Origin of the sequence: Xanthomonas sp. CFBP 7698 (genome assembly GCF_003600855.1) — a bacterium.
Taxonomy (GTDB): Bacteria; Pseudomonadota; Gammaproteobacteria; order Xanthomonadales; family Xanthomonadaceae; genus Xanthomonas; species Xanthomonas cannabis.
The window spans coordinates 170,868-225,239 of sequence record NZ_PRDN01000002.1 but is presented as its reverse complement, the minus strand read 5'-3'; the positions used below and the strand labels follow the sequence as shown (position 1 = coordinate 225,239).

Here is a 54,372-nt window from a genome sequence, read left to right as displayed (position 1 = left end):
CGCCGCCGCCGTCGATCGTTCCCACCGATCGCCTGCAGGAGCCCTGGTGGGCGCAGCGGCATGCGCAGGTGCTGGAGCAGGTCAGGCAGCATCCGGAGACCAAGCTGCTGCTGGTCGGCGACTCGATCACCCAGAACTACGAAAAATCCAAGGCGCCGGACGAAGACTTCCAGCCGACCTGGCAGACCTTCTACGGCAGCCGCGGCGCGCTCAATCTGGGCTTCAGCGGTGACGGCACCGAAAACGTGCTGTGGCGGCTGGCCAATGGCGAAGTCGACGGGCTGCAGCCCAAGGTCGCGCTGGTGCTGATCGGCACCAACAACACCGGCCATCTCGGCCAGGGCGCGGAGCAGGCTCAGCTCGGCATCGATGCGGTGGTTGCCGCGATCGAACAGAAGCTGCCGCGTACCCACATCCTGTTGTTGAGTGTGCTGCCCAGCGGGGTTTCTGCGGAAAAATCGCGTCGCGACGCCCAGGTCAACCAGGGTCTGGCAGTGCGTTACGGCGACAACCCGCGTGTGACCTACCTGGATGTGAGCGCGGTGTTTCAACGTGCCGGCACGCTGCGCACCGAGCTGTTCTACGACACGCGCTTCCATCCTGCCGCCGGTGCCCTGCATCCGGACACCCAGGGCCAACGCATGCTGGCCGAGGCGATCGAACCCACGCTGGCGCGGCTGTTGGGGGAGGCGCCGGTCAAGCCGGTGGCCGAGCTCGGCCGCGACGTGGCGACCTCGCTGCTGCCGGTCGATTGGCTGGAACAGGACTCCTACGACTGGTACGCACGCCACCATGCCGCACTGGCTGCCGCGCGTACGCTCAAGCCGGAGGTGGTGATGATCGGTGATTCGATCACCCACTTCTGGGCGGGCCCGCCGCAAGCCACGCGCGTCAGCGGGCCGGCGTCGTGGCAGTGGTTGTATGGCAAGCGGCCGGTGCTCAACCTGGGCTTCGGCTGGGATCGCACCCAGAACGTGTTGTGGCGTATCCGCCAGGGCGAACTCGACGGCCTGGATCCGCGCTGGGTGGTTGTGCATATCGGCACCAACAACCTCACCGGCACCGCGCAATCGCGCGCCAGCACGCCTGCAGAGGCAGCACAAGGCGTCGAAGCGGTGGTGGGCGAAGTGCGCCGTCGTCTACCCAACAGCAAGCTCATCCTGATGGCCATCATGCCGCGTGGCCGCTCTGCCGGCGACCCGCAGCGTGCTTCGATTGCCGAAACCAACCGCTTGCTGCGCACGCGGTATGCCAGCGACCCGGCGGTGCGCCTGGTCGATATCGGCCCACAGCTGCTGCAGCCCGACGGCAGCCTGCCCGAAGCCCTGATGCCCGACGGCACCCATCCCAGCGAGGCCGGCTACCGGATCTGGGCACAGGCACTGCGCGCGGCGGGGGTGACAGCGGTTCCATGATCGAACGACCGGCAGCTTGCGCGCTGCCGGCGATGGCGCGGATGGCGCCAGCGGGCGTATCGCCGCGCACGCGTGAACGATTGCCCCGCGGTGACGTGCCGGTTGAGTGGTTGCGCTGCGCAAGGTGATTGCGATGACCATGGTCAACCGCGGTGCCGGGCCTCAGCAGAACAGCGAGCGGCGCGGCAGCGACCAGGGCCCGGCGTTTTCCGTAGCCCAGAAACCAGAAGACCCCCGATCGCTCGGAAGTCTTTTTAAACTGGTGCCCAGAAGAGGACTCGAACCTCCACGAAGTTGCCCCCGCTAGCACCTGAAGCTAGTGCGTCTACCAATTCCGCCACCTGGGCAGGTGAGCCGCGAATTTTGCAGACTCCCGGCGGGCTTGTCAACAACTTGCCTGCATCGATTGCCATGGACGGGCCGCCGTTGCCGCCCACGTCAGGACCGCAAGGGGTACCATTAGGGCAATGACAAAGAAAAACACTCCAGATTCCGATCGGCCGAGTCGCCGCAAATCCACCGGCGCAGCCGAGTCCAGCACCGCCGAACAGCAGAAGTTGCCAGGCTGGATGCCGGACTTCCTGGTTCGCGCCGCCGCCGGTGCATCGACCAAGGCCGCCAACAAGCGCGCTGCCGATAAAGCCTCCGGCGTAGCCTCGCAGCCATCGGACGCGCTGCCCATGCCGGCGGCTCCCCGCGCACCGCATCCGCGCAAGAGCGGGCCTGCCGCGCCGCTGCCGGAACGTTTCCAGAACGAGGCCGCCCAGCAGAAAGAAGTCCAGGCCGGCAATGCCGGGTTCAAGGACCCGCATGCCGATCGTGAAGCACTGCGCTACGCCGAGCCCATTGCCAGCCGCGAGGCCATCCTGCAGTTGCTCGATGCCTGCGACGGCCCGCAGACCGCTGAAGAGATCGCCGACAAGCTCAACCTGAGCGATCGCATCGACGCGCTGGGCAAGCGCCTGGCCGCAATGGTGCGCGAAGCGCAGCTGGTGCAGAACCGCCGTGGCGGCTACGCGCCGGTGCAGCAGACCAGTCTGATTGCCGGTGTGGTGATCGCCAATCCGGAAGGCTTCGGCTTCCTCAAGCCGGACGAGGGCGGCGACGATCTGTTCCTGCCGCCGTTCGAGATGCGCAAGGTCATGCACGGCGATCGCGCGCTGGCCAACGTCACCGGCATCGACCGCCGCGGCCGTCGCGAAGGCGCGATTGCGCGCGTGCTCGAGCGCGGCATGTCGCGCATGCTCGGGCGTTTTTTCTATGAACATGGCGTGGCGTACGTCGACCCGGACGACAAGCGCATCCAGCGCAACGTGCAGATTGCGCCGGATGGTATCGGCGAGGCGCGCGAAGGGCAGTTGGTGGTGTGCGAGCTGATCGCGCCGCCGGACGCGCGCCGCCCGGCGATCGGCAAGATCATCGCGGTGCTCGGCGACAAGCTCACCCCGTCGCTGGTGGTGGAAATGGCCATCCACGGCCATGAGCTGCCGCACGAATTTCCGCAGGAAGTGCTGGACGAAGCGGCCGCCGTGCCGTTGGTGGTCGAGCCACAGATGATCGGCGGGCGGGTGGATCTGCGGCAGATGCCGCTGGTCACCATCGATGGCGAGGATGCCAAGGACTTCGACGACGCGGTGTATTGCGAACCCAATGCCGACGGCTTCCGTCTGGTGGTGGCGATCGCCGACGTGTCCAACTACGTGCGTCCTGGCACGCCGCTGGACGACGAGGCGCAAAAACGCGCCACCTCGGTGTACTTCCCGGGATTCGTGGTGCCGATGCTGCCGGAGACATTGTCCAACGGCATCTGCTCGCTGATGCCCAAGGTCGACCGCATGTGCTTCGTCTGCGACATGCAGGTGGGGCGCGATGGCGAGGTGACCGGCTCGCGGTTCTACGAAGCGGTGATGAACTCGCACGCACGCCTGACCTATAACCAGGTCTGGAAGGCGGTCGGCGAAGACGACGCCGATACCAAGGCCTTCATCGGCCCGTTGCTGCCGCAGGTGCAGCGCCTGCACCAGCTGTACCACGTGCTGTCCAAGGCCCGCACGCAGCGCGGCGCGATCGAGTTCGAAACCTCCGAAGTACGCTTCGTGCTCGACAACACCGGTGAGGTGACCCAGGCCGGCATGCTGGTGCGCAACGATGCGCACAAGCTGATCGAAGAGTGCATGATCGCCGCCAACGTCGAGGCGGCGCGCTATCTGCTGAGCATGCATGTGCCCGCGCCGTACCGCGTGCATGAGCGCCCGCCGGAGAGCAAGTTCGAAGACCTGCTGGAATTCCTCAAGGAGTTCCAGCTCAGCCTGCCGGCGTGGAGCAAGGTGCGCCCCGGCGACTACACCAAGCTGCTCAAGAAGGTGCGCGCGCGCCCGGACGCGGCGTTGCTGGAGTCGGTGCTGCTGCGCAGCCAGAGCCTGGCGGTGTATTCGCCGGAGAACAACGGTCACTTTGGTCTGGCGTTGGAGGCGTACGCGCACTTCACCTCGCCGATCCGCCGTTATCCCGATCTGCTGGTGCACCGCGCGATCAAGCATGCCTTGACCGGGGCCAGCCCGGACAAGTTCATCTACACCCCGCGGCAGATGTCGGCGTTGGCGCTGCAGTGCTCCGAACGCGGACGCCGTGCCGATGAAGCCGAGCGCGAAGTGGATGAGCGTTATCGCGCCGCCTGGATGGAAAAGCACGTCGGCGGCCAGTTCGACGGCGTCATCAGTGGCGTGACCGGTTTTGGTCTGTTCGTGGAATTGACCCAGTCCAAGGTCAATGGCTTGGTGCACGTCACCCAGTTGCCGCAGGACTATTACCAGTTCGACCCGATCCGCAAGACGCTCAGTGGCGAGCGCCGAGGCCGCGAGTTCCGCCTGGGCGATCCGGTACGCGTGCTGGTGCTCAAGGCCAGCATGGAAGAGCGCAAGATCGACTTCCGTCTGGCCGAGGATGGCGCAGCACCCGAAGCGCCGCTGCCGCCACGCGAGAAACCGGCCAAACGCAGGAAAAAGGCCAGTTGAAGTCGGCGTTGCGGGCGGTCGAACGGGCCGCTCGCAAGGTGCCGACGCGGTAGTGCAGGCTGGTGGGTCGCGGCGAGCGCTGGGGCTGCCGTGACATCCGTTGCAAGCTGACAAGCGGGGCGCAGGATGAACAGCTCTTCCGAATACAGCGGTGGTTGCCAATGCGGCGCCGTGCGTTTCCATGTGCGCGGCGTGCTCGACGACGCGTCGATCTGCCATTGCCGGATGTGCCAGAAAGCCTTCGGGGCGTATTACGCGCCATTGGTGTCGGTGCGCGGCAGCGCGTTCCGCTGGACCCGCGGTGAGCCCAAGCGCTTCGCCTCATCGTCGATGGTTCAGCGCGGTTTCTGCGCCGATTGCGGCACGCCGCTGACCTATGAAGCACCCGACGGCGTGGCGATCGCAGCCGGCGCATTCGACACGCCGGAGCGGTTGCCTCCGCACATCCAGTACGGCCTGGAGCGCAAGCTGCCGTTTGTCGATGCGTTGGCGCAGTTGCCGACACGACGCACGGAAGATGATGCCGCCGCAGAAGCATTCCAGGCTTCGCTGGTCTCGCGGCAGCATCCGGACCACGACACCGAGCGGTGGCCGGTGTAAGTAACGGCCCAAGCTCCGCCTGGGTCCAGGTGTCATTGCCCTGTTGCCGGTAACGTGGCGCGGTTCGCTGCCAGTCGTTGGCACTGCGCGAGCTGCAAACCTTGCAAGGACATGCGGAGCACCGATGTGTTGGCGTGCCGCAGCCAACCCGGCACAACGGTTGCCGAGCTTTCCGTCGCTGGCCAGGGGCGCGGCTCACCAGTAACAACTGCGGCAGCGCGAGATTCCCCGTGGTTCGCGCTGCGGCAGACGTGCAGGGGCTGATGTAGTTCCCCTCCGCGTGTTGTCGCCAGCCACGCGCCACTGCAACCGGCATCAGCGGCATCGCCGCCCGGCGTTTGGCCATCGTGTGCATGCGATCCACGCCCGGCCGTGACGTGGCAGGCCGCAGGCCCTACCATTCCCCCACATTTCTTCGTATGCCCGCGCAATGAGCAAGCAGAACCAGTGGATCGTCGGCGTCAACGCTGTCGCCTCGTCCGTCGAGAACGACGCCGACAACGTGCGCGAGGTCTTGATCGAGGCCGGCAGCAAGAACCCGCGCCTAACCGAGATCGAGGAACAGGCGCGCCGCAAGGGCATCGACGTGCGCCGGGTCAATACCCAGGCGTTGGACGGCGTGGGTGGGCAGGTCCGTCACCAGGGCGTGGCGGCACGCTACGCCGCCGCGCGCCTATGGGCCGAGAACGAGCTGGAAGGGCTGGTCGAGGCGGCGCAGGGGCGTGCGCTGGTGCTGGTGCTCGATGGTGTGCAGGACCCGCATAACCTGGGCGCCTGCCTGCGCAGCGCCGCGGCTGCCGGTGTCACTGCGGTGGTCATCCCCAAGGACAAGTCGGCTACGGTGAACGCCACCGTGCGCAAGACCTCGGCCGGCGCTGCCGACCGCATTCCGGTGGTGGCGGTGACCAACCTGGCGCGCTGCCTGCGCGATCTGCAGAAGCAGGGCGTGTGGCTGTACGGATTGGCGGGCGAGGCCGATGCCTCGTTGTACAGCGTGGACCTGCGCGGCAATGTCGGGCTGGTGCTGGGTGGCGAGGCCGATGGCCTGCGCCGTCTCACCCGCGAGCACTGCGATGGCCTGGTCAAGATTCCGATGCCGGGCGATATCGAGAGCCTGAACGTGTCGGTGGCAACCGGCGTGACCCTGTTCGAGGCCGTGCGCCAGCGGCTGGGCGCCTGAAGGCAAGCGGCAAGGTGTGCCAACGGCACCCGATGGCTTCTGCCGCAATCGCTGCCGGCGGCAGCTGACACCGTCGCGTCGCTGCGTGGACCGACGCTGTAATCTGCGCAGATTGCGGCGTTCCCGTGACTGCACAGCGACAAACGGGGCGCGGCAACGCCGTCATAGCGGGCGTTTCGGTACCAAGCCGGTGGCCCGCTCAGCGCGCCAGGCACTTTTTGCCTACCATATCGTCAGTAAACGGTATGTCATGTCTGATGAATCTTGGGGTGGGCGCCCGCGGCAAGGGCGAGAACGGGGACGCCGACCTGGCGTCGGCACGGTATTGGCAGTGGCGGCACTGGCTTGGTGTCGGCCTCTGCCTGTTGTTCGCAGTGTCTTGTGCCGCAGCGATTGCCGCGCCGGCCGGCACAGCGTCCTTGCGCAACTACGCGATCGATAGCTGGAGTTCGCGCAACGGCCTGCCGCACAACTCGCTGCGCGACATCGCCCAGACCCGCGACGGTTATCTGTGGTTCGCCACCTGGGAAGGCCTGGTGCGCTACAACGGCCTGGAATTCAGCGTGATCGATCGCAGCACGCGTCCGGGGCTACCCGATAACGGAGTCGGTGCGCTGTATGTGGACCGCGATGGCGCGCTCTGGCTCAGCGATGCGCGCGGCAATCTGGTGCGTCACGGTGCCGACGGGCAGTGGCGGCAGTGGCAACGCACGGGGCAATGGCCGCAGGCGCTGATCCATGCGATGACGATGGATTCGGATGGCCGCATGTGGCTGTTGTTCGAAGGCCACGGGCTGGGATGTCTGTGGCCGGATGGACGCTTCGACTATTTCCCGCCGCGCGACGGCGTGCCGCTGCAGAGCAGTTTTCCGCGCATGCTGTTCGACGGCCAGGGCCGCCTGTTGATCGGCACGCTGGATGGCTTGATCTATCGCGAGCCGGATGGACGCATGCACCGCGCGCCGGCGGCCTTCGGTCTGCCGCCGGGCCTGGCGTGGCCTTATCGCGCGCCGGACGGCACGGTGTGGGTGGTTGCCGGCGAGCAGCTGTTCCGCCTGCACGACGAGCGGGCAGTGCTGGTGCACCGGCTGCCGGGGCAGGGCCATTTCACCGCGATGCTGCAGGACCGCAATGGCGACCTCTGGCTGGGCAGCGAAAACCAGGGCCTGCTGCGGATCGGCAGTCATGGTGTAGAGCATCTGGCAGCAGGCCGCAGCCTGCCCACCGGGCGGATCGTCAGCCTGCGCGAAGATGCCGAAGGCAGCATCTGGGTGGGTGCCAACGGTGGCCTGTTTCGGCTACGCGAGACCTTGTTCAGCAGCTACAGCCAGCGCGATGGGCTGAGCGGCGACTATGCGCGCGCGGTGCTGGAAGACCGCGATGGCAGCCTGTGGATCGCCAGTACTGCTGGTCTGGACCGCATGCTGCCGGATGGCCGAGTCGTGCCGGTGCCGGTTGCCACACCGTCGGGGCGGCGGCTGTCGGTGCTCAGCCTGGCGCTGGATCGGCACGGCGACCTGTGGGTCGGGACCTACGCCGACGGAGTCTTCGTGCTGCGCGACGGTCGCGTCTTACGCCATTACGGCGACGCCGAAGGCATTCCCAGCGGCCATATCCGGGCCATCGCGGTCGATGCGCAGGATGTGGTGTGGCTGGCGACGCAACGCGGCGTCGTGCGATTGGTGGAGGGCAAGCGCGTGCCTGTGACGGTCCAGGGCCTGCCCAATGGCGTGGTGACCGCGTTGGCCAGTATCGATGGCGCGCTGTGGATCGGATCGGTCGATGGCGCGGCAGTGTTGCGCGACGGCACGCTGCGGCAACTGGACCTGGAACGCCTGGGCGGCGCGCGCAGCGTGTTCGGCTTTCAGTCCATTGGCGATGCGGTGTGGATCTCCACCGATCGCGGCCTGTACCGCGCACGCGGCGGCAGCCTCGCACGCGTGGGTCTGGAGCAGGGCATGCCGGTGGATACGGTGTTTCAGCTCGTCGAGGACCACGTCGGCAACGCCTGGATCAGCAGCAACCGTGGCATGTTGCGGACCGGATTTGCCGCGCTCGATGCAGTTGCCGATGGGCACGGCACGCTCGCCATCGAGCGCTATGGCGAGATCGATGGCATGGGCAATGCGCAGGCCAACGGCAGTTCCGGCCCCAGCATGATCGAACGTGCGGACGGGTCGGTCTGGGTGGTCACCGCTGGTGGCGTGAGCACGGTCGATCCCGCGCGCCTGCAGCGGTTTCGCGAACGTCGCCCGCCGCCGGCGTTGATCGAAAGCGTGCAACAGGATGGCCGTCCGCTGGCATGGCGCCAGCAGGCGCAGCTGCCTGGCGGTTACCGGCTCAATGTCTCGTATGCGGGCATGAGCTTTCTGCTGTCCGAGCGCATCGAGTACCGCACCCGTCTGGACGGCCTGGACAATGTCTGGATCGCGCGCGGCCGGCAGCGCAGCGTGGAATTCATCGGCCTGCCGCCGGGCCACTACACCTTGCGTGTGGCCGCACGCCACCCGGGCGGCGCGTGGAGCCCGCAGGAGGCGCGCTGGACCTTCGACGTGCTGCCGCTGTGGTGGCAGCGCCACGATGTGCGCATTGCTGCGGCGCTGGGCGCGATTCTTGCGCTGACCCTGCTGTACCGGGTGCTGTTGCATCGCTACAAGACCCACAACGCGCGCCTGGCCGAACTGGTGCGCAAGCGCACCCAGGATTTGCAGATGCAGGCCCAGCGTCTGCTGCAGGCCAATCAGGAAAAGAGCGAATTGCTGACCCGCCTGCGCATCAAGTCCGACGTGTTCGAGCGCCAGGCGCACGAGGATGTACTGACCGGGTTGCCCAACCGCCGCCACTTCGACGAAGCACTGGCGCGCGACATCAGCCGCGCACGGCGCAGCGGGCGCCCATTGGTGCTGGCGATCCTGGATATCGATCATTTCAAGCGCATCAACGACCGGCATTCGCATGCCAGTGGCGATGCGGTGTTACACGAGGTGGGTGCATTGCTCACCGCCGCCGCACGCGCCTCGGATCTGCCCGCCCGTCTTGGCGGCGAAGAGTTTGCGCTGCTGCTGGCCGACACCGCATTGCACGATGCACAGGCGCTGTGCGAACGCATTCGCACGCGCTTCCATGCGCGCAGCGACTGGGGTGGTGTGGAAGGGCTGCAGGTGACTTTCAGTGCCGGGCTGACCGCACTGCGCGATGACGACACCGGCTCATCGTTGATGCAACGCGCCGACCAGGCGCTTTACCAGGCCAAGAGCGCGGGGCGCGACCAGATCTGGGTGGCTTAGAGGCCGGGATTGGGGATTGGGGATTCGTGAAGCGCTGCGTCGGCGCTTCTCAGTCGCGGGCGGAAGACCTGAGCCTTGCAGGGAATAGGCCTCCCATCCGACGGCGAGTGCATGCCTGTATAAGACGACGCGAGTTGCATGTCGGCCACTGTTCGTAGCGCAAGAGGGAACAATCGCGCAGCCCGGACATGGCGCGCTCCCGCCAATCCCGAATCCCGACCTAAACAGGCCCCGGCCAGGCATTGGCAATCGTGCAGAACAGCCGCGCGGTCTGCTCGGTGTCGTAGACCGCGCTGTGTGCATCGGCCGTGTTCCAGTCCAGACCCGCAGCCTGCGCGGCACGCGCCAGCACGGTCTGGCCATAGGCCACGCCGGCCAGCGTCACCGTATCGAACACGCTGAAAGGATGAAACGGATTGCGTTTATGCCCCACGCGCGCCACTGCCGCGTTGAGGAAATTCAGATCGAAATGCGCGTTGTGGCCGACCAGGATCGCACGCTGGCAGCCGTACTTCTTCACCGCGGCGCGTACCGGGGCGAAGACGTGGTCCAAGGCGTCCTTTTCCTGCTTGGCGAAGCGGAAGGGATGGTCGAGCACGATGCCGGTGATTTCCAGCGACTTGGGGTCGATCTCCAGCCCGGGCGCCGGCACCAGATGCGCGCTGGCGGTCTGCCCCGGGAAGAAGCGGCCCTCGTCGTCCATTTCGATCGGCACGCAGGCAATTTCCAGCAAGGCGTGCCGGTTCCAGTCGAAGCCGCCGGTCTCCACGTCCACCACGACGGGCAGATAGCCGCGGAAGCGCCGCGACATGGGCAGGATGGCGCGGGCAGGCTGTGGGTCGACCGGTTCGTTCATCCGCATAGCCTAGCAGGTCACACCCCGGGGCTCGACGGCGCGAGGCGCGCCTTGCGTGCGCCTTTGGTCTGGCGCGTCGGCGACTGGCCTGCCATTGCAGCTCACAAGGCGTTCCGGCAGCTGCCGCCAGCAAGCGGCCGCTGTCGCGCAGGACCGCCAGCGCTCAGATGACGCCCGTACTGCTGGTGTCGTCGCGCTTGAGGCGTGGCGGCAACGGCTGTTCGCCATGCACCAGAAACCAGACGTTTTCGGCGATGTTGGTGGCGTGGTCGCCGATGCGTTCCAGGTTCTTGGCCATGAACAGCAGATGCGTGCACGGGGTGATGTTGCGCGGGTCTTCCATCATGTAGGTCAGCAACTCGCGGAACAGCGCGGTGTACTGCGCATCCAGCCGTGCGTCTTCGTCGCGCACGCGGATCGCGGCATTGGCGTCCTTGTCGCGGTACGCCTGCACCGCCGCGCGCACCGCATCGGCCGCCATCTGCCCGAGCGCGCGCAACCCCACCGTCTGCGGCAGCGGTGGCGCCGAGTTCAGCGCGATCGAGCGCTTGGCCACGTTGGCCGCGTAATCGCCGATGCGTTCGATATCGGCCGGGATGCGCAGGCCGGCCAGGATCTCGCGCAGGTCGCGCGCCATCGGCCCGCGCAATGCCAGCCGCATCACGTCGTGGCTGATGGCATGTTCCAGCGCGTCGATCGCCTCGTCGTTGACCACGATGCGGTGTGCGGCGTGGTCGTCGCGACGTTCCACCACGTCCAGCGCCGCCTCCAGCTGCGCCACCGCCGTGTCGCCCATGCGCACGATCTCGGCGACAAGACGGTGCTGCTCCTCGTCGTAGCTTTTGACGATATGGTCGTTGAGGTGCTGGTTCATCGTGATCTCGATTACATGGCCGTGGTGGATGTCTGCCACCCCGCCGAATGCGCCGGGCACGGCAGGTGACGGAGCTGCTTCAATGCGGGCGTTACGGTGCGTCGCCTTGCATCACCCGAACCGGCCGGTGATGTAGTCCTCGGTCTGCTGCTTGGAGGGCTGCGAAAAAATGGTTTCGGTGCGGTCGTGCTCGATCAGGTCGCCCAGATACATGAAGGCGGTGTAGTCGGATACGCGAGCGGCCTGCTGCATGTTGTGGGTGACGATCACGATGGTGTAGTCGCGCTTGAGCTCTTCCACCAGTTGCTCGATACGGCTGGTGGAGATCGGGTCCAGCGCCGAGGTCGGTTCGTCCAGCAGCAGCACGTCCGGGCGCAATGCCACCGCGCGTGCGATGCACAGGCGCTGCTGCTGGCCGCCGGACAACCCCAACGCGCTCTGTCCCAGCTTGTCCTTGACCTCGTCCCACAGCGCGCCCTGGCGCAACGCCTGTTCGACGCGGTCCTGCATGTCGGCCTTTGACAGTTTTTCGTGGTGGCGGATGCCGTAGGCCACGTTCTCGAAGATGGTCATCGGGAACGGCACCGGCTTCTGGAACACCATGCCCACCTTGCTGCGCAGGCGGTTCATCGGGTACTTCGGCGACAGGATGTTTTCGTTGTCCAGCAGCACCTCGCCGCGCGCTTCCATCTTCGGGTACAGCGCGTAGATGCGGTTGAAGATGCGCAGCAGGGTCGATTTGCCGCAGCCGGAAGGGCCTATCAGCGCGGTGACGCGCTTTTCCGGGATTTCGATGTTGATGCCCTTCAACGCGTGATACTTGTCGTAATAGAAATCCAGATTGCGTGCGGCCACCTTCACCGGCGCCTGCGCCGTTGGCGCCCCCTTCGCGGCCGGAACAGCGATGCGATGCATCGGCGTGGCGTTTTGGAGATCGTTCATGTCGGGTGTCCGGAAAGATAGGTCAGTCATTGGAAATCTTGTTGCGCAGTAGCAGGGCACGTGCGCCCAGGCTCACCAACAACACGAACACGGTCAGCACCAGCGCACCGGACCAGGCCAGGGTCTGCCAGGATTCGTACGGGCTGCCGGCAAACTGGTTCATGATCACCGGCACGCTGGCCATCGGCTGGAAGATGTTGCTGTTCCAGTACTGATTGCCGAAGGCGGTGAACAGCAGCGGTGCGGTTTCGCCGCTGATGCGCGCCAGCGCCAGCAATACGCCGGTGACGATGCCGGCCGAGGCACTGCGATACAGCACCTGCACGGTCACCTTCCACTGCGGAATGCCCAGCGACAACGCCGCTTCGCGCATCTGCGCCGGCACCAGTCGCAGCATTTCGTCGGTGGTGCGTACCACCACCGGCAGCACGATGAAGGCCAGCGACAGGGCGCCGGCAAACGCTGAAAACCGCCCGCCGGTCTGCATCACGTACAAGGTGTAGACGAACAGGCCCAGCACGATCGACGGCGCCGAGAGCAGGATGTCGTTGACGAACCGCACCACGATGCCGGCCTTGCGCGCATTGCCGTACTCGGCCAGCCAGGTGCCGGCGGCCACGCCCAGCGGGGTGCCGATCGCCAGCGCCAGCCCGCACATCACCGCACTGCCGAAGAAGGCATTGAGCAAGCCACCTTCCTGCATCGGCGGCGGCGTCATCTTGGTAAACAGGTTGAGGTCGATGCCCGGCACGCCCTTGGACAACAGTGTCCACAGGATCCAGGCCAGAAAGAACAGACCGAACAACGCAGTGACGCACGACAGCAGCAACGCAATCGCGTTGGTCACCCGGCGGCGGTTGTAGAGGGATTGCGACACCGAAGACGCAGACATCAGTTGCCCTCCCGACGCGACAGCTGCATCAGCATGAAGCGTGCAATGGCCAGCACGATGAAGGTGACGATGAACAACACGAAGCCCAGCAGCAACAGGGCCGAACGATAGGTTTCGGTGGCCTCGCCGAAGTCGTTGGCGATCAACGCGGCGATGGTGGTGCCCGGTTCCAGCAGCGAGGGCGACAGGCGCACCGTGTTGCCGACCACGAAGGCCACCGCCATGGTTTCGCCCAGCGCACGGCCCAGTCCCAGGAACACGCCGCCGATCACCGCCGAACGGGTGTAGGGAAGCACGATGTCCCAGCTCACCTCCCACTTGGTGGAGCCCAGCGCGTATGCCGATTCCTTCAGGCGCGTGGGCACGGTCAGGAATACTTCGCGCATCACCGAGGAGATGAAGGGAATCACCATGATCGCCAGCACGAAACCGGCGGTCAGCAGGCCGATGCCCAGCGGCGGGCCCTGGAACAACGGGCCGATCAACGGCAGCGTGCCCAGGTGGTCGTTGAGCCATGGCGTCACGTGCTCGGTCATCACCGGCACCAGCACGAACAGGCCCCACATGCCGTAGATGATCGACGGGATGCCGGCCAGCAGTTCGATCGCGGTGCCCACCGGGCCACGCAGCCAGCGCGGCGCCACTTCGGTCAGGAAGAACGCGATGCCGAAGCTTACAGGTACCGCAATCACCATCGCGATCAACGCCGTGACCAGCGTGCCGTAGATCGGCGCCAGCGCGCCGTACTTGTTTTCAACCGGGTTCCAGTCGGCCGAATAGAAAAAGCTCAGGCCCTGCATCTGCAAGGCATGGCGTCCGCCCCACAACATCGACAGCGCCGCGCTGCCCAGTGCCAGCAGCACAAAGACGACGGTGGCGGCCAGCGCAAGCTTGAACAGGCGATCGGCGCGCGCATCGCGCAGGTCGCGGCCGCGGGGTGCGGTCATCGCTTCGGGAAGTGCGGTGGCATTCATTCGATTGAACTCGTCACCCGCGCAGTGCGGGAGCGTGAGACATCAGGAACGGCGAGGCGCCGTCAGGCACCTCGCCGCCGCGCAGCCCGCCATGCAGGCGGGATGCAGGCATTACTTGAACTCGCTGCCCCAATAGGCCTGGATCTGCTTCACCAGCTCCGGCGGCAACGGCACGTAATGCAGTTCGCTGGCCTGGGTCTGGCCGTTTTCCAGCGCCCACTTGAAGAAGTCCAGGGTCGCCTTGCTGCGCGCAGCATCCTTGGCCTGCTTGTGCATCAGCATGAAGTTGGTGGCGGTGATCGGCCACGCCTTCTCGCCGGGTGCATTGGTGATCACAAGGTTGAAGTCGCGGGCGTTGGCCCAGTCGGCGCTGGCGGCTGCGGCGGCGAAGCTGTCGGCATTGGGTTCGACCCACTGGCCGGCGGCGTTCTGCAGCGAGGTGTACGGCATCTTGTTCTGCAGCGCATAGGCCAGTTCGACATAGCCGATCGAGCCCTTGATCTGCTGCACGTACGAGGCCACGCCTTCATTGCCCTTGCCACCCACGCCACCCGGCCATTGCACGGAGGTGCCTTCGCCGACCTTGCTCTTCCACTCCGGGTTGACCTTGGACAGGTAGTTGGAGAAGTTGAAGGTGGTGCCCGAGCCATCCGAACGATGAACCAGGTTGATCTTGGCGGCCGGCAAGGTGACGCCCGGGTTGGCCGCAGCAATGGCCTTGTCGTTCCACATCGTGACCTTGCCCAGGAAGATGTCGCCCAGGAGCGCGCCGGTCAGACGCAGCTTGCCCGGGGCGATGCCTTCCAGATTGACCACCGGCACCACGCCGCCGATCGCGGACGGGAACTGGCCCAGGCCGGCCTGCTGCAGCTCGGCGCTGTCCAGCGGCTTGTCGGTCGAACCGAAATCCACCGTGCCGGCCTTGATCTGGGCAATGCCGCCGCCGGAGCCGATCGACTGGTAGTTCACCTTGTTGCCGGTGGCGGCGTTGTAGTCGGCCGACCACTTGGACACCAGCGGGTAGATGAAGGAGGCGCCGGCGCCGGAGATTTCAGCGCCCTTGCTGTCGCTGGCAGCGGCGCCTGCGGTCGGCGCGCCCTTGGCGGCATCGCCGGACTGCGCGTCCTTGCCCGGCGAGCATGCGGCCAGGGCAAGGGCGATGGTGAGGGACAGGGCGGTCAGACTGGCCGACTGCAATTTCATGGAAGCTCCGAGGCTGGATTGGCCGGGTGTCCGGCAGACCACGCTATGAAATGATGTTTTTGTTACACGTGCATGACAGTGCCTTCTGGCGAAGGCATCACAAAAAAAGACGCGGACCACGGAGGGCATCGCACCCTCCGGGATCCGCGTCCCGGTCCCGACGCCGGGGAGAGAGACGGCGCCGTTCCTGTGACAGGTTGTTGCCTTGCCCAGTGGCCCGGCGAGCGGTGGAACTCTTGCCCGCCCGCTGCCTTGGCTGCGCTTAGCGGGGCAGGGTCTTGGCCCAATAGGCCTCGATCTGGCTCACCAGGCTGTCCGGCAGCGGCACATAGTCCAGTTGCTTGGCCTGTGCGTCGCCCTTGCTGTAGACCCAGCGGAAGAACTCCAGCGTGTTCTTCAGGCCGGCCGGATTCTTCGGCTTCTTCTGCACCAGGATGAAGTTGGTCGCCGTGATCGGCCAGGCGTTGTCGCCCGCAGCATTGGTCATCACCAGGTAGAAATCCTTGGAGGTGGCCCAGTCTGCGCTGTTGGCGGCAGCGGCGAAGGTTTCATCGGACGGCTGCACGAACTTGCCGGCGGCGTTCTTCATCGCGGTGTAGGCCATCTTGTTCTGCAGCGCATACGACAGCTCGACATAGCCGATGCCGCCCTTGATCTGCTTCACGTACGCGGCCACACCCTCGTTGCCCTTGCCGCCGATGCCGGTCGGCCACTGCACCGCGGTGCCTTCGCCGACCTTGCCCTTCCAGTCGTCATTGACCTTGGACAGGTAATTGGTGAAGTTGAAGCTGGTGCCCGAACCGTCGGAGCGATGCACCACGGTGATCTTGCCGTCCGGCAGCTTCACGCCTGGATTCAGCGCGGCGATCGCCGGGTCGTTCCAGGTGCTGACCTTGCCCAGGAAGATGTCGCCCAGGGTCTTGCCGTCCAGCTTGAGCGCACCGGCAGCGATGCCCGGTACGTTGACCACCGGCACCACGCCGCCGATCACCGACGGAAACTGCGCCAGCCCGGCAGCGGCCAGTTCTTCCGGCTTGAGCGGGGCGTCGGAAGAGCCGAAATCCACGCTGGCCGCCTTGATCTGGGCAATGCCGCCGCCCGAACCGATCGACTGATAGTTGACCTGCTTCTTAGTGGCGGCGTTGTAGTCGGCCGACCACTTGGACATCACCGGGTAAATGAACGACGCACCGGCGCCGGTGACATCGGCAGCCTGGGCACACAGTGCCAGCGACGCGGCGAGCATGCCGACGGCCAGGCGGGTCTTGAAGGAGTGGATCACGGAACAGCTCCAGATAGGGTAGGGATCGGGACGTCCCGCGGTCGTGCCATTGCAGTGCAGGGGCATGACCGCGCGATGTCGGGTAAATGACAGGCAGGTGACGCGGGCGTGCGATGGCACGCGGGGTAGGGCGGGGCAACCAGGCGGCACCCTGAGGGCTCTGGCGAGCCGCCTGGCGCCCGGCGCGGTCGCAGACTTACCAATAGAACTGCGCGCGCGCCTCGATGATCGACGGGTTGTCGTCCACCAGTCCGCGCGTGGCGCTGCTGTAACGGGTGCTTTCCACCTTGGCGTAGTCGAACGCCAGCTTGAAGTTGGAGCGCCAGTACCAGTTGGCACCGATCGTCCACACATCCATCTTGCCGCCCAGCACCCCGTCCACGAACGGGGTGTTGCCGTTGGCAATCAGATGGCCATCGTTGAGGTCGAGGGTGTCGTAGCGCACCGCCAGCTGCCACATGCCCGACGCCGGTTCGTTGGGCAGTGGGGTGGTGGGCACGCCGGCCTTGTAGCCCCACGTCTCGCCGGTGATGTTCCAGACGCCGCTGACGTACCAGCCATCACTCTTGTAGTCCTGCGCGTTGCTGCCGATACGCTTGGCGGTTTCCTGGAAATATTCGCTCTGCAGCTTGAACGGCCCGGTGACCCACATGGCCTCGGCACCCGCCACGCCCACGCGGTCCACATTGGTGATGGCGCCGCTGTCGATCAGGCGGATCGTGGTCAGGTCGGCATCCGGGCGCGCGCGCAGGCGCAGCGTGTCATCGTCTGTGTCGTACCCGAGGTAGCTGAGGCCGAAGTGCAGCACGTTGCCGGTTTCGTTGATCGGCGCCCAGGTGCCGCGCGCGCCATAGCCGCTGCCGTGGGCCTGGTTGCGGGTCAGCTCACGGCCGAACGCACTGGCCGTCACGCTCCAGTTGTTGTCACCCATGCCGTAGGCCACGCCCAGGCGGCGCGAAATGCCATAGGTATTGGTCACCGACGCCTTGGAGACGAAGTCGTTGTTCTTGGTGCTGGACAGTTCTTCCAGGCTGTTGGGCTGCTTGAACTGGCCCACCTGCAGGTAGTTGTTGGCGTTGCCGCCGAACTTGTACTTGATGTTGTTGTCCAGGAACCGCCCGGTGCTGCGGATGGTGGTGCCGCGGATGGTGACGTCCTTCAGCACGCTCGGGTCGTACCCGGCCACCCATTCGAAATTGCCCGGGCCCTTGCCCTTGAGCACCAGCTCGGCGCGGCGGATGCTGAATTCGGAATTGTCGCCATTGGCACCAATTGGACCGTTGAGGTCCTGCACATCGTTGTGAAACCAGTTGCCGTCGGCCTGGACCAGGCCTTCCAGCGAGATCTCCGAGCCACCGATCACGTCGATGGCGATCTCCGCGTGGGCGGCAGGCGCCGTCAGCACCAGCAGCACCGCGGAGCCAAGCAGGGAGGGAGCGAATTTCATATGTGCCTTGCGACCTGGGAAAGTGGGCGCAGGCTATGGCGTGAAAGTTGCGTTAATGTGACAAAACAACAGAAACGTAATAAACCATTTTTGTCAGCAAAGACAATAATTTACGCGCACTTTGATTGTGTCAGCGTGTGTCAAATGGCTGGGGGTGGTCGCGATTGTGACAGTGCCCCGGAACCCTTGGTTTCACACACTTTTGCCCCTCCCGGGCCAGGCGACCTGAACCGTAGCCGTGACCGGATGAACATATATGTCAGCTTGTGCAACGCACCACTTGCGCTGCCCGGTCCTTAATTGTTAGTTTCGAGGCCATGTTTCCTCGATTCCTCCAAACGCTGTTGGTCTGCCTGCTCGCGCTCACGGCGTGGTCGGCGGCCAACGCACACACGCGCATCCACGATGCGTTGGTGGGCGATGGTTTGGCGGTGATGGTGGATGCTGGCGAAGAACGCGATGCAGCAGAAGATCCGCAGGACGATGGCGATACGCAAAGCCAAGTCGATACACAGCCTGCAGACGATATCCCCTTGCTCTCCCAAGCTTGGCCGATGCTGGCGCGGTATTCCCCCTCGTGGCACGCGCATCATGCGCCGGCAAATCAAAAACGCGACCTGATCCCGCAACTGCGTCCTCCAAACGCACTGCTTGGCTGATCCCCGTTGTCGCTGCACCCGGCGCTTCCTGCGTCGGATTTCCGATTGATTTGTTTGTCTTTGCAATTCGCGGTTTGCGCCGCGGACGGCTATCCGTTGCCCAGAGGAATCTCCCATGGAAAGTTTGCTAGAAGGTTTTCGCCATTTCCGTAAGGAAGTGTATCCGCGCCAGAGTGCGCGCTTTCAGGAACTGGCAGGCGGCCAGAGCCCGCACACGCTGTTCATTACCTGCGCCGATTCGCGCGTCATGCCGGAGCTGATCTTCTCCGCGCAACCCGGCGAACTGTTCGTCTATCGCAATATCGGTAACGTGGTGCCACCGTACTCGCAGCATGTCAGTGGCGTGGTGGCGGCGATCGAGTACGCCATCGCCGTGCTGGGCGTGCGTCACATCGTGATCTGTGGTCATACCGATTGCGGCGCGATGAAGGCGGTGCTCAAGCCGGAATCGCTGGAAGACGTCCCGTCCGTGGCGGCGTGGCTCAAGCACACCGATGCGGCGCGTCACGTCACCGCGCATCACGGGCACGATCCGCACAGCCAGGAAGCGCTGAGCTGCATGACCGAAGAAAACGTGGTCTCGCAGCTGGACCATCTGCGCACGCAGCCGGTGGTGGCCGCGCGCCTGGCTGCAGGCACCTTGCGCATCCACGGCTGGATCTACGACATCGCCCACGGCGAGATCCGCGCCTTCGATGCCGAGAAGGGTGGCTTCCGTCCGTTGCTGGCCGAAAGCACCCCCGAAGCCACACCGCGTCCGCGACTGCAGCAAGTCGTCCGCGCTGAACTCGCCTGACGGAGTCGATCATGAACACATCAGGTATCGGCGGATATTTCCGTCAGGGGCTGTTCGGGCGTGATTTGTTGTCGTCCGTGGTGGTCTTTCTTGTCGCGCTGCCGTTGTGCATGGGTATTGCGATCGCGTCCGGAATGCCGCCGGCCACAGGTCTGATCACCGGCATCATCGGTGGGTTGGTCGTTGGCTTTCTGGCGGGCTCTCCCTTGCAGGTGAGCGGTCCGGCCGCCGGCCTGGCTGTGTTGGTGTTCGAACTGGTGCGAGAGCACGGCGCCGCCGCGCTCGGCCCGGTGATCCTGGTGGCCGGTGCCATCCAGCTGGTCGCCGGTCTGTGCCGTGCGGGTGTGTGGTTCCGGATGACGTCGCCGGCCGTGGTGGCCGGCATGTTGTCGGGCATCGGCATCCTGATCGTGGCTTCGCAGGCACACGTGTTGATGGACGCCGCGCCCAAGGCGCGTGGTCTGGAAAACTTCGCTGCACTGCCGGCCGTGTTGTGGCAGGCCATCAGCGAGGGCACCGGCCGTACCGCATTGTTGGTGGGTCTGGCCACGATCGGCATCATCCTGGCCTGGGACAAGCTGCGTCCGCAGCGTCTGCGCTTCCTGCCGGGTGCGTTGATCGCGGTGGTGGCGGTGACGGCAACGGTGCAGTTGCAAGGCTTGAACGTCAACAAGGTCGACGTGCCTACCAACCTGTTCTCGGCGATCAGCATCCCCAGCCTTTCCGACATCTTTGGCGTGTTCAACCACACGTTGCTGGTGTCGGCGGTGACCTTCGCCTTCATCGCCAGCGCCGAAACGCTGCTGTCGGCGGCGGCGGTGGATCGCATGCACCAGGGTGCGCGCACGCAGTACGACCGTGAGCTGGCGGCGCAAGGAGTGGGCAATATGCTGTGCGGCTTCCTGGGCGCACTGCCGATGACCGGCGTGATCGTGCGCAGTGCGGCGAATGTGCAGGCTGGTGCTGCCACGCGTGCGTCGACCATCCTGCATGGCGGTTGGCTGCTGGTGTTCGCGATGCTGTTGCCGTGGCTGCTGCGGATGACGCCGGTGGCGTGTCTGGCCGGCATCCTGGTCTACACGGGCGTGAAGATGATCAAGATCGGGCAGGTCAAGGAGCTTGCGACCTACGGTCGTGGCACCGCGGCGATCTACCTGGCGACCACCTTTGCGATCGTGGCGACCGACCTGCTGACCGGCGTGTTGATCGGCTTCGGCCTGTCGCTGTTCCGTCTTGCGCTGCATTCCTCGCGTCTGAAGGTCGAAGTGCGCGAGCACGCTGACAAGAAGGACGAAATGCACCTCACTCTGCAGGGCTCGGCCACCTTCCTGAAGGTGCCGGCCATGGCGCGGACGCTGGAAAGCGTGCCGCCGAACACCGCGCTGCACCTGGACGTGGCCAAGCTGCATCACGTCGACCACGCCTGCATCGAGTTGCTGCGCGACTGGAGCCGGAATGCGGCTTCGCGTGGCTGCGAGCTGGTGGTGGACTGGAAGGAGCTGGACCGGCGCGTCGAAGGTCAACCGACCGTTGACAGCGTGCTGGTCGACAAGCGCGTCGAGCAAGCCAAGGCTGCATAACCTGCTGTACCTGCCCGGCGTACGCGCCGGGTGACCCTCTATCGTGATCGGATGATGCATGGCGCCGAAAGACGCATCATCCGGTCGCGATTTTTTTTGAGCCGGGATTGGGGAATCGGGAATCGGAAAACCTTGCGGCCGTGCGTTTACAGCGTGGGGATCAAGCTCTGTTTCGCGCCGCTGCTTTGCTGCAGCCTTGCTCCGATGCTGCGGCTGCATCAGCTCCTGGTTTTTGCAGGACCCTCCGGGGCTGCCTGGGTCTTGTCGCGATAGCGGCATAGATCGTGGATTACGCAGCCGGGGCAGTCGGGTTTGCGTGCCTTGCAGACGTAGCGGCCGTGCAGGATCAGCCAGTGATGCGCGTCGTGGAGAAACTCGGCAGGAATCACCTTGACCAATTTGTCTTCGACGGCGCGTACGTCCTTGCCTGGCGCAAGGCCGGTGCGGTTGGAGACGCGAAAGATATGCGTATCCACGGCCATGGCGGGCTCGCCGAACGCGGTGTTGAGCACCACGTTTGCGGTCTTGCGGCCGACGCCGGGCAGCGCTTCGAGCGCGGCGCGGTCGTGCGGCACTTCGCCGCCGTACTGCTCCAGCAGGATGCGGCAGGTGGCGATGACGTTCTTGGCCTTGGCGTTGAACAAGCCAATGGTGGCGATGTAGCGCTTCAGGCCTTCTTCGCCCAGATCCAGAATGTCGCGCGGTGTGTTGGCAACCGGATACAGCTTGCGGGTGGCCTTGTTGACGCCGACATCGGTGGCTTGTGCCGACAGCAGTACGGCGATCAATAACTCGAACGGGGTGGTGTATTCCAGCTCGGTGGTCGGGTGCGGATTAAGTTCGCGCAGGCGCTCGAACATCTCCTGTATTTCGGGCTTGCGCATGCTGCTGCCGCGCCGTGCCGGCGGAGTTGCCTGCGTCGCGTTCATGGCTGCGCTCCGCCGGCGGCTTTTGCCTTGGCGCGCGCCAGGATGGCAGCGGCCAGCGGCGGCAATGCCGGTGCTGCCGGCTGGCTGGGCGCCGGGGCGGGCGCCCTGCGTGCATCGCGTTCGGCGGCGCGGTGTTGCAGGCGCGCGGTACGTGCGCGATAGCGCTCACGTGCCGCCCAGGCATCGCGCAAGCGCCGTTGTGCGGCCAGCAACGTGGCGCACACCTGCGCGCAGTTGGCGTCCAGGGCGTCGTGCTGCGGGTCGGGCAGGTACGCCATCAAGCCGAGCGCCAGCGCACGGTCGAGATCGTCGGCCACCACACAATCGAACAACTGCAAGGGCAACGGACGCGGTGCCGGGATGGGGTCGAGCGTCATGGCGATGTCAGCGGTTGCTGAAGTGGGCAGCGCGCTTGTCGAGAAAAGCGCGGGTTCCTTCGCGCATGTCCTCGCTGGCAAACAACAGCGCAAATTGCGCGGTTTCCAGTTGCAGGCCTTCTTCCATCCCGCATTCTCCGCCGAACACCACCGCGTCCAGGATGCCGCGCAATGCCAGCGGTGCGGCGGTGGCCAGCCGCTGCGCCAGTGCCAGGGTTTCGTCCTGCAAGGCGTCCGGCTCGACCACCCGGTTGACCAGCCCGAGCTGCAGCGCACGCGCTGCATCGATCGGCTGGCCGAGCAGGCACAGCTCCAGCGCTGCAGCGCGTCCGGTCAGGCGCAGCAGGCGCTGGGTGCCGCCGAAGCCGGGGATCAGGCCGAGATTGATTTCCGGTTGCCCGAGCCGTGCGGTCGCTGCGGCAATGCGCAGGTGGCAGGCCATGGCCAGCTCCAGGCCGCCGCCGAGCGCAAACCCGTTGACCATGGCGATCACCGGCTTGGGCATGCGTTCGATGCGGCGCATCAACTGCTGCCCGACCAGCGAAAACGCACGGCCTTCCATGGCCGACAGCGCACTCATCTCGGCGATGTCCGCGCCGGCCACGAACGATTTGGGGCCGGCACCGGTGAGGATCACCACGCGCACATCGTCGGCGCTCGCAGCGTCTGCGAAGGCCTGATCCAGCGCCAGCATGGTGTCGCGGTTCAAGGCGTTCAGCTTGTCCGGGCGATTGACCGTAATGGTCCGGACACTGGCGTGGTCGGCGATCAGAATGACGTGGTTGGACATCGAAAACCCTTGAGAACGTAAAAAAAAAGTAAATGCGGAACTTCCGAAAGCCTTGCTGGTCCTAGCTTTCGTGATAAGTAGCGGTTCGGTATCGCGGCCGCTATCCTAGCGCGTCATCTCAGGCGGCAGACCCGTCCTGTGCCACCACCCTGGAGAATTGTTTGATGAAGTTGCGTTCTATCGCGGTCGCTGTGGCGGCCCTGGCCCTGACGGGCAATGCACTGGCCCAGGACACGACGTCCGAAAAGGGCAAGTTGAGCTATTACTTCGGTTACGACTACGGCAATAACCTTGCCGAGCTCACCGGTCGCGGCGAGCAGCTCGACATCAACTCGGTGGTAAAGGGTCTGCAGGACGCCTATGCCAAAAAGCAGCCGGCGATCACCGCCGACCAGCTGAAGCCGGCTGTCGAAGCGTTCCAGAAGCGTGAACAGGGCCGTGCACAGCAGGCCAAGGCCGAGTACGACAAGGCCGCTGCCGCCAACAAGACCAAGAGCGATGCGTTCCTGGCCAAGAACAAGAGCACCGCTGGCGTGCAGACGCTGCCGAGCGGCGTGCAGTACCGCGTGATCGAAGCCGGCAAGGGTGCCAAGCCGACCCAGGCCAGCACCGTGCAGCTGGAAGTGGCCGGTCCGTATCCTTTCGGCGACCGCGAGAAGGCGCGTCCGGCGCAGCAGATCCCGGCCATCAAGGTCAGCGAAGTCGAAATGAAGGCCATGCGCGAAACGCTGCTGCAGATGCCCTCCGGCTCGAAGTGGGAAGTGACGTTGCCGCCGGAGCAGGCCTATGGCGCCGATCCGCGCACGCCGTTCCCGCCGAACGTGGCAGTGCAGTTCGAGATCAAGCTGGTCAGCGTCAAGTAACTGCGTTTGCTGTTGCACTGACAACGCCGGCCATCAGGCCGGCGTTGTCGTTTTTGGCCCGGCCAAGGTGCCTGAAGAGATCGATGAACGTCCCACACCGCGTCTGCAGCAGCAAACGATGAGCGCCACCGACGCGGCCGATGGGTCTCTGCCCAGTCCATGTATCGGTGTATGTTCGTTGGACGCGCAATCGCACTGTGTCGGCTGCCTGCGCAGCCTGGATGAAATTGCCCGCTGGATGAGCATGAGTGACGTCGAACGCCAGGAGTTGCTGCACACGGTTTTGCCGGCACGTGGGCTGGTTGCCGCGTTGCCCGAGTACGCGCAGTTGCGACGCGCGCTGTACCCGCTGGATACCGCGCCCGCCGGGCCGGGCTGGAACCATGCCGAACTGATCGATCTGAGCGAGGGAGGCGCGTCTGCCGAAGCGGCGGTGCTGTGCGGCCTGGTGCCACGCGCGCAGGGCACGACAGTGCTGCTGACCCGGCGCACCGACAGCCTGCGCCATCATGCCGGGCAGGTCAGTTTCCCGGGGGGGCGGATGGAGCCGTCCGATGCCGACGCGGCCGCGGCTGCATTACGCGAAAGTTGCGAGGAAATCGCCCTCGGTGCGCAGCAGGTGCACGCGCTGGGCTATCTGGACCCATTCCTGACCGTGAGCGGATTCCGGGTGACGCCGGTGGTTGCAGTGGTCGACCCTGCCTTTGTCGCGGTGCCGCAGCCGGACGAGGTGGCCGAGGTCTTCGAAGTGCCGCTGGCCTACCTGATGGACCCGGACAATCTGCGCAGCGTAGAGCTGGAATTTCGCGGGCGCCCACGCCGCGTGCTCGAATACGACTGGCCAGGGCAGCGCATCTGGGGCGCCACCGCGGCCATTCTTCTCAATCTTCGTCGTCGCCTGGAGCAGGTTGCATGAGTGTCGATCCGAACTGGACCACGTTGGTGGACGTCAGCACGCTGGCGAGCACGTTGGCGCACCCGCAGGTGCGCGTGCTGGATGCGCGCGCCGCGCCACCGACTGCCCCGGACCCGGAGGCCGCACGCAAGATGTATGCGCAAGGGCATTTGCCCGGCGCGTTTCATGCCGATCTGGACCACGACCTGGCCGACCTCTCGCGTCCCGGTCAGGGGCGGCATCCGTTGCCGCATGCTGCCGATTTCGCCCGCCGTCTGGGCGGGTGGGGCATCGATCCGGCGAGCCAGGTGGTGGTCTACGACGCGGGCGACGGCAGCATGGCGGCCGCGCGCGCGTGGTGGATGCTGCGCCTGATGGGACATCGGCGCGTGGCGGTGCTCGATGGCGGGCTGGCTGCGTGGCGCGCTGCCGGTTTGCCGGAAACCGGCGAGCAGCCGGAGCTGCACGAGGGGCCTGCGTACCCGGGTAGCTTCGACAGCGCTGCCGTGGTCGACGCCGAGCACATCCTGGCGCGGCTGGGGCAGGCGCCGGGATGGCTGCTGGACGCGCGCGCGGGCGAGCGCTTTCGCGGCGAGCTGGAGCCGATCGATCCGGTGGCCGGCCACGTGCCGGGCGCGGTGAGTCGTCCGTTGGGGCTGAGCCTGCGCGATGGCCGCTTCAAGCCGGCCCAGGAACTGCATGCGGAACTGTCTGCGCTGCTGGGCGCGTACCGGCCCGAGCAGGCGGTGGTGATGTGCGGCTCCGGCGTGACGGCCTGCCACCTGCTGCTGGCGCTTGAAGTGGCCGGGCTGCCCGGTGCGCGGGTGTACGCCGGTTCCTGGAGCGGTTGGCTGCAGGATCGCTCGCGTCCGGTCGCGACCGCTGCCTGATGCATGCACAATGACCGCAGGAATGGTGGTCTGTGGGGACGCAGGCTTGCTGCGCGGAGCGCAGTTTCTTGCAGGTTGGGTGGCGACATGCGGGTGCAGTTGCAGGCCGGCGCCTTGTGCGTCGCAGTGATGTCGATGACGGCGTGCTCGGCGGGTTCGACTGCCGACACCAACGAAGTGCGGGGCGCCAGCCGTGCCGAGGACGATGGGCAGCAGGTCTATCAGGTCGCGCTGGAGCAGGCACGTGCGCAGCGGCTGGCACGGTTACGGGCGCCGGATGGTTGGCTGAGCTACACCGGGTCCGGCCGCGTCCGCGCTGGCCGGTACCAGGTGGGCAGCGATCCGCGCAGCGACCTGGTGCTGCCGGCCGGTCCTGCGCAGCTGGGCCAGCTGAGCCTGGACGCCGCCGGCCACGTGCGCTTCAAGGCAGCCGCCGGCGCAGGCGTGAAACTGCACGGTCGGCCGGTCGATGAGGTCAGCCTGGAGCCGGAGCGCGTCGATCAGCCGGGCGACCGCCTGGACGTGGACAACCGGCAGTTCTACCTGGTGCAGACCGGCGCGTTGTTCGGCTGGCGGTTTCGCGACCCGGCGGCGCCCGTATTGGCCCGGTTCCAGGGCTTCGACTATTTTCCGATCGATCCGCACTGGCGTGTTCAGGCGCGCTGGCAGCCGTATGCCACGCCGCGGACCGTGACCTTGCTGACCTCGATCGGAACGCCACTGACGGTGGACGTGCCAGGCGAGGCGGTGTTCGAGCGCAATGGGCAGACCTATCGCCTGCAGCCGATCGCGCAGGAGGACGGCAGCGGGCTGTTTTTCCTGTTTGCCGATCGCACCAGCGGCAAGGAGAGCTACGGCGGCGCGCGCTATCTGTTTACCGCGCTGCCGCGCGATGGCCAGGTGTTGCTGGATTTCAATCTCGCGGAAAACCCGCCCTGCGCGGTGACGCCGCATGTGGTCTGCCCGATCGCGCCGCCGGAAAACCGGCTCGCCGTGGCCGTCAATGCGGGCGAAAAAACCTATCGTGCTCCGGAGCCGTGAGGCGCCGCTGACGCGTTGCTCCAGCGCCGGGCGTGCGGTCAACGCAGGCTGTGCGACCAGCCAACGGCTGCATGGATGCGTGACCACGGAAACAACGGGCCGGGGTCGAGCTTGCGCTGGATCTTGCGGGCCGGGTCGTCACTGGCCGCTTCCTGCGTGGTATCCAGCTCCTGATGTCCGGCGATGCGGCGCACCGATGGTAGCTGCTGCTGCAGCCACTGCAGCAAGGTGATGAGTGCGCCGATCTGCGGCTCCGGGTACGCCTCGCTCATCAGTTGATGGCGCGAGTCGAGCCAGTGTGGATAGCGGCCGCGGTTGACCAGTTCGATGCCAAGTGTGTGCGGGTTGTGGCCGCGTACATGATGGGCGACGCGCTCAAGCGCCACGTACTGCTGGATGCTGCCGTTGCGGTCGATGTAGTAATGCCCGCTGTTGCCGGTGCCGCTGTCGTAGAGCACGCGCTCGCCGTAGTCGCGCGCCATCGCCATGTCCGGCAGTTCGGTGCAGTGGATGACCACCATGTCGATGTGGCCGAGCGGGCGCCGCGCCAGTCGCGATTCGTAGGGCAACGGCGCGTAGGTGATCGGCGGCGACGGCAGGACGGCATCGGACATGCGGCGAATGCTAGCATTCGACGATGTTGAATCCCGACAGCCCCCTGGGCAAATTGATGGCGACGCTGCCGCAGACCGGTCAGGTGACCTGGATCGGCGTGCGTCCTGCGCGTGATGTGGACATGCTGGAGGTGGACGCCGCGCAGGCCACTACCGGTATTGGCTTGGTGGGCGACCGCTACAAGGGCGGCAGCGGCAAGCGGGGCGTGACCCTGATCCAGGCCGAGCACCTGCCGGTGATTGCGGCGCTGGCAGGGCATGCGCAGATCGCACCGGCCACGCTGCGACGCAACCTGGTGGTGTCCGGCATCCCGCTGATCGCGTTGAAAGGGCGGCGCTTTTGCATCGGCGAGGTCGAGCTGGAAGGCACCGATCCCTGCGACCCGTGCTCGCGCATGGAAGACGCGCTGGGTGCTGGCGGCTACAACGCGATGCGCGGACATGGCGGCTTGTGCGCCCGCATCCTGCGCGGCGGCGTGCTGCGCATCGGCGATACGGTGCAGGCGCTATGAGCCGCGGGCACTGCATCCTCGCGCATGGGTTCGAGAGCGGTCCCGATGCCTTGAAGGTCACCGCGTTGGCCGAGGTGGCCGAACGTCTCGGATGGACCCACGAGCGGCCGGATTTCACCGATCTGGATGCGCGCCGCGATCTGGGCCAGCTGGGCGATGTGCGCGGGCGTCTGCAACGGTTGCTGGACATCGCGCGTGCTGCGGCCGACAAGGGCCCGGTGGTGCTGGCAGGGTCCAGCCTGGGGTCGTATATCGCCGCGCAGGTCTCGCTGCAGGTGCCCACGCGTGCGCTGTTCCTGATGGTGCCGCCGACCAGAATGGGGCCGTTGCCGGCGCTGGATGCGGCGGCGGTTCCGATTTCGATCGTGCATGCCTGGCACGATGAACTGATTCCCGCCGCCGAGGTGATCGCCTGGGCACAGGCACGCGCCGCGCGGCTGTTGCTGGTCGACGACGGACATCGCCTGGCATCGCATGTCGACGCGTCGGCACGCGCGTTTGCCGAACTGCTGCAGAGCCTGTGATGCGCAATCTCGGGCACCTGCGTCGCCGGAGAACCGGGCAATGAGCATTCTGATCCGCGAAGCGTCCGAGGGCGATGCTGCGGCCATCGAGATCCTGACGATGGTGGCATTCATGCGCGACGAGCACAGCCGCCATGACGAACAGCACGTGATCGTTGCACTGCGCGAGGACGGCGCGCTGGCGTTGTCGCTGGTGGCCGACCATGACGGCTATGTGGTGGGGCACCTGGCGGTGTCGCCGGTGGCCTTGTCCGATGGATCCTCTGGCTGGTTTGCGCTGGGGCCACTGGCCGTTGGCCCGGGCCATCAGCGCCAGGGGCTGGGCACGCGCCTGGTGCGCGCCGCCCTGGCGAGCTTGCGCGAGCGTGGTGCGGCCGGCTGCGTGGTCGACGGCGAGCCCGGCTTCTTCCGTCGTTTCGGATTCGCCGTCGAGCCGGGCCTGGGCATGCCGGATGTGCCGGCATCCGTATTGCAGGCGCTGGCGTTCGGCGACCGGCTGGTGCCGCTGGCCGATGTGACCTACCACCCGGCATTCGGGCTGGGTTGAGCCGTGCGCGTGGCTTGCCCGGAGCCTTTCCGCGCAGCCTGTGGTTCCCGTTCGTTCGCCGGCATCCTGCATCGCCCTGGGCACCGTCGCGGCTTGCGTCAGCCGTCATCATGGTCGATCGATCGCGATGAACGCTAGACGAGGTGAACGATGCAAGATGACCAGCAAACGGTGTCGCCGCAGGCGCGCCTGATTTCGCACGCGGGCGACCTGCCGCAGGACGATGCGACCCTGCTCACCGCGATCAAGGCGCGACTTGGCCAGGACCCGGCGCGGCCTGCGGCGGACGTGGAGCGCCTGCTGCAGTTGCTCGATGCGCTATGGGCGGTGGAGCTGGGCCGGTTCCTGCTCCGCAACTGCGGGCTGGATGCCTATTGGACCCATCAAGTGGTAACGCACCAGCCAGGCAGTCTGGCGCCGGACACCACGCCGGCGCTGGAATACGCCCTGTTCGAGACACTCCCGGCCGTGCTCGCCACGCGCGAGCGGTTCGGCATTTTCCGTGCGCAGTTGCAGGCCTTGCTGCAGCCTGGCATGACGCTGGCCTCGGTCCCCTGCGGCTGGATGGGCGACCTGCTGAGCCTGGACTACCGGCAGTGTCCGGAGGTGCAGTTGCTTGGCATCGACCTGGACCCGCAGGCGCTGGAAGGTGCTTTGCAACTGGCGCGCCGGCACGGGTTGGAAGGGCAGTTGTCGCTACGGCTGGAAGACGCCTGGACGCAGGGCGATGCCAATAGCGTGGACGTGCTGACCAGTAACGGACTCAATCTCTACGAACCGGACGACGCACGCGTGATCGCGTTGTATGGCGCGTTCTTCCACAAGCTGCGGCCGGGCGGCACGTTGCTGACCAGTTTCCTGACGCCCCCCCCCAGCCTGTGCGCGCAGTCGCCATGGCAGATGGCATTGATCGACCCGGCGGCGCTGGCACTGCAGAGCCAGATCTTCGTCGACATCGTGCAGGCGCGCTGGGCATCGTTCCGTACACACGCGCAAACGCGTGCGCAACTGGAGAGCGCGGGCTTTACCGACATCCGTTTCATCGAGGATCGCGCCAGCCTCTTTCCCACCGTCATCGCGCACAAGCCTGCCCACGGCTGAGCGGGGCGGCCGCAGGCCTGCACGCCTGCGGCACCGACGGTAGGGGGCTGGTGCGCGGGGCCGGCGTTGGGCGGTGTGCCGCTGCCAGACCCATGCAATCCATGCGTGGCGGGGGATTGGGCCGGGTTGCAGGCAGTGCCGGACGGCGATCGCGGCCCTGGTGGCGGTGGCGTTTGCTGGTGGCCGCTGGCGCGCTGGTGAACCGTGCGGCGGGCGACGCGGCCGGCGGGGGTGGTAATGCCGGCCCCGATGGCCGACCATTTGCGCCCGTCCACGGCCACGGCATTGCCCCTACGGGCGCCGGCCCGCCGTGCTGCTCCCACGCTCGCCGCCGCGGCCAGCGTCTTTATCGATACCTGCCTACGTGAAATTCTTCGCATCCTGTGCCAAGGGCCTGGAATACCTGCTTGCCGACGAGCTGCTCGCGCTCGGTGCCAGCAAGGCCACCGCCACCATCTCCGGCGTCAACGTCGAAGGCGAACTGCGCGATGCGCAGCGCGCCGTGCTGTGGTCGCGCCTGGCCAGCCGCGTGCTGTGGCCGCTGAGCGAGTTCGATTGCCCGAACGAAGACGCGCTGTACGCCGGCGTGGCCGAGCTGCCATGGGACGAGCACCTGTCGGTGGGGCACACGCTGTCGGTGGACGCGCATGTGTCCGGTACCGCCATCACCCATGCCCGCTACGCGGCGCAGCGCATCAAGGACGCGGTGGTGGACACCATGCGCCGGCAGGGCCTGGAGCGCCCGTCGGTGGATGTGGAAAGCCCGGACCTGCGCCTGAACCTGTCGCTGCGCAAGGGCCGCGCCACCATTTCGGTGGACCTGGGCGGCGGCCCGCTGCATCGACGCGGCTGGCGCATGGCGCAGAACGAGGCGCCGTTGAAGGAAAACCTGGCTGCGGCGGTGCTGATGCGCGCAGGCTGGACGCGCGCCTATGCCGATGGCGGCGGCCTGCTGGACCCGATGTGCGGCAGCGGCACGCTGCTGATCGAAGGCGCGCTGATGGCCGCCGACGTCGCGCCGGGCCTGCAGCGCTATGGCAGCGATGTGCCTAGCCGTTGGCGCGGTTTCGATCGCGAGACCTGGCAACAGCTGGTCAGCGAAGCGCGCGAACGCGACAGCGTCGGCCGCGCTGCGCTCAGGCAGGTGATCCATGGCAGCGACATGGACCCGCACGCCATCCGCGCCGCGAAAGAGAATGCGCAAGTGGCCGGTGTGGCCGAGGCGATCTGGTTCGGCGTGCGTGAGGTGGGCGAGTTGCAGACCCCGCCGCAGGCCACCGGCGTGGTGGTGTGCAATCCGCCCTATGACGAGCGCCTGGCAGCCGATGCAGCGTTGTACCGCAGGCTCGGCGATACCCTGCAGCGTGTCGTGCCGCAATGGCGGGCCAGCCTGCTGTGCGGCAATGCCGAGCTGGCGTATGCCACCGGCCTGCGCGCAGCCAAGAAGTACCAGCTTTTCAATGGCGCGATCGAGTGCGCGCTGATCGTCTGCGACCCGATCGCAGTGCCGCGGCGCACGCCGCTGGCTGCGCCGACCGCGCTCAGCGAAGGCGCGCAGATGGTGGCCAACCGCTTGCGCAAGAACCTGCAGAAATTCAAGAAGTGGCGCGCGCGCGAAGGCATCGAATGCTTCCGTGCTTACGACGCCGACCTGCCGGAATATTCCGCTGCCATCGACGTGTACCAGCAAGCCGATGGCGACCGCCGCATCTTCCTGCATGTGCAGGAATACGCAGCGCCCGCAACGATCCCGGAAGCCGATGTGCGCCGTCGTCTCAATGAATTGCTGGCTGCCGCGCGCGAGGTCTTCGAGGTGCCGGCCGAGCGCGTGGCGCTGAAGTCGCGCGAGCGCGGCAAGGGCGGCAGCAAGTACGGCCGGTTCGAACAGCGCAACGAAATCGTCAACGTGCGCGAACATGGCGCGTTGCTGCGGGTGAACCTGTTCGATTATCTGGATACCGGGCTGTTTCTGGACCATCGCCCGCTGCGCGGCACCATGGCGCAGCAGTCCAAGGGACGCCGTTTCCTTAATTTGTTCTGCTACACCGGCGTGGCCAGCGTGGAAGCGGCGGTGGCCGGCGCTGCCTCCACCACCAGCGTGGATCTATCTGGCACCTATCTGCAGTGGTGCGCCGATAATCTTGCGTTGAACGGCCAGGCCGGCAGCAAGCACAAGCTGGTGCAGGCCGATGCATTGGCGTGGCTGGAAGCCGAGCGCGCGCATTTCGATGTGATCTTTTGCGACCCGCCGACCTTTTCCAACTCCGCACGCGCCGAGGACTTCGACATCCAGCGCGAGCATGTGCGCCTGCTGCGCGCGGCGGTGGCGCGTCTGGCGCCGGGCGGCGTGCTGTATTTCTCCAACAACTTCCGGCGCTTCAAGCTGGACGAAGACGCGGTGGCCGAGTTTGCGCAGTGCGAGGAGATCAGCCCGCGCACCATCGACCCGGACTTCGAGCGGCATGCACGCATCCATCGCGCATGGCGGTTGACGGCCTGAGGCGTGCCGCGATGGGCGGTGGGTGGTGGGCGCGGTGCCCGTGGCAAGAGGCGCAGCGGCGGCGACGCACGCGGGGGCGGGGGGGCATGGCAACAAGCCCAGCACAGGGCTGCGGTATGCTGATTCGCATGCTTTGGAGTCGACAATGACCGCACCACCCCGCATCGCCTTTCTGGCCAGCCCCACCGAGCCCGCGGCCAACGCGCGCGCGCGCCTGGTGCAGCGCTACGGCGATCATCCGCTGGAGACGGCCGATGTCGTCTGCGCCCTGGGCGGCGACGGTTTCATGCTGCAGACACTGCATCGCCACGGCGCCGCCGACAAGCCGGTGTTCGGCATGAAGCTGGGGTCGGTCGGGTTCCTGATGAACCAGTATCGCGACGATGAAGACGACTTGCTGGCCCGTCTGCAACGTGCCGAGCCGGCGCATCTGCGGCCGCTGGAAATGCTGGTGCAGACCGAATCCGGCAGCAGCGCCGGGTCGCTGGCGTACAACGAAGTCTCGCTGTTGCGGCAGACCCGCCAGGCCGCGCATCTGAGCGTGGATCTGAACGGACAGACCCGCATCGCCGAGCTGATCGGCGACGGGGTGATGGTGGCCACACCGGCCGGCAGCACCGCCTACAACTATTCGGCACATGGGCCGATCCTGCCGCTGGGCTCGCATACGCTGGCACTGACGCCGATCGCGCCGTACCGCCCGCGCCGCTGGCGCGGCGCCATCCTCAAGGCCGATACCGAAGTGCGTTTTCGCGTGCTCGATCCGTACAAGCGCCCGGTCAGCGTCACCGCCGATTCGCACGAGATCCGCGATGTGGTGGAAGTGACCATCCGCGAATCCACCGAGCGCCGGGTCACCTTGCTGTTCGATCCGGAACACAACCTGGAAGAGCGCATCTTCAGCGAGCAGTTTGCGGTGTGAGGGGCGGGGATTGGGCATTGGGGAGTCGGGATTGGCAACGACGGGAGCTGCGCTTGCTGGCCGCCTGCGAGCACGTCGACGCGTTACGATGCGGCTCGCGCCATCGTGTTCCTGATCCCGAATCCGCACGCGCTGCTGCTCACCAATCCCGATTCCCGATTCCCGAATCCCGACTCCCGGCACCCAAATGGCTGACAACTCCCCCAGGCTCCTGACCGTCGCGGTGACCTCGCGCGCGCTGTTCGATCTTGAAGAAGGTCATGCCCTGTTCGAGGCCAGCGGGGTGGAGGCGTATTCGGCGTTCCAGCGCGAGCACGAGGACGACATCCTGCAACCGGGCGTGGCGTTCCCCGTGGTGCGCAAGCTGCTGGCGCTCAATCACGATGTGCCCGAGGAGACCCCGCGGGTGGAAGTGATCCTGTTGTCGCGCAACTCCGCCGATACCGGTTTGCGCATCTTCAACTCGATCCAGCACTACAACCTGGGCATCGTGCGCGCCACCTTCACCTCCGGCGAGCCGACCTGGCCGTATGTGAAGCCGTTCGGCACCGATCTGTTCCTGTCGGCCAATCCGGAATCGGTGCGGCGCGCGCTCACCCATGGCATCGCCGCAGCGACCATCATGCCGCGTGCGCCGGGTGAGCGTGCCGAGGCGGCTGCGGCCATCGTGGACAACGACGAGAGCCGCCTGTCCACCCAGCTGCGTATCGCCTTCGATGGCGATGCGGTGATCTTTGGCGACGAGAGCGAGCGCATTTCCCGCGAGCAGGGTGTCGAGGCATTCGGGCGGCACGAGCGCGAGCGTGCCCGCGAGCCGCTATCGGTCGGGCCGTTCCGCAACTTTCTCTCCGCGCTGCATACGCTGCAGGCAGCGTTTCCGGCTGGCGAGTCGTCGCCGATCCGCACCGCGCTGGTCACCGCGCGCTCTGCACCGGCGCATGAGCGGGTGATCCGCACGCTGCGCGAATGGGGCGTGCGGCTGGACGAGGCGCTGTTTCTGGGCGGGCGGCACAAGGGGCCGTTCCTGGAAGCCTTCGGTGCAGACATCTTCTTCGACGACTCGCAACACAACATCGACAGCGCACGCCAGCATCAGCACGTGGCAGCCGGCCATGTGCCGCACGGCGTGGCCAACGATCCGCCGGGCGCATGAGCGCATCGCCGCAGCCGCCCGGACGCGCTGCGCTGCGCCGTCGCTGGCGCACCCTGGAGCTGTGCTTCGACGAGCAGACGGTCCAGACACGCATGTCGCGCTGGGCGCCGTATCGGTTGATGCTGCCGTATACGCGCAGCATGTTGGCGGCGTTGTGGCTGCAGCCGCGGCCAGAGCGCATCGGCGTGATCGGTGTGGGCGGCGGTGCGCAGGTAAAGTTCTGCCATCGGTATCTGCGCAACACGCGCATTGAGGCGGTGGAAGCCGATGCGCAGGTGCTGGCGCTGCGCGATGCGTTCGCGCTGCCGCGCGACGATGCGCGGCTGGAGATCAGCCTGGGCGATGGCGCGCAGTGGATCGGCCCGCGTGCCTGTCGCTATGACCTGTTGCTGCTGGATGCCTACGACACCGACGGGATTCCGCCGGCCTTGTGCACGCCGGAGTTCTACGCGCAGTGCCGCGCGGCACTGACCCCTGACGGCGTGCTGGCGTTCAACCTGTACGACGTGCCCATCGCCGGGCACCTGGCGCAGCTGCGTTCGCTATTCGACGGTCTGGTGCTGGCGTTGCCCGAGCCGGACCTGCGCAATCAGGTGGTGTTTGCCTGGAACCGCCGACATACCCCGGCAATCCCGGAACAGGCCCTGGCGCCGTTGCCGTGGGCAGCACGCCGGCAGTTGCGACCTTCGATGCTGCGGCTGCAGGCGGCATGGACCGAGCGCGCCTGGCGGTTTGCGTAAGGCGTCAGCCTGCGTGGTGCGCCAAGCGGGGATGGCGGCAGCCACGCGGCACGCGTCCGCTAACTGCATGCACGATGTTGCAGACCATCGGTGCAGCGTGTCGACCAGCGCTTGCTCGCGCGCCCGGTCGTCCGCATTCGTACGCAACACCTATGGCGCGGGCGAACCGTCTTGGTCGCCGAGCGGTAGCTGGATGTCGGTCAGCCGCCAGCGCAGGCCCTGGCGGGTGAGCACGAACACCACCGGTGCGCCGGTGGCGGTGTACGTGGTGGCGGTGAAGCGACGGGTGGATTCGAAGCGTTGCGTCGCGCCCTGCAGCGGGCGGGCAGGAGACGGCGCGGCATAGGTGTCGGCGCTGACGGTGTCGCCGATGACGCGGTTCCACACGCTGTGGCCCTGCAGCAGCGCACCGATACCCAAGGGCGTGATCAAGGTATCCACGCCAGCGCCGCTGATGCCGCTGGCCAACCGCAGCGCAACACCGCCCAACAGGCTCGACTGCGCGCTGCTGCCGGCCTGGCGGATCAGGTAATCGTCCAGTTGCGCCTTGAGGTTGACGCGCAGGCTGGGGAAATCGACATGGCGATCCAGCTGCCCGGCATCGCGGTCGGCGACCGCCTGACTGATGCCGCGGATGGCCAGGTACGGCCCTGCCACCACGTAGCCGGCCAGCAAGGCGACGATCAGCAAGGGCAATAACCACCAGCGTTTTTTCATCGTTCGCACTCCGTTGCCAGGGACGGCGGTGGTTGCCTGCACTCTGCGGCAAATGGTCGGCACGCGCTGATCGACTGCAGCGCATCACCCAGCGGTGGCGCTGCGTGCGCTGTCAAAATTCCAGATCCAGCGCGGCGCACAGGTAATCGACAAACGGCGCCAATGTCACCAGATCGGCCTCGATGGTCTGACGCAGGCGCGGCCCGGTCATCAGCGCATCGTCCAGGTGGCGCAGATACGCCCAGTTGCGATGCTTGAGATCGTCGATGAACTCGAAATCGGCTGGAAAACCGCGCGGTGCACGGACCAGTTTTTCACTGTCGTCCAACGCAAACTTGCGACGCAGCTTGGGTGCGTACGCGGCGGCTTTCCAGCTGCCGGGGTTTTCGAAGATGAACTGGCGCAGCTTGCGTTGCGTGTCCGGCTCCGGGTGCCACAGCCCCGCACCGACGAAACTCTCGCCCGGCTGCAGGTGGATGTAGAACGACGGCGCGGGAACCTGGCGGCGGCGCTCATGAAACAGGCGCGCGCCCTGCCAGTTCTTGTACGGCGATTTGTCGTTGGAAAAACGCGCATCGCGATAGATGCGAAACAGCGAGCCGCCCTGGGTCTTGGGATCGGCGCGATAGTGCTCGCTGACTTGCGCCAACGCCGGCTGCAGGTCGGTGATCAGCTGCAGGAACGGCTGGCGCACATGCGCTTCGTACTGGTGCCGATGGTCGTTGAACCAGGTCTTGTCGTTGTGGCGGGCCAGGGCACGCAGGAATTTGAAGCTGGCGTCGGAAAAGTAGGTGGTCATAGCGTGCGTTGGAGGTCCGAACCCCAGGCGGCGAGCTGGTCGAGTAGGGCTTGCTTGGTAGCATCGTCGGGGTGAGCGAGCCGTAAATCCGCAATCTGCGCGTAAAACTGCTCCAGGGTGACTTCGCCCAACCCGCGGTCTTCCAGCAGGCGCTGGCGACGGTACACGTTCCAGCGGTCGTGCTCTTCGGGCGACAACGTCTGCGGCCAGTTGCGCGCGCGGTAGCGGAACAGCAGCTCGACCAGGCGTGGATCGCGGAAACGCGCTTCCAGGGTGCCCAGCTCGTCGGGCGCACTGGCGCGCACCTGGGCCAGCAAGCGCTTGTCGCCCTCGGCCAGAAAGCCGTCGTAGAGCGAGGCGTCGGCATCGTTGACCGCTGCGGCAGCGGCGCGCTCATTGCCGTAGACCTGGCGTACCTTTTCGGCGAGCGCGGGCCCCAGCTCGCGCAGCCGTGCGGCCTTGGCCATGACCACGTCGCGGTCCACGCCCAGGCGCTGGAAGTCCGCTGCGCGCAGGTGCTGCCAGGACACCAGTGCCGGCGATTTGTTTAGATGCACTTCTTTCAGCGGAATGCGTTGCTCGCCCTCGGGCAGATCCGCGGCGCGGATATACAGCCGGTCGGCAATCTCGTCGGGGCTCAGGCGTAGCAGCACCTCCGGGTCGCCGTCCAGATCGAACACGATCACCCGGCTGTCGATGCGCGGATGCCGCGTCAGCGGCAACACTGCGGCGGCGCACAGGCGCGAGGCCGGGTAGCGCTGCGATACATGCAGCACCGGCTCCATCGCAATCACGTCGAGCAGGGTGGCGGCAAAGCGCTTGTCGCGCAGGCGCAAGGCGTAGTCCCACAGCTTGGGCTGATGCTGCTGAAATTTGCGCGCCATGCCGATGGTGGCGTACACGTCGGACAGTGCTTCGTGCGCATCCCCTTCGCGCACGGCGTTCGCGTCGGCCAGATGCTCCAGCTTGAACGAAGTGGCGCCATCTTCGCGCTGCGGCCAGGCGATGCCATCCGGGCGCAGTGCGTGCACCAGGCGCAGCACGTCGAGCAGATCCCACCGCGAATTGCCGCCGCGCCATTCCCGCTCATAGGGATCGTAGAAATTGCGGAACAGGCCACAGCGCACGAACTCGTCGTCGAAGCGGATCGAGTTGTAGCCCAGCGTGCAGGTCTGCGGCCGGCTCATCTGCTCGGCGATGCGTGCAAATGCCTCGGCTTCGCTCACGCCCTCGCGCAACGCATGCTGCGGGGTGATGCCGGTGACCATGGTGGCGTACGGGGAGGGCAGCAGATCGTCGGCCGGTTTCACGAAGAAGCTGATCGGTTCTTCGATCACCCGCAGCTGCGCATCGGTGCGCACCGCCGCGAACTGCGCGATGCGGGTGCGGCGCGGGTCCTGGCCGAAGGTTTCCAGGTCGTAGAAGAGAAAGCTGTCAGGCATGCGGGTGCAAGATCCAGATGCGCAGCGCACGGCGTACGCGCTGCCGGTGCCGCCTAGTATCCCCCATCGCAGCACTGGCACGCTGAGGCGCGGCTGTGCGGCGGGTTGGCGCACGTGAGTGGTGCGCGCGTGCAGTGGCGCGGTGGGCCGGCGATCTGCTTCGACTAGCCGACTGGCGCGCGCAGGGCAGCTGCAGCTGTCTCGCAGCTGCCGACAGCGACGCCGGAGAGATTAGCCAAGACCCGGATGACGCCACGGCATGGCCTGCAGCGCAGGCAGTGATGCCGTGGGCCACTGCCGTCGCAGACGTCAGTGCGCGCCCTCCAGCGGCTCCAGGCGCGCGTGCACGCTGGTTTCCAGCGCAGCCCAGTCGATGCGCGACAGATCGCTGTGACCGCGCGTGGCTTCGACCAGGATCTCGCGCTGGATCTCGCTGCGCGCCAGTGCGATCGAGTAGCGCGTGCGCAGGAAGGTCACCATGGTGTAGTGCGGCACGAAGCGGGTGGGCCAGCGCGCCTGCAATTGCTGTTCGAGTTCGCGCTGCAGCAGGAACTGCGCATCGCCCACGCGGTCGCGCATCTCCAGATAGTTGTCCAGCGCCATTTGCTGGATTGCCGCGGCATCGTCGCGGCGTGCGGACTCGAAGGCGGCAAATGCGCTGCCGATGTCGTCGTGCGCGTCCATCTGTTCGGCCAGCGCCACGCAGTCTTCGAACGCACAGTTCATGCCCTGGCCGTGGAACGGCACCATCGCATGTGCGGCATCGCCGATCAGCAAGGCGCGGTTGTCCAGATGCCAGCGGTCCAGGGTCAGGGTACCGAGCAGGCCGGGCGGATGTTCTTCCCAGTGCTCCTGGAGCTGTGGAATCAGCGGCAAGGCGTCCGGGAAGTCGCGCGCAAACAGCGCATGCGCTTCTTCGCCGGTGCGGGTGGTGGCAAAGCTGGGCTCGCCGGCGTTGGGCAAAAACAAGGTCACGGTGAAGGTGCCGCCGTCGTTGGGCAGCGCAATGCACATGTAGCGCCCGCGCGGCCAGATGTGCAGTGCGTTGCGCTCGATGCGGAAGCCGCCGCCGGGCAGTGGCGGGATTTCCAGCTCCTTGTAGGAGTGATCCAGGAACTCGATGCGCTCGCCCAACGGCGATTTGCGCTGCATGGCCGCGCGCAGCGCCGAGCCGGCGCCATCGCTGCCGATCAGGCTCTGGAAGTGGATCTCGTGCGGCTGATCGTCGCGGTCGTCGATGAAGCGCGCGTACCCGGCATCGAAATCGACCGTGTGCAGGCGACGGTAGAAGTGCACGGTGGCGCCGGCCTGTTCGGCCAGATCCAGCAAGGCCACGTTCAAGGCGGCGCGATGGATCGACCAGATCACTTCGCTGTCGTCGCGGCCATAGCGCTGCAGCTGCGGTTCCCCGTTGACCGGGTGCACCATGCGCCCGCGCATCATCACCGCCTTGGCCATCACCGCGTCTTCTGCGCCGGCCTGGCGCAGTGCGTGGCGGCCGCGTTCGGCCAGGGCCAGGTTGATCGAGCGGCCGGACTCGTAGCCCTTGATGCGCGGATCGCCGCGGCGTTCGTAGACGGTGACCTGCCAGCCGCGGCGCGACAGCAGGATGGCCAGCAGGCAACCGGCCAGGCCGGCGCCGATCAGGGTCAGGGAGCGGGGGGAGACTGGGCTCAATGCAATATCCGGCGGCGGCCGGACGCAGCGCCGGCGAAGAGGGGGAGACAGCGACTGGCAAGGGCGGCCGCCCGGGCATCAGCCGTGGGCGGGCTGGGAGTGTACGTGGGCCGCTGCCGGCTCCGCGTCGCGGCCCCCAGGCCCGGTGACCTTGCAGTCAGCGTGTTGCGCTCAGGCGGCGGCCCAGGTTTCCACCTGTTCCACGAAGGTGTGCAGGTCGACGAAGCGGTTGTACAGCGGCACCGGCGCAATGCGGATCACGTCCGGTTCGCGCCAGTCGCCCAGCACGCCGGCGGCATGCAGATGCTCGAATAGCGCACGCCCCTGCGCGCGGCCGCCTTTCACCCGCAGCGACAGCTGGCAGCCGCGCTGCGCAGCGTGCGCGGGGGTGACGATCTGCAGCACCTGCGCCAAGCGCGCGTGGATCAGCTGTTCCAGATGGCCGGTGAGCTGCTCGGATTTGGCGCGGAGCGCGGCCATGCCGGCCTGGTCGAACAGGTCCAGCGATGCACGCAGCGGCGCCAGCGCCAGTACCGGCGGATTGCTCAGCTGCCAGCCTTCGGCGCCCGGCGCAGGCACGAACTGCGGATCCATGCGGAAACGGGTCTGCTGCTCGTGTCCCCACCAACCGGCCATGCGCGGCAGGTCGCTGGTGGCGTGGCGCGCATGCACGAAGCACCCACCCACCGCGCCCGGCCCAGCATTGAGATATTTGTAGTGGCACCACACCGCGAAATCGACGCCATCGTCGTGCAGGGTGAGCGGGATATTGCCCACCGCATGCGCCAGATCGAAACCCACCGCCGCGCCCTGCGCCCGCGCCAGCCGCGCGATCTCGCCCAGATCGAACGCCTGCCCGGTGCGGTACTGGATGCCCGGCCACAGCACCAGCGCCAGCCGCGGGCCGTGCTGCGCGATCGCCGCGGCAATGGCCACCATCGACACCGTGCCATTGGGTTCGTCGGCCTCCACCTCGATCAGCTGCGTGGCCGGGTCCAGCCCATGCAGGTGCAGTTGCGACTCCACTGCGTGGCGGTCGGACGGGAACGCACCGGCTTCGATCAGGATCGCGCCACGCTCGGGCGTGGGGCGATAGAAGCTGGCCATCATCAGATGCAGGTTGACGCTGAGGGTGTTCATCGCCACCACTTCGCCGGGCAGCGCGCCGACCACGCGCGCCAGGCCGTCGCGCACCAGCTGGTGATAGGTGAGCCATTGGGTGGGGCCGGTGAAGTGGCCTTCCACGGCAAGCGCGCCCCACTGATCGAGTACCTCGCTGACCATTGCGCGGGCCTGTCGCGGTTGCAGGCCCAGCGAATTGCCGACGAAGTAGGTCTGGTCCTGGCCGTGGTGCTGCGGAAACACGAACGCCTCGCGCAGGTTGCGCAGCGGGTCGGCGGCGTCCAGTGCCGCAGCGTGGGAACGGGACAGCGGGTCGGTGGTCATCGGGCATGCAACGCTCTGGAACGATGCGGCAGTTTACCCGCCGGCACCGCGCGCGCCGTCATGCACGCCCGCTGTCTCGGCCGGGGCCGGTCGGGCAGGTCGCAGCAGGTGGGTGAGGGTGCCGATGCTGTCGGTGACGCGGTCGATGGTGTCGGCAAGCGCGGCGATGCCGGGCGTGCCGTCCGGCAACGCGGCCAGCGCATCGGAAAGCTTGCGCTCGGCGCTGCGCAAGGTGGCCGCGGCCGGCGTGCCGCCGTTGACCAGGCAGTCGATCAATTCCGCCAGCGCCTGGTCGGCGTGGTCGGCAAAGGCGGGCAACGCGTCCAGCGCCGGCAACTGGTGGCCATCGCGCAGCACTGCCTCCAGCAGCAAGGTGGCGCGGATCAGCCGGTTGCCGTTGGCCAGCAGCGATTCGGCAAGCTTGAGTTCCTGCAGGTTGCGGCGGCTGCGTGGCTCCCCACGCAGCCGCTCGATCGAGGCCTGCGCATTGGTACGTGCCACGCGCGCGGCGGCGCGGCTGTCGCCCAGGTGGTCCATCCGGCCCAGCAGCAGGTTGCGCAGATGCTCGCGGTAGGCAGTGAGCAGGTGAGCCAGTGAACTGCGGATATGCCGACGCTCGCGCGTGGGCCACAGCGCATAGGCGACCAGGGCCAGCGCACTGCCGGCCACGGTGGCCTGCAAACGTGCAACGACCGCCTCGCCCGGCGTCACCCCTTCGAACGACAGCAGCAGCACCAGCATGCCGGTGAGGAAGGCCACGCCGATGCCGTAATTCACCTGGGTCAACAAGCGAAAGCCCAGGCAGAACAGCGCCAGCAAGGCCATGCGGACGCTGGCGCCATCCATCGCCAGATGGGCAAGCAGCGTGGCGACTAACAGGCCGACGAAGGTGCCCGCCACGCGCAGCGCGCCAAAGCTGAAGGTGCCGCCGAAATCCGGCTTCAGCACGATGGCGGTGGTCATCGGAATCCAGAACCCATGCGGGATCTGCTGCCAGCGCTGGAACGCGATCGCCAGGGCCAGGCACACGCCACAGCGCAGCGCGTGCCGACACGCCACCGACGACAGATCCAGGTTTGCGCGCAGGGTGGCCCAGGTGGCGGCCGGACGCAGCGCTGCCGGCAGGCGTGCTTCGGCCAGTTGCGCCTGGATCTCGCCACGGCTGCTGGCCCAGTGGGCATTGCGGATCAGCGCGCGCAACTGGCCGCCCAGGCCCTGCGCGCGGGCGACCGCCACGCGCACCAGCCGGCGCTCGCGGGTATCGGCGTTGTCGTGTTGCACCTGCGCCAGTGCAGCGATCAGGTCGTCGAAGCCGGTCATCGATGCGTTGGCCGCCACCGGGTCTTCGCCCACCGTCATCGCGTGGGCCAGCTGTTCCAGCACGATCGCACTGCGTTCGAGCACCCGCTCGATGGCCGGGCGTGCCTGCGATTCGGTCAGGCGGGTGTCGGCATCGGCCAGCGACAGCAGCTCCAGCCGCACGCGCTCGCACAGCTCGGCGATGATGCGAAAACTCTGCACGGCAATCGCACGCGAACGATGTTCGCCATGCAGCATCACCATCGCATCCAACACTTCCTGCGTGGCCGGCGGTGCAGCGCTGGCTTCCGGGCGCTGGCGGGCAATGCCGGCCAGCTGGCGCATCAGCTCGGCCAGCGCGAACCGCTCCGGGCGGTAGCGTTGCAGCGGCCAGGCCGCCAGCGCCAGCAACACCTGCAACAGGCCGCCGGCAAAGATCAGCGCCGCCACGCCCGGCGCTTGCGCGGCAGGCAGGCGCATATCCGCGCTGACCACCAACAGGATCATGCTGGTCAGGCCCACCCGTGCCGCCACCGGGCCAAGCGCCACCAGCAGGCCACCGCCCAGGCCGAGCAACAGACCGGCCAGCACCAGCGCCGGCGTGTTGTGACCGACCCACACGCCCAGCAAGGCCGCCAGGCCGGCCGCCAGTGCCGCCATCAGCATGCGCTGCAGGCGCGCGCGGTAGGGGCCGGGCTGGTCGGAGAACATGGTGTTGAGCGCGCCGCTGCACACGGCCAGCCCGGCCGCGACATGCCCGGTGGCCACGCCGATCGCCAGCGGCAGCACCACCGCGGCGGTGTTGCGCAGGGCCACGCGCAGCGGCACATCGCGCGGCTTGAGGTCGATCAGGGTGCGCAGCATGGTGGCTGTTTCCGTGCAGCGGCCCGGTGCATCGCTTTCGCGCGATCGCTGCGTGCATACGGCCGCGCGCAAAACGCGCTGCGCCGGATCGGGTAGGTCATGGCAGTTCTCCTGTCAGGCAGCGGCCAGGAAGAACCTGCCGGCCGCGCCCATCGCGTCGCAGCGCTGCAGCATCATTGCGGTATGCGCAGGCAACGCCGAGTGCCCCGGCAACAGCAAACCTTGCACAGGCAATCAACCGCATCGCATTACACGTGCTCGCCGCAATGGCATGCCATCGTCCCCTCAGACCTCGACTGCGGCATAGCGCTCGGGCGCAGGGTGCAGGTGCCCGCACTGGGTGCAGGTGCGCAAGGCCAACGAGCGATAGAAATGATCGAATACCGGCGGAAAATCGGTTTCGATGTTGCCCAACGGAAACATCGCCTCGTAGAGCTTGTGATTGCACTGCGGGCAATACCACTGCAGGCCGTCATGTTCGTGCGGCAGGCGCTCGCGTTCGATGACCAGGCCGATCGAGCCGGCGGCACGTTGCGGCGAATGCGGCACCTTCGGCGGCAGCAGAAAGATTTCGCCGGCGCGGATCGGGATGTCGCGTTGGACGCCCTCGTCCTGCACCTTCAGCACCATCTCGCCTTCGAGCTGGAAGAACCACTCCGGGCCTTCGTCGTAGTGATAGTCGGTGCGCGCGTTCGGCCCGCCGACGATCATGATGATGAAGCCGTCCTGCTGGATGCACTTGTTGCCGACCGGCGGCTTGAGCAGGTGGCGGTGTTGCTCGATCCAGGCATGCAGGTTGATCGGCGGGACCAGCATCGACGTTCCTCGACAAAGAAGACGTCCAGCATAGCCAACCCATGGCGCCGTTGGGTGACGCGGTGGCTGGCGCGATCGCGAAGGCGACGTCCCCGCTGCCACTGCGCAGAGCCGGCACGTACCACTGAGGCCGTGCCGGTTCCGGACGCCTTGTCCGGACGCGTGCGACGTCTGCTCCTTGCGTCGCCGTGAACGCGTCCGGTTGGGCCTCAGCGTTCTTCGTGATCGGCCTGGATCTGCGCCAGCGCAGCGTCGTACCGCTCCTGCAGCAGCTCCGGGCGGTCGATGGACATGCCCAGGTCGTGCGCATGCCCATCGCGCAGGCTGTACACCCAACCATGCACGCACAGTGCCTGGCCGCGTTCCCAGGCATCGCGCACGATGGTGGTGCGGCAGACATTGACCACCTGTTCCAGCACGTTGAGCTCGCACAGGCGCGCATGCTGCACCGGCAGATCACCGGCATCGTGCAGGCAGGCCTCGTGCTTGTCGGCCACATCGGTGACGTGACGGATCCAGTTGTCCACCAGGCCCATGCGCTTCTGGGTGAGGCTGGCAAACACGCCACCGCAACCATAGTGGCCCACCACCAGGATGTGCTTGACCTTGAGCACGTCCACCGCGAACTGGATCACCGACAGGCAGTTCAAATCGGTATGCACCACCACGTTGGCGATGTTGCGATGGACGAACACCTCGCCCGGCGCCATGTCGATGATCTGGTTGGCCGGCACGCGCGAGTCAGAGCAGCCGATCCACAGGTATTCGGGCGTCTGCTGGGTGGACAGTTTGGAAAAGAATTCCGGGTCTTCGCGGCGGATACGCTCGGACCAGGCACGGTTGTTGTCTAGCAGATGGTTGAGCTCGTTCATGGGGGCAGTATTCCAGAAAACGCGGTCTTGGTGGCCCCTGCCGGGACCCGGAATGAATCAGCTTTCAGGCACCGTAGTATCGGTGAACGGCCGATGTCCGGCTATTGCACCGATGCGGAAACTGGCGCCACCGATCAATTCGACAGGTGGCGCCGATGGCTGACTTCAACGTGTTTTTTCCGACCCTGCTCAAGCACGAAGGCGGCTTCGTCAACGATCCCGCCGATCCGGGTGGGGCCACCAACAAAGGCATCACGCTGCTGACCTTCAAGGCCTGCGCCCAGAACCTGCTGGGCGTGGAGCCAAGCCTGGCGAACCTGCGTGCCCTGACGGATGCCCAGGCCGGGGTCATTTACAAGGCGCAGTACTGGGACCGGCTGCGCGCCGACCAGATCGCACTGCAGCCACTGGCCAACATCCTGTTCGATTTCTATGTCAACGCCGGCGGCAACGCGATCAAGCTGCTGCAGACCGTGCTCAATGCGCAGACCGGCGGCGCGCTGGTGGCGGACGGGCGGATGGGACCGGCGACTTTCGCCGCACTGGCATCCAGCAACCAGCAGGACCTCTATGCACGCTACAAGGCCGGCCGCAGGGACTACTACCAGCGACTGGTCGCCGCGCGACCTGCGCTTGGCAGGTTCCTCAAGGGATGGCTGGCACGCGTGGATAGCTTTCCCGACGCGGTCTGAGCCAGTACCGGCCCAGCGACATCTCCGACCAACGAGCCCAACATGGCGCAAATCTCCCTCAATGATCTGATCGAAGCGCTGGCCGGGGCGGTCATCGACGCCCAGGACCGGATCGAACAGCACCAGATGGCCAATCTGGGCGCGTTCTTCGACGAGGACAATCGTCCCAGAAGCGTTCTGATCCGCCTGCCGTCGCAGCATCCGGAAGCGGGCGAGAACGACGAAGACCTGTATCGCGCACCGCTGTTGCCGCTGGTGTCGTCCAACGTCCTGCGTATCAAGGACGTCGAGATCAGCTTCGATGCGCAACTCGGCGAGCTCAGCGGACTGGACGAAGCAGCGTTGCCGGCGTCGCTGGCGGTTCCAGCCGCCGTCGATGACTGGCATCCCAAGCCGCCGGCGCTGCCCGGCCAGATCGGCATCGACCTTGGCTCCAACGCAAAAAGTGCGCGGCACAGTGCAGTACATGTCGTGTTGCGCGTGGAAGGCAGCGAGCCGACCGAAGGCGTGGCACGTCTCATCAATCGCCTTGCGCAGTCGCAAGGCGTGTTCAAGACGGTCAAGGGAGATTGATTCCCGCCGTCGTCGATTCTTCTAAATAATCACTCTTCAGGAGAGCACCATGAGCGATATTGTCAATATGTCCGACCAATTCAAGGGCCTGCCGATGGCGGACCTGATCGGCGCCCCGTTACGTGCAGCCTGCGATGCGCAGGTCATGCTGGCCCGCGCCACCGCCGACTTCATCAAGGTCATCGGTTTCCTGCCGCCGACCGACCCGGCTACCGATCCCAACGGAAATGGCGGCACACGGACCGCGCAGTTCAAGTTCAAACGCCCGGTCGAAGACCCCAGCGGTGTCGGGATGGCCGAGGAGGAAGTCGAGATCGTTGTGCCGCTGCTGACCTTGGTCAATGTTCCCAATCTGAGCATTCAGACCGTGGACGTGACCTTTGACATGGAAGTCAAATCCTCGTTCTCGGAAAAGGAAGCCGAAGACAAGAGCCTCAAGGTGGATCTGGAGGCAAGCGTCGGCTGGGGCGTGTTCAAGGCCAAGGTCAACGTGCAGGGATCGGTGTCCAGCCACAAGGAAAACACGCGCTCTTCGGATAACTCGGCCAAGTATCACGTCGCATTGCACGCCGAAGATCGCGGTACCCCTGAAGGGCTGTCGCGCGTGCTCGACATCCTGCAGACCGCCGCAGCGCCACGCAAAGTCTCAGCGCCTGTGCAGGTACCGTAAGCGGCGCTGCTGAGTCCTACACCTGTCTATCACCCGAGTCGTTGCCGATGATCGATTTTTCAGAAGTGAGCTACATCAAGCGCATCGTCGTCGGCAGCGACAACCCGGCAAAGATGCAGACCGCTGAGCAGGTCGAGGCCGCGCAGCAACTGCTCAATCGCTGCCTCAGCGAAGCGCCCAAGGGAGCGATTCTCGGGATCGAGAAGAGCTTCAATATCCTGCAGCTGGGCGAGCACCAGGTGGTGCTGCAATGGTTGTGCTACCACGTTGGGTTCAAGCGCAAGCCGATCTGGCTGACGGAGTCGTAGATGGCACACGCGAGCTATTCCTTGGACGCCTTCGTGGCGCTGCTCGACAAGGCCGTCCGACGAGCGCAACTGCGCTGCCACCAGCGCCACGCCGCACTGGTGGACGCTGCGGTGGCCGCCTGCGGTATGCAGGTTCGCTGCGTGGATGATGAAAGAGCGGCGCAGGGCGAAATGGAAACCATGCTGTCCATTCCAGTCTGCCAATTGCGCGCGCTGCGGCTATCGCAAATCAGTGAGTTTTCGTTGACGCTGGAAGTGCAGATAGAGGCGGTCACGCACAGCGACGGTGCTCCCGGACTGGCGCTGCGTCTTGCGGCGCCACGCAGCCGTACGTCAGGTCACACACTGAAAATAGGCTATCAGGGCAGCGAGTGTCCGCGTGGCGTGCTCTGGTTCGATGGCGTCGCGCTCAAGGAATGGACGCTTCATCCGTTCGTGGACGTGCCACCGTCCGATTCCGGAGTGGTGCCGTGAGGTTGCTGCTGTCAGACGCCGATGCCCGCGCGCTCGCCGAGCGGCTGGGAACTGATGTGGCCACCTTGCATGCAGATCTCTGTCGGCAGTCCCGGCGCAAGCCGCGATCCATCTTCATCATCTGCCTGGTTGTTGTTCTGGTCATCGCTGCGCTCGGTCTGCTGATTGGCAGCGTGATCGATCTTTCTACCGTTTCCAATTTCTTATCGGAGCTGTTTCATGTCTGGTCAACATCGTCATCAACATCACATTTTGCGCATCACCTCGGCACTGGCCTTGTGTCTGTCGCTGACTGCAGCACAGGCAGCTCCCGCTGAGGGGATTCCGGCGGGTGACTGGCGCGGCATCCTGTCCACCGGCGGCAGCGCAGGCCCCGTCTACGTCCGTCTGAGTGCGCGCGCGGCTGGAGCCGAGGGTACCCAGGTAGCGGATCTGCGATTCGGGCCTCCCTACAATTGCGCGCTCGAGTTACGAGCGCAGCCGGACGGTTACGCGTTGCTGTCGCGCAATGGCGGCAAGTTTTGCGAGGCGCTGACCGGCGGTCTTGCCCAACTCCAGGTGGCCGATGGGGGCGCGCCTGGGATGCAGCTCACGTTGTCTGGCACCGCCTCGCCGTTCGTCGTCGCCCTGGATCAAGGCAATGCCGGATTGGCCGAAGCCGGGCGCTGGCGCGCGGCGGGCCTGATGTCTGCACAGCTGGAAATCGTGGCGACCACCGTTCGTCCGGGAGATGTGCTCGGTCGCCTGCGTTACGGTGCCCCGCGCGATTGCCAAGTGGAATTGCGCTATGCCGGACGTGCGGCAGGCGTGTTGAATGCCTGGGTCATGGCCAACGATAGGGGCTATTGCCGTCAGCTCAGTGATGCCCAGGCCAGTCTGCAGGTTCGTGCTGATGGCAGCGCCGAGCTTGCACTGCTGTTGAAAGGTCAGCGGGATACGGCGCTGTTCCAGCGGATGCCTTGAGGTGTCGTAGCTGCGTATCTGCCAGCAAGGACGTCATCTATGTGGAAGCGAGCCAGCAAGCGCGCCGGCCTACGGCGACGCGCAGTGGCCCAGCCCATCCCGCCGGCAGAATTCGGCGGGCCGGCATTTTGCAGCGTACTCGAACAACTGGAGCTTGAATGCCGGGCGATGGTGTCCTATGCACTGAAGCAAGGGATGGCAATGTCTCCCGATCTGCCCGGCCGGCTGGCAGAGCTGCGCGTGATGCCTGGCGCCTCCTTGCACGGCGAATCCGGTGCGCGCGAATTGGCCGGTCTGCACCGGCAGCTGGTGCGTGCGATCCAGCCGGCAACGCCGCAGGCGGTTGTGCTGATCGAGCGCGAGCGCCTACGCGGTGGCTGGCTGCGCTGGCTCGGGCCGATTCCGCTGATCCGCACCTTGACCTTGACCTCGGTCGGTTGTCTGGCCTCAGTGGTCGGGCTGGCGATGTCCAGCCTTGTGAACGCGCACAACATCACGCTGGGCTTCCTCGATTCCTCGGGGAGTACGCTGGGCTGGAATGTGATGTTCATCCTGGCCTGCGCCGGACTCGGTGCCGCGTTTTCTGCCTTGTTCCAAGCCCATCGTTACGTTGCCGACGCAACATACGATCCCCGCTTCGATTCCTCCTATGCGGCGCGCATGATCCTTGGTCTGATCGCTGGCCTGATCCTGGTGGAGTTGCTGCCGGAGAATCTCTTCGCTGAAAGCAGCCTGGGCGCGTTCGGAAAGCCCGCACTGGCGATGATGGGCGGCTTCTCGGCAAGCGCGGTGTACCGCCTGCTGCAACGCATGGTCGAGGTCATGGAAACGGTCGTGCGCGGCGATTCCGGCCAACAAGCCGCTGCCGCCATCCAGTCGCAGCGTGCGTCGGCCGAATCCGAAAGCATCCGCGCGCGTGGCGAACTTGCTGCAGGTCTACTGGACCTGCAGCGCGAGATGCAGGCGGACCCGCGTCTGGATCAGGTGCGCCAGCAACTGACCGGCCTTGCCAGGCAGATGATGTCCGACGATTCGTAATCGTTCGCTCGTGAGATGCGGTAAGGCGCGCGCGCTTTTTTTATGCCGGCCGTCAGCAGAAGCGCGGTTTGGCAGAGTCTGCAGGGCAGCAGGTGGCAGCACACTTTCGCGTCGTGCGGCATGGCTCGCTTCGGCTTCGGCGCAAATTGCCTAACACGCTTCAGGCAGGTGCACCCGTCATGGTGTCTCAGCGACGTCGGCATCGTTATCGATATCAGCATCCGATGCTCGCCAAATCAGTTCAAGACCGATGGCCCGGCGGTGAGCGTGTGACAAGCTCGCTCAAGTGCTCCTGCCGAGCATCTGCCGATTCGCTGCAGCGCGCCGCTTGAAAGCCGCTGCACATCGCGGTCCCCATTCGTGCACCAGAGGGTATGATGAAGACACGTATCGTCGTTGCTGCCGATCGCACCATCCTCGTGGAAGGGATGGTCGCTTTGCTGCAAAAGGTTCCGGGATTCGAAGTGGTAGGGCATGCGGAAGACGGGCTGGCATGTCTTCAGATCGCCGCAAGAGAACTGCCTGATATCGTCCTGGTGGATGTCCTGCTCCCCGGCCTCAATGGTATCGATCTGACGCGGCGCTTGATGCAGCGCAGCCCCAGTAGCCGGGCAATCTGTATCGCTCCGTCCGATGCCTGTATGCAGGCCAGCGCAGTCTTCGAAGCTGGCGCCAAAGCATATCTGGCGCGAACCAGCCGTTTCGCCGAATTGCTGCGTGCGATTCAATGCGTCACCCAGGATCAGACCTATATCAGCCCGCAGATGTCGCGTTCACTGATCGCAGGGCTGCGTCGACCCGCCAGGGCCGATTCTGCCTACACCCGACTGACCTCACGCGAGCGCGAGATCGTGCAGCTCTATTCGGAGGGCCTGTCCACCAGGCAGATCGCTACCCGCTTGCACCTGAGCGTGAAAACGGTGGGAACGCATCGCGAAAACTGCATGTTGAAGCTCAATATCCAAAGCATCGCTCAGCTGACCCGTTATGCGATCGCGCAGGGCCTTTCTTCGCTCGAAGCAGCAATCGACGGGAGTGGTGGGCCACCCGATGCATGCGTAGCGCAACACATGCGCCGTGCCGGCTGAGGCATCCCAGCAACGCACAGCGGCACACCGGCCGTATGGACACTGGTGCAGGTACGCACGTGCTAGGCGCTGGCTTATGCACATCAGCATCCCGGTGGCCGATGCACCGCCACCGCAGCGTGTACAGCGCTAGCGCATGCTGATCAGGTTGTGAGCGTGGAGTGGGGGCGATGTCTGGCGCAGTGAGGTAGTGGTGCGACGACCCGCAGGTAGCTCGATTCCGGCGTCGCCCGAGGGTACGGCCGACGCGTCCCAACCGTCTGGTGATCAGGCTTCGAGAGTGCGACCGCTGCCGTCTCAGCGCGTCGTATTGGCGTCCATGGCCGCCTGCATCAATGCTGCGACCGCTTGCGAGGCTTGGTTGGGTTGCTGCGCAAGGAATTCGCTGACACTGCGATGATTGGCGGCAGGGTGGTTCTGGCTGAGCTTGAAGGTGAGCTCGATACGGCTGGGCACGAAACGGAAGCCCACCAGACCGCGCAATTGCCGGCGATGGCTGTCGCGCGCCATTTCGAACTGCCAGTCGCTGCCGATGCGGTGTTCGAAGTGCGCGCTCATGCGCCCGATCAGGTCGCCCAGCGCCTGCTCGTCGTCCACCCGGCTGCAATGCCCATGCAGATGCGCCACCGCGTAGTTCCAGGTCGGTACGCGCGCGGCGGTTTCCTTGTCTGGATACCAGGTGGGCGACACATAGGCGTGCGGGCCGTGCACCACGATCACCGCCTCGCCAGGTGCGCGCGCCTGCGGGTTGGGGCGTGCCCAATGACCTTCGATGGTGATGTCCTCGCCATCGCGCCGGTACAGCACCGGCAGGTGCGAGATGGCCGGTTGCCCGCCCTCGTCCTGGCTGATCAGGGTGACGAACGCGTCGCGCGCCAGCAGCCAGTCCAGCAGTGCCAGATCGGTCTGTGCAAACGCGCGCGGGGCGTACATCTCAGGCGCGGCCGCCCATGCTGATGACCATGCGTTCGCGCAGGTCGGCATCGTCGTCGCCTTGCGGTGGCGAGATCTCGTGCAGCGAGAAACCGCGGATCAGCGCGTCTTCTTCGTCCAGCCCGTCCAGCGCGACGAACTCGGCATCGAACAGCGCCGCGCGTGCACTGTCTTCGCTGTCGTAGGCCAGTGTCTTGCCATCGCTGTCCAGCACCTCGGCGGTGCCGGCATCCTTGATGCGCAGGCGTGCCCAGATCAGGGTGCGACCAATGGTAGCCAGCCACCATTGGTCGTGGCCGGTGGAGGTGTCGCGGTCGTCGAGCTCGATAGTCATGGCATTACCTTGGAAAGCAGCCCGAGCAGGGCTGCCATGCCCAGGCCGAAAAAGATGGTCAGCAGCGACAGCCACGCGGGCGTGGCCAGGCCGGACAGGGCACCGTCGCGGTGGCTGCGGTAGCGGCGCGCCAGCAACCAGCGCAACGCCACGGGGCTGATGAAGGCCGGGTCGCCGAAGCTGGCCAATGCCTCGGGATGGCGGTCGCGCATATGCACCAGGGTCAGTGGCCAAAAAATCAGCAGTGCCGTCAAACCCGCGACGGCGACACCCACGAAACACAGTGCGAAGAACAGCGTCATGTGGCCACCAGCAGGAGTGCGAGTTTGGGAAGCGCTGCGCCGACCACCAGCGCAGCAATGGTCCACCACAACGGCCGCACGGCATGGCCGACAGCCTTGCGCGCCGTATCGGCCTGCCACCACGCGCCTGGGTTCGGGTGAGCAGACGCCAGCTGCGCCAGCCGCAGGCCACGCACCCCAGCAATGCCGGCACTCAGCAATGCCACCAGGAAGGCCAGCAATTGCAGCGTGGAGGCCACCAGCAGACCCACCTCAGAACTCCGCGCTACCCGGCGCGCGCGGATAGGCGATGGCGTCGCGGATGTTGCTCAAGCCGCACACGTAGACCACCAGGCGCTCGAACCCCAGGCCGAAGCCGGCATGCGGCACCGAGCCATAGCGGCGGAAATCGCGGTACCAGCTGTAGTGCTCCTTATCCAGCCCGAACTGCGCCATGCGCGCATCCAGCACGTCCAGGCGCTCCTCGCGCTGGCTGCCGCCGATGATCTCGCCGATGCCCGGCGCCAGCACATCCATCGCCGCGACGGTCTTGCCGTCGTCGTTCAGGCGCATGTAAAACGCCTTGATGTGCTCGGGGTAGTTGGTCACCACCACCGGGCGGCCGATGTGTTCTTCGGTGAGCCAGCGCTCGTGCTCGGTCTGCAGGTCCAGGCCCCATTCCACCGGGAAGTCGAACTTCTTGCCGGAGTTCTGCAGCAGCTTCACCGCATCGGTGTAGTCGATCTGCTCGAACGGCGCATTGATGAAGGCCTCCAGCTTGCTGATCGCGTTCTTGTCCACGCGCTCGGCCAGGAACGCCAGATCGTCGCCACGCTCGTCCAGCACCGCGCGGAACAGGTACTTGAGGAACTGCTCGGCCAGACGTGCGTCCTCGGCCAGATCGGCGAAGGCGATTTCCGGCTCGATCATCCAGAACTCGGCCAGATGACGCGTGGTGTGGCTGTTCTCCGCGCGGAAGGTCGGGCCGAAGGTGTACACCTTGCTCAGCGCCAGGCAGTACGCCTCCACGTTGAGCTGGCCGGACACGGTGAGAAAGGTTTCCTTGCCGAAGAAGTCGCGGCTGAAATCCACATTGCCGGCGGCATCGCGCGGCAGGTTGACCATGTCCAGCGTGGAAACGCGGAACATCTGCCCGGCACCTTCGGCGTCGGAGGTGGTGATGATCGGGGTGCTGATCCAGTTGAAGCCGTTCTGATGGAAGAACCGGTGCACCGCCTGCGCCAGGCAGTTGCGGATGCGGGTGACCGCGCCGAACAGGTTGGTGCGCGGGCGAAGGTGCGCCACTTCACGCAGGAACTCCGGCGTCATCGGCTTGGGCTGGATGGGGTAGGTGAGCGGGTCCTCGACCCAGCCGACGATCTCCACGCCGCTGGCCTGGATCTCGAACGACTGCCCCTTGCCCTGCGACTTCACCAGCACGCCCTTGGCAATCAGCGAGCAGCCACTGGTCAGGCGCTTGATCTCGTCGAAATTGGGCAGGGTGTCGTTGGCCACCACCTGGATCGGAGCGAAGCACGAACCGTCGGTCACGTTGATGAAGGCCAGTCCGGCAGATCCGCGCAAGGTGCGCACCCACCCCCGTACCGTGACTTCGCCGCCTTCGGGGAGCTTGCCCGCAAGCGCATGTTCAACGCTGACCACCGTCATGACTTTTCCTCGCCGTAGC

General features: G+C 66.0%; 54 protein-coding genes, 1 tRNA gene and 1 pseudogene (1 of these 56 cut by a window edge). 29 read left to right on the top strand and 27 right to left on the bottom strand.

Annotated elements, in window-relative coordinates:
- Positions 1-1,415, top strand: the 3' portion of a protein-coding gene (locus XnspCFBP7698_RS08810) for a platelet-activating factor acetylhydrolase IB subunit (protein ID WP_146093202.1). It extends 109 nt beyond the left edge of the window; the window shows 1,415 of its 1,524 coding nt (coding positions 110-1,524); the start codon falls outside the window, past its left edge; its stop codon occupies positions 1,413-1,415.
- 260 nt (positions 1,416-1,675) lie between these two features.
- On the opposite strand, the gene XnspCFBP7698_RS08805 is transcribed toward XnspCFBP7698_RS08810, so the two are convergent.
- A tRNA-Leu gene (locus XnspCFBP7698_RS08805) sits at positions 1,676-1,762 on the bottom strand.
- Between the two features lie 120 nt (positions 1,763-1,882).
- Here XnspCFBP7698_RS08805 and rnr point away from each other — a divergent pair.
- The 4 genes from rnr (at position 1,883) to XnspCFBP7698_RS08785 (ending at position 9,496) form a co-directional block, all read left to right on the top strand.
- Entirely contained in the window at positions 1,883-4,429 is a 2,547-nt protein-coding gene (gene rnr, locus XnspCFBP7698_RS08800) for a ribonuclease R (protein WP_104580030.1), read from the top strand.
- Positions 4,430-4,555: 126 nt separating this feature from the next.
- Complete coding sequence (locus tag XnspCFBP7698_RS08795) at positions 4,556-5,029, top strand: GFA family protein (protein WP_104580031.1); 474 nt, start codon at positions 4,556-4,558, stop codon at positions 5,027-5,029.
- Positions 5,030-5,459: 430 nt separating this feature from the next.
- Positions 5,460-6,209, top strand: a complete 750-nt coding sequence (gene rlmB, locus XnspCFBP7698_RS08790; protein ID WP_039412860.1) for a 23S rRNA (guanosine(2251)-2'-O)-methyltransferase RlmB — start codon at positions 5,460-5,462, stop codon at positions 6,207-6,209.
- A 257-nt stretch (positions 6,210-6,466) separates the two neighbouring features.
- The gene (locus tag XnspCFBP7698_RS08785; protein WP_104580032.1) at positions 6,467-9,496 is read left to right on the top strand and encodes a ligand-binding sensor domain-containing diguanylate cyclase; all 3,030 of its coding nucleotides are present in this window, start codon (positions 6,467-6,469) and stop codon (positions 9,494-9,496) included.
- 220 nt (positions 9,497-9,716) lie between these two features.
- Here the strand turns inward: XnspCFBP7698_RS08785 and rnt are convergent, their stop codons facing one another.
- The 8 genes from rnt to XnspCFBP7698_RS08745 all read right to left on the bottom strand — a co-directional run bounded on the left by rnt (position 9,717) and on the right by XnspCFBP7698_RS08745 (position 17,966).
- Entirely contained in the window at positions 9,717-10,358 is a 642-nt protein-coding gene (rnt, locus tag XnspCFBP7698_RS08780) for a ribonuclease T (protein WP_104580033.1), read from the bottom strand.
- Between the two features lie 157 nt (positions 10,359-10,515).
- On the bottom strand, positions 10,516-11,226 hold the full coding sequence (phoU, locus tag XnspCFBP7698_RS08775) for a phosphate signaling complex protein PhoU (RefSeq protein ID WP_039412869.1): 711 nt from the start codon (positions 11,224-11,226) through the stop codon (positions 10,516-10,518).
- Between the two features lie 111 nt (positions 11,227-11,337).
- Positions 11,338-12,168: a phosphate ABC transporter ATP-binding protein PstB gene (gene pstB, locus XnspCFBP7698_RS08770; protein ID WP_039412872.1), complete on the bottom strand. Its 831-nt coding sequence runs from the start codon at positions 12,166-12,168 to the stop codon at positions 11,338-11,340.
- A 22-nt stretch (positions 12,169-12,190) separates the two neighbouring features.
- Positions 12,191-13,060: a phosphate ABC transporter permease PstA gene (gene pstA, locus XnspCFBP7698_RS08765; protein WP_039412875.1), complete on the bottom strand. Its 870-nt coding sequence runs from the start codon at positions 13,058-13,060 to the stop codon at positions 12,191-12,193.
- Positions 13,060-14,034 (bottom strand): phosphate ABC transporter permease subunit PstC, encoded by a 975-nt coding sequence (pstC, locus tag XnspCFBP7698_RS08760; RefSeq protein WP_039412879.1) that lies wholly within the window; start codon positions 14,032-14,034, stop codon positions 13,060-13,062. The genes pstA and pstC overlap by 1 nt, the downstream gene beginning before the upstream one ends.
- A gap of 111 nt (positions 14,035-14,145) precedes the next feature.
- A complete protein-coding gene (gene pstS / locus XnspCFBP7698_RS08755) occupies positions 14,146-15,237 on the bottom strand; it encodes a phosphate ABC transporter substrate-binding protein PstS (protein ID WP_104580034.1) in 1,092 nt (363 codons plus the stop codon).
- 262 nt (positions 15,238-15,499) lie between these two features.
- Positions 15,500-16,519, bottom strand: coding sequence for a phosphate ABC transporter substrate-binding protein PstS (pstS, locus tag XnspCFBP7698_RS08750; protein ID WP_104580035.1), 1,020 nt, complete (start codon positions 16,517-16,519; stop codon positions 15,500-15,502).
- Positions 16,520-16,715: 196 nt separating this feature from the next.
- Positions 16,716-17,966, bottom strand: coding sequence for an OprO/OprP family phosphate-selective porin (locus XnspCFBP7698_RS08745; RefSeq protein WP_104580036.1), 1,251 nt, complete (start codon positions 17,964-17,966; stop codon positions 16,716-16,718).
- Positions 17,967-18,283: 317 nt separating this feature from the next.
- Between XnspCFBP7698_RS08745 and XnspCFBP7698_RS08740 the strand changes: the two genes are divergently transcribed.
- The 3 genes from XnspCFBP7698_RS08740 (at position 18,284) to XnspCFBP7698_RS08730 (ending at position 21,001) form a co-directional block, all read left to right on the top strand.
- Complete coding sequence (locus XnspCFBP7698_RS08740) at positions 18,284-18,625, top strand: hypothetical protein (RefSeq protein WP_047696658.1); 342 nt, start codon at positions 18,284-18,286, stop codon at positions 18,623-18,625.
- 115 nt (positions 18,626-18,740) lie between these two features.
- The gene (locus XnspCFBP7698_RS08735; RefSeq protein WP_047696657.1) at positions 18,741-19,421 is read left to right on the top strand and encodes a carbonic anhydrase; all 681 of its coding nucleotides are present in this window, start codon (positions 18,741-18,743) and stop codon (positions 19,419-19,421) included.
- 11 nt (positions 19,422-19,432) lie between these two features.
- Positions 19,433-21,001 carry a SulP family inorganic anion transporter gene (locus tag XnspCFBP7698_RS08730; RefSeq protein WP_104580037.1) on the top strand — a complete coding sequence of 523 codons (1,569 nt, stop codon included), beginning with the start codon at positions 19,433-19,435 and terminating at the stop codon, positions 20,999-21,001.
- Between the two features lie 218 nt (positions 21,002-21,219).
- On the opposite strand, the gene nth is transcribed toward XnspCFBP7698_RS08730, so the two are convergent.
- Genes nth through XnspCFBP7698_RS08715 form a run of 3 tightly spaced genes read right to left on the bottom strand, consistent with a single transcriptional unit; the run spans position 21,220 to position 23,097 of the window.
- Positions 21,220-21,930 carry an endonuclease III gene (nth, locus tag XnspCFBP7698_RS08725; RefSeq protein WP_104580038.1) on the bottom strand — a complete coding sequence of 237 codons (711 nt, stop codon included), beginning with the start codon at positions 21,928-21,930 and terminating at the stop codon, positions 21,220-21,222.
- On the bottom strand, positions 21,927-22,307 hold the full coding sequence (locus tag XnspCFBP7698_RS08720) for a hypothetical protein (protein WP_104580039.1): 381 nt from the start codon (positions 22,305-22,307) through the stop codon (positions 21,927-21,929). The genes nth and XnspCFBP7698_RS08720 overlap by 4 nt, the downstream gene beginning before the upstream one ends.
- Positions 22,308-22,314: 7 nt before the next feature.
- Positions 22,315-23,097, bottom strand: a complete 783-nt coding sequence (locus XnspCFBP7698_RS08715; protein ID WP_047696649.1) for an enoyl-CoA hydratase-related protein — start codon at positions 23,095-23,097, stop codon at positions 22,315-22,317.
- A gap of 164 nt (positions 23,098-23,261) precedes the next feature.
- Here XnspCFBP7698_RS08715 and XnspCFBP7698_RS08710 point away from each other — a divergent pair, with 164 nt between their 5' ends.
- The 4 genes from XnspCFBP7698_RS08710 (at position 23,262) to XnspCFBP7698_RS08695 (ending at position 26,786) form a co-directional block, all read left to right on the top strand.
- A complete protein-coding gene (locus XnspCFBP7698_RS08710) occupies positions 23,262-23,960 on the top strand; it encodes an FKBP-type peptidyl-prolyl cis-trans isomerase (protein ID WP_047696647.1) in 699 nt (232 codons plus the stop codon).
- Positions 23,961-24,078: 118 nt separating this feature from the next.
- Positions 24,079-24,876 (top strand): CoA pyrophosphatase, encoded by a 798-nt coding sequence (locus tag XnspCFBP7698_RS08705; RefSeq protein WP_047696779.1) that lies wholly within the window; start codon positions 24,079-24,081, stop codon positions 24,874-24,876.
- Positions 24,873-25,745, top strand: a complete 873-nt coding sequence (locus XnspCFBP7698_RS08700; RefSeq protein ID WP_104580040.1) for a sulfurtransferase — start codon at positions 24,873-24,875, stop codon at positions 25,743-25,745. Before XnspCFBP7698_RS08705 ends, XnspCFBP7698_RS08700 begins: the two co-directional genes overlap by 4 nt.
- An 87-nt stretch (positions 25,746-25,832) precedes the next feature.
- A complete protein-coding gene (locus XnspCFBP7698_RS08695) occupies positions 25,833-26,786 on the top strand; it encodes a DUF1684 domain-containing protein (protein ID WP_104580041.1) in 954 nt (317 codons plus the stop codon).
- A gap of 38 nt (positions 26,787-26,824) precedes the next feature.
- Here the strand turns inward: XnspCFBP7698_RS08695 and XnspCFBP7698_RS08690 are convergent, their stop codons facing one another.
- Positions 26,825-27,400 carry an N-acetylmuramoyl-L-alanine amidase gene (locus XnspCFBP7698_RS08690; protein WP_047696644.1) on the bottom strand — a complete coding sequence of 192 codons (576 nt, stop codon included), beginning with the start codon at positions 27,398-27,400 and terminating at the stop codon, positions 26,825-26,827.
- Between the two features lie 23 nt (positions 27,401-27,423).
- On the opposite strand from XnspCFBP7698_RS08690, the gene XnspCFBP7698_RS08685 reads away from it, so the two are divergent.
- The 9 genes and pseudogenes from XnspCFBP7698_RS08685 (at position 27,424) to XnspCFBP7698_RS08645 (ending at position 35,399) form a co-directional block, all read left to right on the top strand.
- Complete coding sequence (locus tag XnspCFBP7698_RS08685; protein WP_104580042.1) at positions 27,424-27,912, top strand: MOSC domain-containing protein; 489 nt, start codon at positions 27,424-27,426, stop codon at positions 27,910-27,912.
- Entirely contained in the window at positions 27,909-28,436 is a 528-nt protein-coding gene (locus tag XnspCFBP7698_RS08680; RefSeq protein ID WP_047696642.1) for an alpha/beta hydrolase, read from the top strand. Before XnspCFBP7698_RS08685 ends, XnspCFBP7698_RS08680 begins: the two co-directional genes overlap by 4 nt.
- A gap of 40 nt (positions 28,437-28,476) precedes the next feature.
- A complete protein-coding gene (locus XnspCFBP7698_RS08675; protein WP_104580043.1) occupies positions 28,477-28,983 on the top strand; it encodes an N-acetyltransferase in 507 nt (168 codons plus the stop codon).
- Positions 28,984-29,133: 150 nt separating this feature from the next.
- Positions 29,134-30,084 (top strand): methyltransferase domain-containing protein, encoded by a 951-nt coding sequence (locus XnspCFBP7698_RS08670; RefSeq protein ID WP_047696638.1) that lies wholly within the window; start codon positions 29,134-29,136, stop codon positions 30,082-30,084.
- Between the two features lie 179 nt (positions 30,085-30,263).
- A pseudogene (locus XnspCFBP7698_RS21625) lies at positions 30,264-30,452 on the top strand (hypothetical protein).
- Positions 30,449-32,584, top strand: coding sequence for a bifunctional 23S rRNA (guanine(2069)-N(7))-methyltransferase RlmK/23S rRNA (guanine(2445)-N(2))-methyltransferase RlmL (gene rlmKL, locus XnspCFBP7698_RS08660; RefSeq protein WP_104580044.1), 2,136 nt, complete (start codon positions 30,449-30,451; stop codon positions 32,582-32,584). The pseudogene XnspCFBP7698_RS21625 and the gene rlmKL overlap by 4 nt, the downstream one beginning before the upstream one ends.
- A 145-nt stretch (positions 32,585-32,729) precedes the next feature.
- On the top strand, positions 32,730-33,506 hold the full coding sequence (locus XnspCFBP7698_RS08655; RefSeq protein WP_039412455.1) for an NAD kinase: 777 nt from the start codon (positions 32,730-32,732) through the stop codon (positions 33,504-33,506).
- Between the two features lie 187 nt (positions 33,507-33,693).
- Positions 33,694-34,659, top strand: coding sequence for a 5'-nucleotidase (locus XnspCFBP7698_RS08650; RefSeq protein WP_047696635.1), 966 nt, complete (start codon positions 33,694-33,696; stop codon positions 34,657-34,659).
- Positions 34,656-35,399 (top strand): transferase, encoded by a 744-nt coding sequence (locus tag XnspCFBP7698_RS08645; RefSeq protein ID WP_104580045.1) that lies wholly within the window; start codon positions 34,656-34,658, stop codon positions 35,397-35,399. The genes XnspCFBP7698_RS08650 and XnspCFBP7698_RS08645 overlap by 4 nt, the downstream gene beginning before the upstream one ends.
- Positions 35,400-35,549: 150 nt before the next feature.
- On the opposite strand, the gene XnspCFBP7698_RS08640 is transcribed toward XnspCFBP7698_RS08645, so the two are convergent.
- The 8 genes from XnspCFBP7698_RS08640 to can all read right to left on the bottom strand — a co-directional run bounded on the left by XnspCFBP7698_RS08640 (position 35,550) and on the right by can (position 45,331).
- The gene (locus tag XnspCFBP7698_RS08640; protein WP_104580046.1) at positions 35,550-36,116 is read right to left on the bottom strand and encodes a DUF2939 domain-containing protein; all 567 of its coding nucleotides are present in this window, start codon (positions 36,114-36,116) and stop codon (positions 35,550-35,552) included.
- Positions 36,117-36,228: 112 nt separating this feature from the next.
- Positions 36,229-36,915: a DUF2461 domain-containing protein gene (locus XnspCFBP7698_RS08635; RefSeq protein WP_039412460.1), complete on the bottom strand. Its 687-nt coding sequence runs from the start codon at positions 36,913-36,915 to the stop codon at positions 36,229-36,231.
- The gene (gene sbcB, locus XnspCFBP7698_RS08630) at positions 36,912-38,357 is read right to left on the bottom strand and encodes an exodeoxyribonuclease I (protein WP_104580047.1); all 1,446 of its coding nucleotides are present in this window, start codon (positions 38,355-38,357) and stop codon (positions 36,912-36,914) included. The genes XnspCFBP7698_RS08635 and sbcB overlap by 4 nt, the downstream gene beginning before the upstream one ends.
- 309 nt (positions 38,358-38,666) lie before the next feature.
- Positions 38,667-40,034 (bottom strand): NAD(P)/FAD-dependent oxidoreductase, encoded by a 1,368-nt coding sequence (locus XnspCFBP7698_RS08625; protein ID WP_104580048.1) that lies wholly within the window; start codon positions 40,032-40,034, stop codon positions 38,667-38,669.
- A gap of 171 nt (positions 40,035-40,205) precedes the next feature.
- Positions 40,206-41,480 (bottom strand): kynureninase, encoded by a 1,275-nt coding sequence (gene kynU / locus XnspCFBP7698_RS08620; RefSeq protein ID WP_104580049.1) that lies wholly within the window; start codon positions 41,478-41,480, stop codon positions 40,206-40,208.
- Positions 41,481-41,513: 33 nt separating this feature from the next.
- Positions 41,514-43,643 (bottom strand): FUSC family protein, encoded by a 2,130-nt coding sequence (locus XnspCFBP7698_RS08615; protein ID WP_123137472.1) that lies wholly within the window; start codon positions 43,641-43,643, stop codon positions 41,514-41,516.
- 285 nt (positions 43,644-43,928) lie between these two features.
- Positions 43,929-44,459 (bottom strand): 3-hydroxyanthranilate 3,4-dioxygenase, encoded by a 531-nt coding sequence (locus tag XnspCFBP7698_RS08610; protein ID WP_104580051.1) that lies wholly within the window; start codon positions 44,457-44,459, stop codon positions 43,929-43,931.
- A 209-nt stretch (positions 44,460-44,668) separates the two neighbouring features.
- Entirely contained in the window at positions 44,669-45,331 is a 663-nt protein-coding gene (can, locus tag XnspCFBP7698_RS08605; RefSeq protein WP_039411402.1) for a carbonate dehydratase, read from the bottom strand.
- Positions 45,332-45,486: 155 nt separating this feature from the next.
- Between can and XnspCFBP7698_RS08600 the strand changes: the two genes are divergently transcribed.
- The 5 genes from XnspCFBP7698_RS08600 to XnspCFBP7698_RS08580 are packed head-to-tail and all read left to right on the top strand — an operon-like array spanning position 45,487 to position 48,048.
- Entirely contained in the window at positions 45,487-46,023 is a 537-nt protein-coding gene (locus tag XnspCFBP7698_RS08600) for a glycosyl hydrolase 108 family protein (RefSeq protein ID WP_104580052.1), read from the top strand.
- 42 nt (positions 46,024-46,065) lie between these two features.
- Positions 46,066-46,596, top strand: a complete 531-nt coding sequence (locus XnspCFBP7698_RS08595; RefSeq protein ID WP_104580053.1) for a DUF2589 domain-containing protein — start codon at positions 46,066-46,068, stop codon at positions 46,594-46,596.
- Positions 46,597-46,645: 49 nt separating this feature from the next.
- Positions 46,646-47,266, top strand: a complete 621-nt coding sequence (locus XnspCFBP7698_RS08590) for a DUF2589 domain-containing protein (RefSeq protein ID WP_123137381.1) — start codon at positions 46,646-46,648, stop codon at positions 47,264-47,266.
- A 47-nt stretch (positions 47,267-47,313) separates the two neighbouring features.
- A complete protein-coding gene (locus XnspCFBP7698_RS08585) occupies positions 47,314-47,574 on the top strand; it encodes a hypothetical protein (RefSeq protein WP_104580055.1) in 261 nt (86 codons plus the stop codon).
- On the top strand, positions 47,575-48,048 hold the full coding sequence (locus tag XnspCFBP7698_RS08580; protein ID WP_123137380.1) for a hypothetical protein: 474 nt from the start codon (positions 47,575-47,577) through the stop codon (positions 48,046-48,048). It begins immediately after the preceding gene.
- Positions 48,049-48,059: 11 nt separating this feature from the next.
- Here the strand turns inward: XnspCFBP7698_RS08580 and XnspCFBP7698_RS08575 are convergent, their stop codons facing one another.
- Entirely contained in the window at positions 48,060-48,248 is a 189-nt protein-coding gene (locus XnspCFBP7698_RS08575) for a hypothetical protein (protein ID WP_233548976.1), read from the bottom strand.
- A gap of 52 nt (positions 48,249-48,300) precedes the next feature.
- Here XnspCFBP7698_RS08575 and XnspCFBP7698_RS08570 point away from each other — a divergent pair, with 52 nt between their 5' ends.
- The 3 genes from XnspCFBP7698_RS08570 (at position 48,301) to XnspCFBP7698_RS08555 (ending at position 51,137) form a co-directional block, all read left to right on the top strand.
- Complete coding sequence (locus tag XnspCFBP7698_RS08570) at positions 48,301-49,011, top strand: hypothetical protein (protein ID WP_123137379.1); 711 nt, start codon at positions 48,301-48,303, stop codon at positions 49,009-49,011.
- Between the two features lie 168 nt (positions 49,012-49,179).
- Entirely contained in the window at positions 49,180-50,049 is an 870-nt protein-coding gene (locus XnspCFBP7698_RS08565; RefSeq protein ID WP_047696608.1) for a hypothetical protein, read from the top strand.
- A gap of 374 nt (positions 50,050-50,423) precedes the next feature.
- Positions 50,424-51,137: a response regulator transcription factor gene (locus XnspCFBP7698_RS08555; RefSeq protein WP_123137378.1), complete on the top strand. Its 714-nt coding sequence runs from the start codon at positions 50,424-50,426 to the stop codon at positions 51,135-51,137.
- Between the two features lie 297 nt (positions 51,138-51,434).
- On the opposite strand, the gene XnspCFBP7698_RS08550 is transcribed toward XnspCFBP7698_RS08555, so the two are convergent.
- From XnspCFBP7698_RS08550 to asnS, 5 genes are read right to left on the bottom strand one after another with little or no spacing between them, the layout of a single operon-like run.
- On the bottom strand, positions 51,435-52,070 hold the full coding sequence (locus tag XnspCFBP7698_RS08550; protein WP_123137377.1) for an FMN-binding negative transcriptional regulator: 636 nt from the start codon (positions 52,068-52,070) through the stop codon (positions 51,435-51,437).
- Position 52,071: 1 nt separating this feature from the next.
- The gene (locus XnspCFBP7698_RS08545) at positions 52,072-52,404 is read right to left on the bottom strand and encodes a hypothetical protein (RefSeq protein WP_039411430.1); all 333 of its coding nucleotides are present in this window, start codon (positions 52,402-52,404) and stop codon (positions 52,072-52,074) included.
- Positions 52,401-52,706, bottom strand: coding sequence for a hypothetical protein (locus XnspCFBP7698_RS08540; RefSeq protein WP_047696604.1), 306 nt, complete (start codon positions 52,704-52,706; stop codon positions 52,401-52,403). Before XnspCFBP7698_RS08540 ends, XnspCFBP7698_RS08545 begins: the two co-directional genes overlap by 4 nt.
- A complete protein-coding gene (locus tag XnspCFBP7698_RS08535) occupies positions 52,703-52,957 on the bottom strand; it encodes a hypothetical protein (protein WP_123137376.1) in 255 nt (84 codons plus the stop codon). Before XnspCFBP7698_RS08535 ends, XnspCFBP7698_RS08540 begins: the two co-directional genes overlap by 4 nt.
- Position 52,958: 1 nt before the next feature.
- A complete protein-coding gene (gene asnS / locus XnspCFBP7698_RS08530; protein ID WP_104580064.1) occupies positions 52,959-54,353 on the bottom strand; it encodes an asparagine--tRNA ligase in 1,395 nt (464 codons plus the stop codon).
- Positions 54,354-54,372 lie beyond the last annotated feature (19 nt).

Bases quoted from the DNA above. Each gene is read 5' to 3' on its own strand.
- nth (WP_104580038.1), bottom strand. From the start codon at position 21,930: ATGAACGCGACGCAGGCAACTCCGCCGGCACGGCGCGGCAGCAGCATG.
- asnS (WP_104580064.1), bottom strand. From the start codon at position 54,353: ATGACGGTGGTCAGCGTTGAACATGCGCTTGCGGGCAAGCTCCCCGAA.
- XnspCFBP7698_RS08740 (WP_047696658.1), top strand. From the start codon at position 18,284: ATGTTTCCTCGATTCCTCCAAACGCTGTTGGTCTGCCTGCTCGCGCTC.
- phoU (WP_039412869.1), bottom strand. From the start codon at position 11,226: ATGAACCAGCACCTCAACGACCATATCGTCAAAAGCTACGACGAGGAG.
- can (WP_039411402.1), bottom strand. From the start codon at position 45,331: ATGAACGAGCTCAACCATCTGCTAGACAACAACCGTGCCTGGTCCGAG.
- XnspCFBP7698_RS08690 (WP_047696644.1), bottom strand. From the start codon at position 27,400: ATGTCCGATGCCGTCCTGCCGTCGCCGCCGATCACCTACGCGCCGTTG.
- pstS (WP_104580034.1), bottom strand. From the start codon at position 15,237: ATGAAATTGCAGTCGGCCAGTCTGACCGCCCTGTCCCTCACCATCGCC.
- XnspCFBP7698_RS08705 (WP_047696779.1), top strand. From the start codon at position 24,079: ATGAGCGCCACCGACGCGGCCGATGGGTCTCTGCCCAGTCCATGTATC.
- XnspCFBP7698_RS08655 (WP_039412455.1), top strand. From the start codon at position 32,730: ATGACCGCACCACCCCGCATCGCCTTTCTGGCCAGCCCCACCGAGCCC.
- XnspCFBP7698_RS08785 (WP_104580032.1), top strand. From the start codon at position 6,467: ATGAATCTTGGGGTGGGCGCCCGCGGCAAGGGCGAGAACGGGGACGCC.
- XnspCFBP7698_RS08670 (WP_047696638.1), top strand. From the start codon at position 29,134: ATGCAAGATGACCAGCAAACGGTGTCGCCGCAGGCGCGCCTGATTTCG.
- rnt (WP_104580033.1), bottom strand. From the start codon at position 10,358: ATGCGGATGAACGAACCGGTCGACCCACAGCCTGCCCGCGCCATCCTG.
- XnspCFBP7698_RS08565 (WP_047696608.1), top strand. From the start codon at position 49,180: ATGGTGTCCTATGCACTGAAGCAAGGGATGGCAATGTCTCCCGATCTG.
- XnspCFBP7698_RS08600 (WP_104580052.1), top strand. From the start codon at position 45,487: ATGGCTGACTTCAACGTGTTTTTTCCGACCCTGCTCAAGCACGAAGGC.
- XnspCFBP7698_RS08680 (WP_047696642.1), top strand. From the start codon at position 27,909: ATGAGCCGCGGGCACTGCATCCTCGCGCATGGGTTCGAGAGCGGTCCC.
- XnspCFBP7698_RS08650 (WP_047696635.1), top strand. From the start codon at position 33,694: ATGGCTGACAACTCCCCCAGGCTCCTGACCGTCGCGGTGACCTCGCGC.
- XnspCFBP7698_RS08730 (WP_104580037.1), top strand. From the start codon at position 19,433: ATGAACACATCAGGTATCGGCGGATATTTCCGTCAGGGGCTGTTCGGG.
- XnspCFBP7698_RS08635 (WP_039412460.1), bottom strand. From the start codon at position 36,915: ATGACCACCTACTTTTCCGACGCCAGCTTCAAATTCCTGCGTGCCCTG.
- XnspCFBP7698_RS08700 (WP_104580040.1), top strand. From the start codon at position 24,873: ATGAGTGTCGATCCGAACTGGACCACGTTGGTGGACGTCAGCACGCTG.
- kynU (WP_104580049.1), bottom strand. From the start codon at position 41,480: ATGACCACCGACCCGCTGTCCCGTTCCCACGCTGCGGCACTGGACGCC.
- rlmB (WP_039412860.1), top strand. From the start codon at position 5,460: ATGAGCAAGCAGAACCAGTGGATCGTCGGCGTCAACGCTGTCGCCTCG.
- pstB (WP_039412872.1), bottom strand. From the start codon at position 12,168: ATGAACGATCTCCAAAACGCCACGCCGATGCATCGCATCGCTGTTCCG.
- pstC (WP_039412879.1), bottom strand. From the start codon at position 14,034: ATGAATGCCACCGCACTTCCCGAAGCGATGACCGCACCCCGCGGCCGC.
- XnspCFBP7698_RS08550 (WP_123137377.1), bottom strand. From the start codon at position 52,070: ATGTACGCCCCGCGCGCGTTTGCACAGACCGATCTGGCACTGCTGGAC.
- rnr (WP_104580030.1), top strand. From the start codon at position 1,883: ATGACAAAGAAAAACACTCCAGATTCCGATCGGCCGAGTCGCCGCAAA.
- XnspCFBP7698_RS08710 (WP_047696647.1), top strand. From the start codon at position 23,262: ATGAAGTTGCGTTCTATCGCGGTCGCTGTGGCGGCCCTGGCCCTGACG.
- XnspCFBP7698_RS08590 (WP_123137381.1), top strand. From the start codon at position 46,646: ATGAGCGATATTGTCAATATGTCCGACCAATTCAAGGGCCTGCCGATG.
- XnspCFBP7698_RS08545 (WP_039411430.1), bottom strand. From the start codon at position 52,404: ATGACTATCGAGCTCGACGACCGCGACACCTCCACCGGCCACGACCAA.
- XnspCFBP7698_RS08585 (WP_104580055.1), top strand. From the start codon at position 47,314: ATGATCGATTTTTCAGAAGTGAGCTACATCAAGCGCATCGTCGTCGGC.
- XnspCFBP7698_RS08675 (WP_104580043.1), top strand. From the start codon at position 28,477: ATGAGCATTCTGATCCGCGAAGCGTCCGAGGGCGATGCTGCGGCCATC.
- XnspCFBP7698_RS08555 (WP_123137378.1), top strand. From the start codon at position 50,424: ATGATGAAGACACGTATCGTCGTTGCTGCCGATCGCACCATCCTCGTG.
- XnspCFBP7698_RS08745 (WP_104580036.1), bottom strand. From the start codon at position 17,966: ATGAAATTCGCTCCCTCCCTGCTTGGCTCCGCGGTGCTGCTGGTGCTG.
- XnspCFBP7698_RS08685 (WP_104580042.1), top strand. From the start codon at position 27,424: ATGTTGAATCCCGACAGCCCCCTGGGCAAATTGATGGCGACGCTGCCG.
- sbcB (WP_104580047.1), bottom strand. From the start codon at position 38,357: ATGCCTGACAGCTTTCTCTTCTACGACCTGGAAACCTTCGGCCAGGAC.
- XnspCFBP7698_RS08595 (WP_104580053.1), top strand. From the start codon at position 46,066: ATGGCGCAAATCTCCCTCAATGATCTGATCGAAGCGCTGGCCGGGGCG.
- XnspCFBP7698_RS08580 (WP_123137380.1), top strand. From the start codon at position 47,575: ATGGCACACGCGAGCTATTCCTTGGACGCCTTCGTGGCGCTGCTCGAC.
- XnspCFBP7698_RS08695 (WP_104580041.1), top strand. From the start codon at position 25,833: ATGCGGGTGCAGTTGCAGGCCGGCGCCTTGTGCGTCGCAGTGATGTCG.
- XnspCFBP7698_RS08795 (WP_104580031.1), top strand. From the start codon at position 4,556: ATGAACAGCTCTTCCGAATACAGCGGTGGTTGCCAATGCGGCGCCGTG.
- XnspCFBP7698_RS08715 (WP_047696649.1), bottom strand. From the start codon at position 23,097: ATGTCCAACCACGTCATTCTGATCGCCGACCACGCCAGTGTCCGGACC.
- XnspCFBP7698_RS08645 (WP_104580045.1), top strand. From the start codon at position 34,656: ATGAGCGCATCGCCGCAGCCGCCCGGACGCGCTGCGCTGCGCCGTCGC.
- XnspCFBP7698_RS08610 (WP_104580051.1), bottom strand. From the start codon at position 44,459: ATGCTGGTCCCGCCGATCAACCTGCATGCCTGGATCGAGCAACACCGC.
- pstA (WP_039412875.1), bottom strand. From the start codon at position 13,060: ATGTCTGCGTCTTCGGTGTCGCAATCCCTCTACAACCGCCGCCGGGTG.
- XnspCFBP7698_RS08540 (WP_047696604.1), bottom strand. From the start codon at position 52,706: ATGACGCTGTTCTTCGCACTGTGTTTCGTGGGTGTCGCCGTCGCGGGT.
- XnspCFBP7698_RS08735 (WP_047696657.1), top strand. From the start codon at position 18,741: ATGGAAAGTTTGCTAGAAGGTTTTCGCCATTTCCGTAAGGAAGTGTAT.
- XnspCFBP7698_RS08640 (WP_104580046.1), bottom strand. From the start codon at position 36,116: ATGAAAAAACGCTGGTGGTTATTGCCCTTGCTGATCGTCGCCTTGCTG.
- XnspCFBP7698_RS08720 (WP_104580039.1), bottom strand. From the start codon at position 22,307: ATGACGCTCGACCCCATCCCGGCACCGCGTCCGTTGCCCTTGCAGTTG.
- XnspCFBP7698_RS08615 (WP_123137472.1), bottom strand. From the start codon at position 43,643: ATGCTGCGCACCCTGATCGACCTCAAGCCGCGCGATGTGCCGCTGCGC.